General features: G+C 67.1%; 34 protein-coding genes and 1 tRNA gene (1 of these 35 cut by a window edge). 18 read left to right on the top strand and 17 right to left on the bottom strand.

All coding sequences use genetic code 11. From position 1 onward, the window contains the following. Positions 1–115 precede the first annotated feature (115 nt). The 4 genes from ACQP2D_RS39850 to ACQP2D_RS39835 all read left to right on the top strand — a co-directional run bounded on the left by ACQP2D_RS39850 (position 116) and on the right by ACQP2D_RS39835 (position 2,684). Entirely contained in the window at positions 116–253 is a 138-nt protein-coding gene (locus ACQP2D_RS39850) for a hypothetical protein (protein WP_433681052.1), read from the top strand. Between the two features lie 3 nt (positions 254–256). After that, entirely contained in the window at positions 257–451 is a 195-nt protein-coding gene (locus tag ACQP2D_RS39845; RefSeq protein ID WP_433681051.1) for a ferredoxin, read from the top strand. 20 nt (positions 452–471) lie between these two features. Further along, positions 472–1,692 (top strand): cytochrome P450, encoded by a 1,221-nt coding sequence (locus ACQP2D_RS39840; protein ID WP_433681050.1) that lies wholly within the window; start codon positions 472–474, stop codon positions 1,690–1,692. Between the two features lie 209 nt (positions 1,693–1,901). Continuing rightward, on the top strand, positions 1,902–2,684 hold the full coding sequence (locus ACQP2D_RS39835; protein WP_433681049.1) for a DUF899 domain-containing protein: 783 nt from the start codon (positions 1,902–1,904) through the stop codon (positions 2,682–2,684). 940 nt (positions 2,685–3,624) lie between these two features. Here ACQP2D_RS39835 and ACQP2D_RS39830 read toward each other — a convergent pair. The 9 genes from ACQP2D_RS39830 to ACQP2D_RS39790 all read right to left on the bottom strand — a co-directional run bounded on the left by ACQP2D_RS39830 (position 3,625) and on the right by ACQP2D_RS39790 (position 14,780). Beyond that, positions 3,625–4,989 (bottom strand): FAD-binding oxidoreductase, encoded by a 1,365-nt coding sequence (locus ACQP2D_RS39830; RefSeq protein WP_433681048.1) that lies wholly within the window; start codon positions 4,987–4,989, stop codon positions 3,625–3,627. 25 nt (positions 4,990–5,014) lie between these two features. After that, complete coding sequence (locus tag ACQP2D_RS39825; protein ID WP_433681047.1) at positions 5,015–6,478, bottom strand: amidase family protein; 1,464 nt, start codon at positions 6,476–6,478, stop codon at positions 5,015–5,017. Continuing rightward, positions 6,475–6,936: a DUF2871 domain-containing protein gene (locus tag ACQP2D_RS39820; RefSeq protein WP_433681046.1), complete on the bottom strand. Its 462-nt coding sequence runs from the start codon at positions 6,934–6,936 to the stop codon at positions 6,475–6,477. The genes ACQP2D_RS39825 and ACQP2D_RS39820 overlap by 4 nt, the downstream gene beginning before the upstream one ends. 7 nt (positions 6,937–6,943) lie before the next feature. Continuing rightward, positions 6,944–7,381, bottom strand: coding sequence for a DUF4267 domain-containing protein (locus tag ACQP2D_RS39815; protein ID WP_433681045.1), 438 nt, complete (start codon positions 7,379–7,381; stop codon positions 6,944–6,946). A 73-nt stretch (positions 7,382–7,454) separates the two neighbouring features. Beyond that, entirely contained in the window at positions 7,455–10,718 is a 3,264-nt protein-coding gene (locus tag ACQP2D_RS39810) for an AfsR/SARP family transcriptional regulator (RefSeq protein ID WP_433681044.1), read from the bottom strand. Positions 10,719–11,107: 389 nt separating this feature from the next. Further along, positions 11,108–11,632: a tetratricopeptide repeat protein gene (locus tag ACQP2D_RS39805; protein ID WP_433681043.1), complete on the bottom strand. Its 525-nt coding sequence runs from the start codon at positions 11,630–11,632 to the stop codon at positions 11,108–11,110. A gap of 290 nt (positions 11,633–11,922) precedes the next feature. Next, positions 11,923–12,516 carry a hypothetical protein gene (locus ACQP2D_RS39800; RefSeq protein WP_433681042.1) on the bottom strand — a complete coding sequence of 198 codons (594 nt, stop codon included), beginning with the start codon at positions 12,514–12,516 and terminating at the stop codon, positions 11,923–11,925. A 216-nt stretch (positions 12,517–12,732) separates the two neighbouring features. Then, positions 12,733–13,434 (bottom strand): hypothetical protein, encoded by a 702-nt coding sequence (locus ACQP2D_RS39795; protein WP_433681041.1) that lies wholly within the window; start codon positions 13,432–13,434, stop codon positions 12,733–12,735. A gap of 917 nt (positions 13,435–14,351) precedes the next feature. After that, positions 14,352–14,780, bottom strand: a complete 429-nt coding sequence (locus tag ACQP2D_RS39790) for an organic hydroperoxide resistance protein (protein WP_433681040.1) — start codon at positions 14,778–14,780, stop codon at positions 14,352–14,354. A 100-nt stretch (positions 14,781–14,880) separates the two neighbouring features. Between ACQP2D_RS39790 and ACQP2D_RS39785 the strand changes: the two genes are divergently transcribed. From ACQP2D_RS39785 to ACQP2D_RS39775, 3 genes are read left to right on the top strand one after another with little or no spacing between them, the layout of a single operon-like run. Continuing rightward, the gene (locus ACQP2D_RS39785) at positions 14,881–15,825 is read left to right on the top strand and encodes an LLM class flavin-dependent oxidoreductase (protein WP_433681039.1); all 945 of its coding nucleotides are present in this window, start codon (positions 14,881–14,883) and stop codon (positions 15,823–15,825) included. Further along, positions 15,822–16,517 carry an alpha/beta fold hydrolase gene (locus ACQP2D_RS39780; protein WP_433681038.1) on the top strand — a complete coding sequence of 232 codons (696 nt, stop codon included), beginning with the start codon at positions 15,822–15,824 and terminating at the stop codon, positions 16,515–16,517. The genes ACQP2D_RS39785 and ACQP2D_RS39780 overlap by 4 nt, the downstream gene beginning before the upstream one ends. 4 nt (positions 16,518–16,521) lie before the next feature. Next, positions 16,522–17,208, top strand: a complete 687-nt coding sequence (locus tag ACQP2D_RS39775) for a winged helix-turn-helix transcriptional regulator (protein ID WP_433681037.1) — start codon at positions 16,522–16,524, stop codon at positions 17,206–17,208. Positions 17,209–17,332: 124 nt separating this feature from the next. Here ACQP2D_RS39775 and ACQP2D_RS39770 read toward each other — a convergent pair whose 3' ends face one another. The 4 genes from ACQP2D_RS39770 to ACQP2D_RS39755 form a co-directional block, all read right to left on the bottom strand. Next, a complete protein-coding gene (locus ACQP2D_RS39770) occupies positions 17,333–17,713 on the bottom strand; it encodes an inositol monophosphatase family protein (RefSeq protein ID WP_433681036.1) in 381 nt (126 codons plus the stop codon). A gap of 569 nt (positions 17,714–18,282) precedes the next feature. Further along, a tRNA-Arg gene (locus ACQP2D_RS39765) sits at positions 18,283–18,355 on the bottom strand. 695 nt (positions 18,356–19,050) lie between these two features. Continuing rightward, positions 19,051–19,884, bottom strand: coding sequence for a DUF1542 domain-containing protein (locus tag ACQP2D_RS39760; protein WP_433681035.1), 834 nt, complete (start codon positions 19,882–19,884; stop codon positions 19,051–19,053). A gap of 80 nt (positions 19,885–19,964) precedes the next feature. Beyond that, the gene (locus ACQP2D_RS39755) at positions 19,965–21,107 is read right to left on the bottom strand and encodes an acyl-CoA dehydrogenase family protein (RefSeq protein ID WP_433681034.1); all 1,143 of its coding nucleotides are present in this window, start codon (positions 21,105–21,107) and stop codon (positions 19,965–19,967) included. A gap of 218 nt (positions 21,108–21,325) precedes the next feature. On the opposite strand from ACQP2D_RS39755, the gene ACQP2D_RS39750 reads away from it, so the two are divergent. The 4 genes from ACQP2D_RS39750 (at position 21,326) to ACQP2D_RS39735 (ending at position 25,534) form a co-directional block, all read left to right on the top strand. Continuing rightward, positions 21,326–22,051, top strand: a complete 726-nt coding sequence (locus tag ACQP2D_RS39750) for a ParA family protein (RefSeq protein ID WP_433681033.1) — start codon at positions 21,326–21,328, stop codon at positions 22,049–22,051. Beyond that, positions 22,051–22,983 carry a hypothetical protein gene (locus ACQP2D_RS39745; protein ID WP_433681032.1) on the top strand — a complete coding sequence of 311 codons (933 nt, stop codon included), beginning with the start codon at positions 22,051–22,053 and terminating at the stop codon, positions 22,981–22,983. The genes ACQP2D_RS39750 and ACQP2D_RS39745 overlap by 1 nt, the downstream gene beginning before the upstream one ends. A 647-nt stretch (positions 22,984–23,630) precedes the next feature. Then, entirely contained in the window at positions 23,631–24,926 is a 1,296-nt protein-coding gene (locus ACQP2D_RS39740) for an NlpC/P60 family protein (protein ID WP_433681031.1), read from the top strand. 212 nt (positions 24,927–25,138) lie between these two features. Continuing rightward, positions 25,139–25,534 (top strand): ArsR/SmtB family transcription factor, encoded by a 396-nt coding sequence (locus tag ACQP2D_RS39735; RefSeq protein WP_433681030.1) that lies wholly within the window; start codon positions 25,139–25,141, stop codon positions 25,532–25,534. Here ACQP2D_RS39735 and ACQP2D_RS39730 read toward each other — a convergent pair. Beyond that, positions 25,516–25,833, bottom strand: a complete 318-nt coding sequence (locus ACQP2D_RS39730) for a hypothetical protein (protein ID WP_433685985.1) — start codon at positions 25,831–25,833, stop codon at positions 25,516–25,518. The genes ACQP2D_RS39735 and ACQP2D_RS39730 overlap by 19 nt on opposite strands. Between ACQP2D_RS39730 and ACQP2D_RS39725 the strand changes: the two genes are divergently transcribed. Both ACQP2D_RS39725 and ACQP2D_RS39720 read left to right on the top strand, forming a co-directional pair. Further along, complete coding sequence (locus tag ACQP2D_RS39725; RefSeq protein ID WP_433685905.1) at positions 25,747–26,793, top strand: cation diffusion facilitator family transporter; 1,047 nt, start codon at positions 25,747–25,749, stop codon at positions 26,791–26,793. The genes ACQP2D_RS39730 and ACQP2D_RS39725 overlap by 87 nt on opposite strands. A 198-nt stretch (positions 26,794–26,991) precedes the next feature. Further along, the gene (locus ACQP2D_RS39720; RefSeq protein WP_433681029.1) at positions 26,992–28,632 is read left to right on the top strand and encodes a long-chain fatty acid--CoA ligase; all 1,641 of its coding nucleotides are present in this window, start codon (positions 26,992–26,994) and stop codon (positions 28,630–28,632) included. A 15-nt stretch (positions 28,633–28,647) separates the two neighbouring features. On the opposite strand, the gene ACQP2D_RS39715 is transcribed toward ACQP2D_RS39720, so the two are convergent. The 3 genes from ACQP2D_RS39715 to ACQP2D_RS39705 all read right to left on the bottom strand — a co-directional run bounded on the left by ACQP2D_RS39715 (position 28,648) and on the right by ACQP2D_RS39705 (position 30,807). Continuing rightward, a complete protein-coding gene (locus tag ACQP2D_RS39715; RefSeq protein ID WP_433681028.1) occupies positions 28,648–29,196 on the bottom strand; it encodes a hypothetical protein in 549 nt (182 codons plus the stop codon). A 111-nt stretch (positions 29,197–29,307) separates the two neighbouring features. Further along, positions 29,308–29,700, bottom strand: coding sequence for an SCO5389 family protein (locus ACQP2D_RS39710; protein WP_433681027.1), 393 nt, complete (start codon positions 29,698–29,700; stop codon positions 29,308–29,310). Positions 29,701–29,760: 60 nt separating this feature from the next. Further along, complete coding sequence (locus ACQP2D_RS39705; RefSeq protein WP_433681026.1) at positions 29,761–30,807, bottom strand: NAD(P)H-dependent flavin oxidoreductase; 1,047 nt, start codon at positions 30,805–30,807, stop codon at positions 29,761–29,763. A gap of 305 nt (positions 30,808–31,112) precedes the next feature. On the opposite strand from ACQP2D_RS39705, the gene ACQP2D_RS39700 reads away from it, so the two are divergent. The 5 genes from ACQP2D_RS39700 to ACQP2D_RS39680 form a co-directional block, all read left to right on the top strand. After that, entirely contained in the window at positions 31,113–31,937 is an 825-nt protein-coding gene (locus ACQP2D_RS39700; protein WP_433681025.1) for a M23 family metallopeptidase, read from the top strand. 106 nt (positions 31,938–32,043) lie between these two features. After that, positions 32,044–33,027: a DNA-binding response regulator gene (locus ACQP2D_RS39695; protein ID WP_433681024.1), complete on the top strand. Its 984-nt coding sequence runs from the start codon at positions 32,044–32,046 to the stop codon at positions 33,025–33,027. A gap of 255 nt (positions 33,028–33,282) precedes the next feature. After that, positions 33,283–40,656, top strand: coding sequence for an amino acid adenylation domain-containing protein (locus ACQP2D_RS39690; protein ID WP_433681023.1), 7,374 nt, complete (start codon positions 33,283–33,285; stop codon positions 40,654–40,656). A gap of 95 nt (positions 40,657–40,751) precedes the next feature. Next, positions 40,752–55,148: an amino acid adenylation domain-containing protein gene (locus ACQP2D_RS39685; protein ID WP_433681022.1), complete on the top strand. Its 14,397-nt coding sequence runs from the start codon at positions 40,752–40,754 to the stop codon at positions 55,146–55,148. A 205-nt stretch (positions 55,149–55,353) separates the two neighbouring features. Further along, on the top strand, positions 55,354–57,671 hold the 5' end (the start) of the coding sequence (locus tag ACQP2D_RS39680) for an amino acid adenylation domain-containing protein (protein WP_433681021.1). Its footprint extends 5,071 nt past the window's final position; the window shows 2,318 of its 7,389 coding nt (coding positions 1–2,318); it begins with the start codon at positions 55,354–55,356; its stop codon lies beyond the right edge, outside the window.

Here is a 57,671-nt window from a genome sequence, read left to right as displayed (position 1 = left end):
GCTCGGCAGGTACGCGAAATGCGGAGAGCCGAAACGAGATCGGACCTCCAACAGGTCGAACACCGTGTCAGCTCGGTGTCAGGTCGATATCAGCCGGGCTGGCGACAGTGTTCCTGTGAACAGTTCAGAAATTGCGGCCTGCGGGCCGCGAAAGGCATACGGGGACAAGGCGATCCCCGATGGCATCGAGCTGCGCACCGAAGCGCTCGGCTACGGCGCGCGCTCCCTCCCGGTTGTGCGGGAAGAGGGGTAACCAATGGAAATCAGGGTTGACCGCGAGCGCTGCATCAGTGCCGGCATGTGCGCATTGACCGCCCCCGGAGTGTTCGACCAGGACATCGAGGACGGCCGAGTGGTGGCGTTGGCGTCCACACCCGCGCCCGAGCGGGAGTCGGCCGTGCGCGAGGCCGTCCAGCTGTGCCCGTCCGGCGCGATCACCGTCGTCCGATAGCCGCTACGAAAGGAAAACCGATGAGTCACCCCATCCCGCACGGCCTTCCCATGGAGCGCGACGCGGGCCCCTTCGACCCGCCCGCCGCGATCACCCGGTTGCGTGCGGCCCGCCCGGTCAGTCCCATGCTCTTCCCCGATGGTCACGAGGGCTGGCTCGTCACCGGATACGAAGCGGTCCGCAAGCTGATGGCCGACACCCGGTTCAGCTCCCGCCAGGACATCGGCGTTGTCCACGTGCCGTACGAGACCCCCGGCATGCCCGTCGCTACCGAGCCGTCCCCGCAGGTGCCGGGCTTGTTCATCGCCATGGACCCGCCCGACCACACCCGGCTGCGGCGCAAGCTCACCGGCGCCTTCACCGTCAGACGCGTGAAGCAGCTCGAAGAGCGCATTATCGACATCGTCGAGCGGCAGCTGGAGGACCTGGCGCGCCTCAGCCCACCGGTCGACCTGGTCAAGGAGTACGCACTGCCGGTGCCCTCGCTGGTGATCTGCGAACTGCTCGGTGTGCCCTATGCGGACCGGGAGACCTTCCAGGTCAACTCGGCCAAGTTCCTGGTCAGGGAGCAGTCGCTGGAGGAGAAGATGGCCGCGTACGGCGCGATGACCACCTATCTGGCCGGACTGGTCACGGGCAAGCGCGCCGAACCCGGCGAGGACATACTGTCGGATCTGGCCCGCGATGACGACCTCAGCATCGAGGAGCTGGTCGGCATCGCCTTCCTGCTGCTGCTCGCAGGCCACGAGACCACCGCCAACATGCTGGCACTCGGTACCTTCGCGCTCTTGGAGCATCCGGAGCAGCTGGCCGAACTGCGCGCCGACCCGGATCTGCTGCCCGATGCCGTCGAGGAACTCATGCGCTACCTGTCCGTCGCCGACATCTTCTATCGCTACGCCACAGAGGACATCGAACTCGGCGGTGAAACGATCGCCAAGGGATCGACCGTCGTTGTCTCACTGCTGGCCGCCAACCACGATCCCCAGCGCTTCGACAACCCCGACACCCTGGACATCCACCGCAAGGCCCGCGGTCACACGTCCTTCGGCCACGGCGTCCACCAATGCCTCGGCCAGCAACTGGCCCGCATCGAGATGCGCGCCGGTTTCGCCGGACTCCTGCGCCGATTCCCCACCCTCGAGCTCGCCATCCCCGCCGACGAGGTGAAACTCAGAACCGACATGAATATCTACGGCGTCCACGAACTGCCGGTCACCTGGACGGAACCGACTCGGTAATACCCAGGCCGATAACCGGAAAAGCCGCAGGGCCGGGGATCCGACGGATTCCCGGCCCTGCGGCTTTTCTGATCTTCCGGCCCACAGCCGACGCGGTCCGTGCAGGCTGGGCGGGGACGTCCTATGTCGCGATGAGTTTTGGCCGGATCGGGAGTCTGTTCTGGTGACCGTCGTATGACGCCGCCGGGCACGAGACCATGGAGGACACCATGACAGCCACGCCGAACGACCCGACCACCGCGCTGCCCGGCCGCCCGCCCGTCGTCGACCTGGCCACCTGGCAGACCGCCCGCGACGAACTGCTGGTCCGGGAGAAGGCCCACACCCGCGCGGGCGACGCCCTCGCCGCGGCCCGGCGCCGGCTGCCGATGGTGGAGTTCGACGGGACGGTCGAGGTCGTCGGCCCCGACGGCCCGGTTCCGTTCCTGGACCTGTTCCAGGGCCACGACGAGCTCGTGGTCTACAAGCACATGTGGTACGACGGCGCGCCGCACCAGGGGCAGTGCGAGGGCTGCACCACCACCGCCTGGCATCTGAAGGACGCCGTCTACCTCAACGCCCGCGGCGTCTCGTTCGCCATCCTGACCACGGGCCGGTGGGACGAGGTGGCCTCCTATGTCGAGTTCATGGGCTACACCCAGCCCTGGTACTCGGTGCGCGAGCTGGACGAGCCGGTCGGCGGCAGCATGGGCTACCTCACCTGCTTCCTGCGCGACGGCGACCGCGTGTTCCTCACCTACTCCACGACGGGCCGTGGCAACGAGCCGGCCAACGGATCCTTCGGCCTACTCGACCTGACGCCCTACGGCCGCGGCGAGGCATGGGAGGACAACCCCGAGGGCTGGCCCGAGGGGCACAGCGCGTGCTGGTACTGGCGCTCTGACGCGGACGGGAACGCCACCTGGGACCCGACCAGCCGCCCGGTGCCGCAGTGGACCCGCCCCGGCGCGACCCCCGTGCAGACCCTCGGCCGACACGACCACCACCACTGACGCGCCTTCGTCGACGGCACTGGACGGACGTAACGGCTTCTCCGAGCCGGTGTTTCGGTTCAGCAGAACTCGCGGCCTCCTCGAGCGTGCCGGATTGGCGTGTCGCGGCCCGATGCTGCGTCCGCGACTCGAAACCCGGCCCGACCACCACGAAGCCATCGTCTACATCGCCATGATCGCCGTCATCTCACGCGAACTCGCCCGCACCTGACACAGTCCTCAGACGCTCACTTAATAGGATAGTTATCTTCTAAATTTTCTCGCTCCGGCCGAACCGTCCGGTAGCCAGCAGTATGCTGTTGTTGACGCCTTCCGCGGTACCAAATGACGTCTTGTCCGGTCAGGTCGATGCTGCAGCTGTCGGCCAGCTTGAATGCGCGTTCCTGTCGGGACGCATGTACCTCACCAAGGAGCGAAGCGCGTGTCGCAGAGTCGATTCGGCACATAACGCACTCGCAGCCCAGTCCGGTAGCTCGGCAGCGCGGCCTTACTACGCGGACGTCATAAAAGCTCGTTGTAAGGAAGCAAAATGTCCAGCAAGATCGTCAAAGCCCTAGCCGCGACTGTTATTGCCGCGCCCCTGCTCGTCCTCGCTGCACCCGCGGCCACTGCCGATTCGACACCCGCGACGCCTCCGTCGTCCTCCGTCACTCCGGTCCAAGGGGGAGGATCATTCGGATCAGCTACGTGGTGTATCCCCCTCGGCAGTGTCGTCTGGTGCATCTGAGTGAGCGTCTGAGAACTTCGGTCTTGGGTGTGTGGCGCTCGAGATTCGAGTGAACTCCTGGTAGGGCAGTGATTGCTGAGATCAATTGCTGTACCAGGAGTTCATTTGCTCGGGGTCCAGCGGATGCTCGGGCACGACAGGCCGAGCGCCACATCTCGATGTCTACGCGGACCTGTTCGACGACGACCTCGACGAAGGGGCAAACCCCGCCGATCACGATCGGCGGGGCAGCGCTGCGGAGGTGTCCGACCTCGGGCTCGAAACCGAAGGTTCAGTGGGAACCGGGAAGTTGGCGCGGAATACGCCGTGTGGGTCGCGGGCCTGCTTGAGCTTTCGCAGCCGATCCAAGGTGCCGGTGTCGAAAACCTCTGCGACACTGTCGCTGGGGGACAGGACGGTGTACGGCTTGCGGCCGCTGACGCGCGCGCCCAGATCGGCGATGATGCGCTTCTGAGTGGCGTGTACCGCGGCAACGGTGTCGAGGTCCGAGCCGGTGGCCTGCAGATACAGTGCGTAGGGCTCCGCGAACGGCGGAACCGCGCCGCGGGTGGGCTCGGCGAGCGCACCTCCCAGCTGCCGGAGCTGGATGCCCATCAGCGGATCGATCGGTGCGTGCAGCAGAATCTCGGCGGCGGTGTCGTCCAATGCGGTCAGCAGCTCGGTTCGCAGCAGTCCGGGGCCTGGGGCAGTGGGCTCGTTGACGATGGTGCCCAACTCGGCCGAGGACAATTCCCGACGCGTGTCCGCGAGGATGCCGTCGATCGTGTCCAGCCGTCGCAGCAGTTCCCGCCCGCGCGCCGGTTCGCCCAGATAAGTGGCGGCGATCGCGATCATCGGGGGTGCCTGCGGCAGCTCCAGCCGATTGAGCCAGACCGTGAGCTCGGCCGGTGCGTGATCGGTGATGTCCTGGAAGGCATCACGGACCGCCTCGGTCTGCTCGGCCGGCCAGGCGATCAGGCCACCGAACAAGGCCGGAGCCGCGAACAGATCGAACTCCACTGCCGTCACCAGTGCGAAATCCCCACCGCCGCCGCGCAATGCCCAGAACAGCTCCGGGTCGGATTCCGCGGTGACGCGGGCCTGATGACCGTCGGCATCGACGATGTCGAAAGCCCGGACGCTATCGGCCGCCCAACCGTATTTGCGGCCGAACCACGACAATCCGCCACCGAGGGTATAGCCGACAATGCTGACCACCGGGGAGCTTCCGGCCAGCCCGGTCAAGCCGTGTGGGGCGGCCGCCGCCAGCACCTGGCCCCAATTGGTTCCCGCACCAACGCGGGCACGTCGCCGCGCCGGATCCACCTCGACCCGATCGAGTCGGCGCGTGCGCACCAGGATGGTGCCGGCGGTATCACCGGAAGCGCCGTGGCCGTTGGGCTGAGCGGTCACCGACAGACCCGCGTCGCGCGCGTAGCCGACCACGGCGGCCATATCGTCCGCGTCTTCGACGTGCACGACTGCCGCGACCGGCTGGTCGATATTCAGATTCCACGGCATCCGTGCCGTATCGAACTCTTCGTCGCCCGGCAGCAGTACTCGTCCGCGCACGGCGGATCGCAATGTGTTGTGTGACATCTGGATTCCCTTCGCTACGAAACATTCACCGCGTCGTGCCCGCGCCACTGGACGGAGCCTGGCTCGGGGCAGGGCGCCGGGTGGTCGGGTCGGTTGCCGGGGAGATGGGTGTGGACATCGGAAAGGCCGTCTCGATATGAGCAGCGGCAGTCAGCGCGCGGCCCTCGGCGAATGGGGCGGTGATCAACTGGACCCCGATGGGAAGCCCCTCGACCGAGACGCCCGCGGGGACCGTGACAGCGGGCAGGGCCAGATAGTTGGCGGCGATCGTGAGGCGGTGCGCCGCGTACATGGTCGCGACCTGTGCGGTGCCGCCGAGGTCGTAGCCGACCGGCCACGGCAGTTCGGTCGAGACCGGACCGAGCACGATCGGGTGCTCCGCGAGGAAACGGGACCAGGCCGCGCGGCGGGTGAGGCGCTCACCCAGCGCGGTCATGTAGCCCGCCAGATCCAGCGGCGGGAACAGGTCGATCGCGGCGTCTATGAAGGTGTTCAGTCCGGCGCTGCCGACTCGCCGCATGGCTTCGCGGCGCTGGACCACCACCTCGGTGGAGACCAATCGGCCATAGTCCGCCGCCACCTCGCCCAATTGCGGCGGATCCAGTTCGGCTACCGGATATCCCGCGCGTTCGAGGGCGTCGGCGCAGCCGAGCACCGCGGCCCGCACCTGCGGATCGATATCGTCACCGAGCGTGACGGCGACCGCGGGCAGGGCGGTGTCCGTCGCGTCACGCACCGGAATCCATCCGGGATCGCGCGCGTCAGCGCTGTCGCTGAGGACCTCGAAGGCAATCGTCAGATCGCGCACGGTGCGCGCCAACGGCCCTGGTGCCGCGAACAATTGGTTTGTCGGTGCGGGTGCGGCTCCGGGCAGGCTCGAGGCCACCGCCACCCGCCCGGGCGTGGTGCGCAGGGAGGCGACTCCACAGAACGCGGCGGGCACCCGCAGTGAACCGCCGAAGTCGGTGCCCAGGCCGAGGGGTGTCATGCCCGCGGCTACCGCGGCGGCGTCACCGCCGCTGGAACCGCCCGGGCTGCGGGTCGGGTACCACGGATTCACCGTCGGACCCGCCTCGTCGTTGTCGGTGTGCCAGCGAGTGGCGAAGTCCGGCATGTTCGTTCGCCCGATGACAATCGCCCCGGCTCGCCGCAGTGCGGACACCGCGGGTGCATCCGCTGCGGCGACGGCCTGCCCGAAGGCCGCCACGCCCCAGGTGGTCGGGCTGCCCGCGACATCGAGGTTGTTCTTGACGGTGACCGGAACCCCGTGCAGCGGCCCGGTCGGCACCCTGCGGTCGGCTGCGGCCGCCTCCGCGCGCGCAGTCTCGGCGAATACTGTGGTGAGCGCGCCGATTTCGAAATCGACCTGCTCGATGCGCTCGAGATGCGCCTCGACGACCTGGGCCGCGGTTACCGCCCCCTCGGCGATCAGCGCCGCGAGCGAGACCGCGTCCCGCGTCCACAGCGCGCTGTCCTGGCCGGTGTTCACGATGCCTCCTGTTCGGCGAATACCGCTGCGGTGCGCGGTGTTCGGCTGTCGTCGATGGATTTGCCGAGGGTGATGAAGAAGAGGATCAGCCCGACGGTCAGCAGGATGTGGCCCACACCCGCGCCGAGCGCGATCGCCTCATTACTGCTCTTGCCCAGCACGGTGAGGGTGCCGTGCAGCGTCATGACCGCGACGGTGATGGCCAGGCCGATGTTGTACAGCCAGAAGAACCAGGCGTACAGGCTTTTTCGGGCACTGAGCGTGAACTGCTTCTCCAAGGCCAGCACGATGAGGAAGAACAGCATGCCCAGCGCCAGCACGTGGGTGTGCACGACACCGAGCTGCGACTGCCCGGTGAAATGTTCGACCTTGGTGATCTCGCGGTAGTAGAACCCGGCGATCAGGCCGATGATCATATAGATGTGAGCGCTATTGAACAGCGTCTTCATCGGGTTCATCAGGCGCTCACCGGTCTTCACGGCGCAGCAGCAGCGCGCCGCTGGCGGCCACCAGGGCGGCGGTGAAGCCATGTACCGTCAGGGCGGTGGCGGTGGAGCCGCGGCGCCCCAGGATGGTGAGCATGTCGCCGGTCGGGATGAGGGCGAGGGTGAGGGTGGTGACACCGAGGGCACGGCGCTGCCCGGCCGCGAGCAGGGCGAGCGGAATCAGGCCGGTGACCACATCGCGGACGCCTTTGACGTTCAGGAAGCCGTCGGCCTCGACGTGCGGCCACTCGGTGAAGCCGAACCCCGCGGCCATTCGCTGCGGGGCGAGCAGATAGCCGCCGCCGACGGCCATGATGAACCCGGCGCCCAGGACGGCGCCGGCCGTGCCGAGCCGTTCGCCGAGTCGGCGGGAACCACGCACGGAAACAACTGATTCCGTGTTCGAGAGGACGGACATGAGCACTCCTGGATCGGTGGGATACGCGTCCCGAGCATCCAGTGCGGCCCGTACCGTTCGCTGACAGTCGTTGTCAGCGAACGGTACGCAGCAGTTCGAGCACCGCCTCGTCCGGAAGCCGGGCGCCCGCGAGGAATTCCGCGCCCAGGCGCACGGGCCCGAGCGCCGCTTCCGCCTGATCGAGCGCCCGCCGCCGGAACGGGCCGATGCGGATCACCCCGGCCCTCCGGTTGATCCGGTCGGTGGCGCCGAGAATGCGGGCCGCGTGCCCCGGGGCGCCGTTCGCCAGGGCGACCAGGGCGTAACCGATACCGACCTCGGCCAGCAGCGCCGCCGAGGTCTGGGCCGCCAGCTCGCGGGGCACGGCCAGCTCCCGCAGCGCGTCGTCCGGCCGCCCCGCCGCGACCAGGGTCGCCGCGTGCGCGGTGCTCACGAAGACCAGGTTCACAAAGCGAACTGTGTCGTGGCGTCCGGCGGGTGGCGGGGCGGCGGGGAGCGGCTGTTCGGACATCCGCCGGAACAGTTCCATCGCGCGGTCGTTGTCGCCGCGCAGGTGGGCGAGGTGCGCCTGCGTCGCCGCCAGGAAGCGCCCTGGTGCGGGGATGATGTGCGGGGTGATCAGGGCCTCGGCCCGGTCGATATAGGTTGCCGCGCTGTCGGTATCGCCGCCGACCAGGTGCATCTCCGCCGCGAAGAGCAGCACGCCCATGCGCTCACCGGCGCCCAGGTCGGGGCTGAGCAGTTCCAGCGCGCTCGCGATCAGCGGGCGGGCGCTGTCCAGGCCGAGCATTCGAGTCCGGTAGCTGGCCAGGGAGATCAGGGCGCGGCTGTGTGACCGGGCGTCACCGTGCGCGCTCAGGCAGGTCAGCGCCGCCTCCAGGGTGGGCAGGGCGCGGGCCGGATGGTCGCCGCCCAGTTCATCGAAACCCCGTGCTATCAGCGCATTTCCGCGTAGCCATGGATCGTCGGAAGTGGTGCACGCGGTCAACAGGCTGTCGTCGTCGCCGAGCAGGTCACGCAGCGCCAGTATGAGCACGAACATCGGGTGCGGGGGCCGATCCTCGGTGAGGGCCGCGCGGGTCAGCCGCTCGAATTGCCCCGGGTTCTCCCGGATTTGGCCCCACCAGATGTTGGTGAAGTACGCGGGCAGCTCCTCGGCGTACCGGCAGACCAGATAGGCCCCGGTGCACCCCGGCGGCGGTGTGTCGCCGAGCAGGGCGAGGACCTCGCGACGGCGTTCGGAGATGTCGCCGTGCAACCCGCGCAGCAGCCAATACCAGACGAGATTCGCGTACAGGCGAACCGCACGCTCATCGTCGCCGACGTCCAGCGCCCACCGCAGCGCGGTTTCGCAATTGCCGTGTTCGGCGATCAGCCGCGCGAGCCAATCGGGGTGTGCGGCAGTGCGTAATCCGTGGGCGGCGTCGTCAGCGAATTCCAGGAAGCAGTCGGCATGGATGCGGGCGACCTCGTCCGCATCGCTGGCGGCGGTCAATTCCGCTGTCGCATAGGCTCGGATGGTCTCGGCCATGCGATAGCGCTGTCCATCGAAGTCCACCAATGACTTCGTCACCAGTGAGGTGATCGTGTCAATGGCGTCCGGACCGCACACCCGGGTGATGGCGTCCAAGGTCGCGCCGCCCGCGAAAATCGAAAAACGCCGGGCTGCTGCGGCTTCCGCATCGGTGAGCAGTCCCCAACTCCAGGCGACGGCCGCGTGCAAGGTGCGATGGCGCGGGACCGCGTGGCGAGTACTGTTGGTGAGCAGCCGAAAGCGATCGGTGAGCCGCGCGCTGAGGTCCGGCAGCGGCAGGCTCCGCAGGCGAGCGGCGGCAAGTTCGATAGCCAGCGGCATGCCGTCCAGGCTGCGCACGATGGCGCGGATATCGGCGGAATTACGCTCGGACAGTGCGAAATCCGGGAGTGCCGCGGTGGCGCGGTCGATGAACAGCCGGACCGCGGGCGATGCGGTGACCGCCACGATACCCGCGTCGCCTTCGGGCAGGTCCAAGGTCCGGACCGGATACAGTCGCTCGCCGTCCACGCCGATCGGCTCCCGGCTCGTGGTGAGCACCCGCAGCAGCGGCAGCCGCTGCAACAGATCGTCGATCAGGCGCGCGGTCGCCTCCACGACATGCTCGCAGTTGTCGAGTACCAACAGCATTCGGCGGCCGGACAGCGTCCGCTCCAGTACATCGGCCCATTCCGTGGACAGTTCGTCGGGTCGCTCGAACTGAGCGAGCGCGTTCGCTATCGCCACTCCGACCGCGTTCATGGCCGACCGGTCGGCCCGTTCCCGCTCGAGTGCGGCGAGCTCGACGAAAGCGTAACCGTCCGCCCAGTCCATGGCGTGCGCCCCGACCGTCTCAGCGGCCAGGCGGGTCTTCCCCACGCCCCCGGTACCCGACAGTGTCACCAGTCGGGCCTCGCGCAGCGCCCGACGCACTCCTTCCACGTCGCGTCCGCGTCCGACGAAGCTGGTGAATCGCCTGGGCAGCAGCGGCGCGGACCTCTTTGATGTCTCGCTGGTCCGGGATGCTGCCGTAACTTCCGTTCGACCCGATCCGGGCGTCGTCTCGATGGCAGGTTCGTTGAGTGCGGGATTACGGGGTGCGTTCGTGTGAATGTCGGCCAGGGCCGAGCGCAGCACCTCGGCGGGTGTCGTGCCGAGCTCGTCCAGTAACAGGGTCTCGGTTCGTTGAAACTGTTGTATCGCCTCGGATGTTCGTCCCGCTGCCGCCAGCGCCCGCACCAGTCGTGCGGCCAGCGTCTCCCGGAACGGATGTGCCGCTGCTTCCGTGCGGAGCTCACGCAATACCTCGCCGCCTCGGCCCAAGGCTCGAAAGGCGTCCGCTCGCAGTTCGACTGCCTCGAGCCGCTGTTCGGTCAATCGCAGTGCCGCGGCGCGCAATACCTCCGATTCCCCCGCATCGATCAACGGCTCCCCGCGCCACAACGCGAGCGCGGCATCGAAGCACGCGATGGCTCGTTCGGCCGCACCGGCCACCAGCAATGCCCGCCCCGCCTCGACCTCACGCGTGAACCGATGCACATCGACGTCCTCGGGCGCGAGTTCGAGCACATACCCGCCCCCGTCATTCCGCACCGCCCCCGGTGCCGCCGCGCGCAACCGACTCGCCAAGGTCTGCAACGCATTCCCGGTCCCCGCTGGCGGGTTCTCCCCCCACACCCCGTCCACCAGCCGCGCCGCCGGCACCACTCGCCCGGCTTCGAGCGCCAGCAACCCCAGCAACGCCCGCACCCGCGGCCCCCCGACTGACGCCTTCGTCCCGTCCGCGGCCTCCACCATCACCGGACCCAATAGCCTTACCAGCATGAATCGTCCATCTCGCGATTGATCCTGCGTGGCCCCAGACCCTCTCGTCAACCTGGGCGAACCTGGGACCTCGCCGCATTGCGGCTATCGAAGTGCCCCCAAGCGGAAGCCGACGAAGGCCGACGGTCGCGAGGACCGCGTCGGTCGGGCGTAGTTGAACGACCTACAACGTCCAAGGTGATGCCGCCGAACCATCCCCGACTGCTTCCTGGTGTTTACAGGGCAATCCAAGTGATTACTCTCAGCGGGGCACTGCGTACCCGCTGGTCGGCGGGTCGCAGTTCTGTGTGGTTGCCCTCGGCAGGACACGCAAAAACATGGGCAACCGGGAAACGGCTGATCATCGTGGGTGCCTACCCGGATCTGATCGCTCGACCGGCGAGAGTGCGCTATCCCAGCGTTCGCTGTTGATCTGGAATCGACCGGCTTTGCTGGTAGATCAGGTCTCCGCGGGTGCGCAGGGTTTCTTCGTGCTCCGAGCCGAGCACGCGGGTTCGTGCATCGAGCAGTCGCTGGTAGTCGGCGGCGGCGCCTTCGTGGTCGTCGGCGTCTGCTCGACAGCTGGCGAGAGCGCCGAGCGCTCGGAGCGTGTCTGGGTTGTCGGCGCCGAGCACGCGTGTTCGCAAGTCATACACCTGCTGATAGTCGGCGGTCGCGGTGGCGAGGTCGCCTGTCATCGCACGGGAGGTGGCGAGGTTGTACAACGCATTCAGCGTATCCGGGTGGTCGGCTCCGTGGACACGTGCCCGTGCCGTGTGCAGTTGCCCATAGTCGTCGACCGCGCCCGCGTAATCGCGGCAGTCGAAACGGAACTCGGCGAGCCGACGCAGAGTGGTCAAGGTGTCGGGATGATCGGGCCCCAGCAGGCGAGTCTGGTCGGCGATCAGTTTCTCGTACTCCGAGACGATGCTCATCCGTTCACTGTACGGTCGAAAAGGCTATGTGTTGCCGCCGAAAGGATCTCGGCTGTCTACTCGACCTCGGCGATCTTGCGTTTCTGCTCCCCGGACAATCTGGCCCTTTCGACCTCACTCCGATTGATCTGGACTTGGCAAATCCAGCTCCGCAGCCTCTCCGGGACGAAATCGGTTACACCTCAACCACATCACCGCCAACTGGAACGTGCGCTACTGCCGATGCGCGTTCGGGTGGCGAATCGCTACCAGACGAAGTTCTCCGAGCGGGATTGAGCAGGTCGTGCGGATCAGTACTCCCAGGGGTCGAGCCCCGCCTCGTATGCGGCTGCCTCGTCCTTGTCGTGTAGGAAACGCGGGTCCGCCACGCCCTCGAGCGAGGTGTCGCTGATCGGCCCTGGATGCCACTCATTGCGCACGAGTTTCAACAGGAACTCGGCCATTCCGCACGGGTACACCGACCACTCGTGGTTCATGCGCGAGTACACCGCGACCGGCCATCGATCCGGGTCCTGGTCCGTCGTGATCCAGCACAGAGTGTCGGCCGCAGCTGTTCCGCCCCAGATGAGCAGGTCCTCCAGCCGATACCGGCCCCTGTCGGCGGGAGCCCACTCGTTGACCCCCTCGTCCGCGAGCGCTGCCTCCGAGAGCCTCGATACCTTCACCATCCGCACCTCCTCCGAGGAGACGACAGGGGTGAAGACGACGACCATCTCCTCGATCGTGCCGCTGCCGAAGGCTGCCACGAAGGACCGATAGTCGGCCGGGAAAGCAGTTTCGTAGATCTTCTCCGCCGCACTCCAGTTGACGGTGTCCCCGCAGGTCGGCCCGATGCACGACAGCACTTCTCCCAGGCCCGCCATGGCAGGCTGATCCTCACTCACGCTCCAGTTCCCATCGAGTCGGTGCCCCTGATCATGTTGGGAGGCAAGCCAATTAGAGAGCCACACCAAACCAGACGGTGGGCAGCCGCATGAGAGAGCACCCCACCGGGCACCTAAACCGAATCCTGGCCGGGATCCGGTCTACACACCAGTCTCTAACTAGCCGATGAGCGGTTGTGCGGTGATCGTGGAGCTGGTCGTTCGTCGCGTAATTGGTTATTGCATCATCTGGACGTGTGGGTGCTCATGTGATGTCGGGCAGATTCGGATGATCTGGTTGTTGTTGTCGGAGACAGAGATCTGGGTCGGCATGCTCGGGCCGCCTTGTACAGCACCCCACGAGATGTTGGCAGCCTGGTCCTCGTGTGGGATCCAGTGGTGGATGTCAGATTGCCACTCGTCGCTGGCGATCGTCAGTAGCGGCTCGGTCGGGGTGCCGCAGGTGGGGCAAGGGTTCGGATAGGGATCTTGCATGCCCCATCTGATAAAGCCGCCGATCTTCCATCCGGGTGCGATACACAAGAAGTTGTAAGGGTGATCGTCGTCTTCGAGACCGCCGAACTCGACGCCGGGAATCTGGGCCATGGTCCACTGGTCCACTCGTTGCCGAAGCTCCCCCTCGAGCTCCCCTGAATGCGGGTATTCGATCACTTGTTCCGGATCGATCATGCACGGTTCGGGCACCAGGTCTTCCTCGTACTCCGCGGGTTCCGGAGGATCCATCAGAACGTCGGTGATCGCCGCTGCCGACCGCCAGAACAGTGCGGTCTTGGGCATACCATCGTCGTCGTGCTCGAAGGGGCACCACAACACTTGCAGCAGGTCCGCCCCTTCGGGCGGAGACAAACCAGGCACGTCACGGACGTACAACTGCGCGACCGGCACCATCGCAATCGAACCGTCGGACTCCGGTTCCAAGTCGTGGTCCTCAGCGTGGCAGTACGGCCATGGCTCGCTCGCCGGCCACAACAGTGGCCCCCCGATCGAGCTGTCGTGCGCCGATGGTGTTCCCGGACGGGGGTGCAACCGAGTCGCGGTGCGGGCCAGTGGCGCCAGCTCAGGAAAGACGGCCACGAGATCGACCGGACGTGGCGGCGTAGTGCGAGTCATACAACAACCTCTGGGGGAACGCGGAGACGTTCGATTTCGATGATGGATGGGACCGGCGCGGTCTCGTCCCGAGGTTAGGGGTCCGGGCCTCGATCAACTTCCCATCATTGGGTATCTGCCAGTGCATGGCCTCGGGGGCATGACATCTCGACATGAACTGACATGCCGCTGGGCGCGCGGTTCGAAGCGGCCATCGGGCAGGTTTGAAGATCAACCGGCCGAGGTCATCTTGGTCGGGTACTCGAAATCGTGTGTGAACAACGAACAGTGCCATGAGGATTCGAACCTGCGACGGCAAAAACCGCCCTGGCCTGTGAAAAAGCCGTCGCAAGTTTGTGCCCTCGGCAGGACACGCAAAACATGGGCAACTGAAAAACGACTGGTCGTCGTTGGTACTTACCCAATCTAAGCGTCGAGGTGTCCCTGTTCTGGTTCGCCCCGTTCTCATCTTCATCTCTCTGTGACAGTGGCGACGCGTGGATCAGGGATGGGCCATCTTCAGTGGCAGGCCGAATCCGGTTGCGTGCCACCGGAATTGGCCCGAGCCAGCCGTTTTGGCAGTCGCGTGATCCGGCTTGGGTTGTTGCGCAGGCCAACCGGCGCCCGAGCTGCTGGGGATGCTGGTCGAGGCTCGACTTCCCAGTCGAGCCGAGCTCATCCCGCGTGGGAAGCGGCGCCGACAGTCAGGCGTCGCTCTCCTCGTCAAGAATCGAGCGGGGCCGGTGTCACAGCCGGGTGCCATTGACTACCAGTGTCACGCCGATGTTGCCGCGCGTGGCGTTGGAGTAGGGGCAGACCTGGTGGGCCGTCTCTACCAGTCCGACTGCCTGCTCGCCGGTGACCGACGGCAGCGAGATCTGCAGCTCGACGCCGAGTTTGAACCGGCCGCCGTCGATTGGGATCAACGCGACCGAAGAGTCGATTTCCGCGTCGTCGACGCGGAGCTTGCTGCGCTGCCCGACAAGGGCGAGCGTGGTTCCGAAGCAGGCGGCGTACCCGATCGCGAAGAGCTGCTCCGGATTGGTGCCCGCACCGTCACCACCCAATTCCTTGGGTTGGCGCAGATCCAGATCCAGCTGTCCGTCGGACGTGCGCCCGTGACCATTCCGGCCTCCGGCCACATGCGCCTGCGCCTGGTAAAGCACCTTTGTCATCAAGACTCTCCCTTCATTACTACTGCCTTATGAACTTGGCACTTCAAAAACTGGAAGTCAATAGCTAAGCTCATGAACCTCATGACGATCAGGAGGTGACATGGCGAGGCTGGAGATCGGCTACCTGATGCCGACGCGCGACCAGACTGTTCGAGGCGAACACGAACCAGGACGGCTTGTCGTGCAGGCGCGGCGGGCTGAAGAGCTGGGACTGGACTCGGTGTGGGCGGGGGAGAGTCCAGTGACCAGGCCGCGCGCGGATCCGCTGCTGTTGTTGGCCGCCGTGGCCCAGGCCACCGAACGGGTCACGCTTGGCACCGCGGTACTGCTACCAGCGCTGCGCCATCCGATCCTGCTGGCGCACCAACTCGCCACCCTCGACCGGCTATCGAACGGGCGGTTGATCGCGGGCATGGGCGGCGGGTTCCCCAACCCGAACACCGAGGCCCAATTCGCCGCGCTCGGCATCGAATTCGGCCGCCGCATCGACCGTATGCAGGAGTCGATCGACATCATGCGGCGACTCTGGTCGGGGACAGTGGTGTCTTACCAGGGCAAGCACTTCACCTTCGAGGACGTGCGGCTCGCACCTCCGCCGTTGCGTCCGGGCGGCCCGCCGATATGGCTGGCCGCCAGCGGCGGGCCCGCGCTGCGGCGCGTAGCCCGCCACGCCGACGGCTGGCTGCCCTACCCGACCGAGGCAAGGACATACGCGACCGAACGGGCACTTATCGAGCAGACGGCAACGCGCTCGGTCACCCCCGCCTTGTACGCGACGCTCTGTCTGGACGAGGACCAGGACAAGGCGCGCGAACGCCTGCGGACCAGCATCGAGCGGTACTACAACGCGCCACTCGAGTTCATTGCATCGATCCAGGCTGTGTTCGCCGGTACCGCACGTCAAACCGCGGACTGGTTGTCCGGCTACGTCGCGGCGGGCGCACGCCATCTCGTTATCCGCTTGGCCACCGACGACCACGACCAGGGCCTGGAGGAATTCGCAGACCAGGTGCTGCCCCTACTTCGTGAGGAGAATTCACTGTGACCACCTTCGTTCTCGTCCACGGCGCCTGGCACGGCCGGTGGGCCTGGGAGCGTGTCGTCCCGCTGCTGCACGCCGCCGGGGCGCACACCCTCATCCCGGATCTCAGCGCGGTCGGGGATTACGGGCTGCACGATCACGCCGCCATCGTCGCCGCTACCCTGGACACAGCACTGGACGACGAGCTTGTGCTGGTCGGGCACAGTTACTCGGGCCTGGTCGTCCGGGAGGCGGCCGACGCGCGGCCCGATGCCGTCGGCCACGTCGTCCTCGTGGACGGCTGGGCGGGGGCAGACGGCGCCAGCATGTTCAGCCTGGCCCCCGACGTGTTCGTGCAGACCATCCGTGCGGCGGCCGAGACACGGGGGGACGGATGGCAGATCCCGGCTCCACCCCCGGTGGCGTTCGGCATCGTCGACACCGACGACGCGGACTGGCTGGCTGCGCGTTTGCGCCCCCAGCCGCTGCGCACGTTCACCGAGCCCACTGACCTCAGTGGTGCCGTCGATCGGATTCCCGGCACCGCCATCTACTGCAGGCCACAGACCTACCCGTTCGAACAATTCGGCGCGGCCCTCGGCTACCGGACGCTCGCGCTGGACGGCCCGCACAATGTGATGCTCACCCATCCTGAACCGCTCGCCCGAATGCTCCTGGAGCTCATTCAAAATCGGGAAGCACGAAGTCTAGAGTGATGAAGTGGACCAGCGAACCTACAACCAGTACTGCGCGACCGCGCGCACCCTCGACCTCGTCGGCGAGCGCTGGACTCTGCTGCTGATCCGCGAACTGCTGACCGGCCCCAAACGATTCGGCGATCTCCAGGCCGGCCTGCGCGGCCTCGGCACCGGACTACTCGCCGCCCGCCTGAAACACCTCGAACGCGAGGGACTCGCACATAAGATCATGCTCCCACCGCCCGCCCGTACCCCGGCGTACGCCCTCACCGAGGCCGGCGAGGAACTCGGACCACCGATCCTGGGACTGGCCCGCTGGGGCCTGAAGTGGGCCATGGGCGAACGGCGCGAGACCGAGGCGTTCCATCCGGGGTGGGCGGTGCTCGGCCTACAGGCCTGCTTCGACGCCGAGGTCGCAGCAGGGCTGCGCGCGGTGTACGAGTTCCGGATCGACGACGAGGTCTTCCACGCCCGGATCGACGACGGGACGATCGAGGCGCTGCACGGACCTGCTCAGCACCCCGACGCGACCATTACCATCAGCGAGGCAGCGTTCCTCGCCGTCACCAGCCAAGGTCTGACCTTCGCCGACGCGATCGAGACCGGTGCCGCGTCGGCGTCCGGGGACAGCGAGGCTTTGCGCAGGCTGAAGGGGCTGTTCCGGCTGCCGCCCCCACGCGACCGGAAAACGGACCAGCCGTCGTCCTGACCACAGCCGGACGTCCAAACTCCGCTCCCGCCACTGGACCTCGACCAGAATGGTCCAACTGTCGTGACAGACCCACACGGTGGGCCCAACTTCGATGGCAAAGATCCAACCTCACTGGCAGAGGTCATCTGACGGAGGCCAACCATCGGCGCTGCAGGGCCGGGGCGGAGATCATGCCGGTGAGTACCTCGCCGCCGTCTTCGACTGCGAGCAAGGTGCTCCACTCGGCCCGTCCCGTGCAGAAGTTGCTCGTGCCGTTGCTCGGGTCGATAACCCACCGTCGTGTGGCATTGCCGTGAGTACCGAATTCTTCTCCGACCCAACAGTCCTGAGGGCGGGCGTTCGCGAGTCGAGCGCGGATGGCTTTCTCTACCGCGCGATCGGCCACTGTGACCGGGCTGCCGTCCGGCTTGGACTGCGTCGCGATAGTCCCGGCTGAGAAGTACCGCATAGAGATGGTGTCGGCAACATCGGCCAACTGCTGAGCAAGGGTCAGATCGTCCATCGGGGTCACAGGTACCAGAGCCTAGAGGTGGCCGACTGCTCGGTCGCAAGATCGACCCGAACCACGTGGCGCACTTCAAGACAGCGCGCCGTAATGCCGCTGAGCGCGTGATCGGTGGCGGTTGAGAGCGCTGGAGGCAATAGAACCGAGACCGAGACACAAGCCGCCACACCGCCCCTTCGATCGCCTACTGCGCCGCGACAGCGCGGGTGTTTGGAGTCGGCGCGGATCGGCCCCATTTCGGCAGCGGCACTGACGAATTCGTCGAGTATGTGACGGGTTGACGGCGTCTTTCGAGGTTCGTTACGTCGGTGGTGCGGAAGGAGAGCGCATCGCTGCCGCGCAGGCGAAGGCGCTCGCCGCACTGTTGAAATGGCAGGCGGGTTGCTCCGAAGCCGGCTCGTCCTGAACCGGCGAGTTGCTGGCCCGGTTGCCCATGTTTTGTGTTTCCTAGGGGGCTCGCATCAGGGCAACCGTTTGACCTGCACATCTCGGTTTTTGTTGACGATCCGAAAGCGATGCACGGATCAGGAAAACCCGCTGAACTGCGGAAACGTGTCGCAGGTGTGTGCCCTCGGCAGGATTCGAACCTGCGACACCCGCTTTAGGAGAGCGGTGCTCTATCCCCTGAGCTACGAGGGCTGATCTGGTGGGTGCCGTGGGGCGCCTACCGGGACTTCGGGGAGTCTACCGGGTCGGGTGCGTAGGGGCCGCATCGATTTGGCGGGGAGTGTGATGGGGGCGTCATCGGGTCGACATCGAATCGGTGTTGACCGAGGTGGAACGACTGTCTGAGACTGTTTTTGCGGCTCGGTCCGTTTGGTGGGTCTCCGGGCATGCAATGACGCAAGCTGGAGGCTCGGCTCGGGGCGGCGGTGGCTCCCGGGAGCTGTGGCTCGATGTCGCGACGGGTCGCTGGGGTGTGTCGAGCGTTCGACTCCGGAGATGTCGACCCGACGGTCGCCTCTGGTGCGGAGCCGACCTCCGCTGGGTGTCGGCCCCTGGCGTGAGGTCGGCTTCTGTCGCGCATTCATGAAAGTTATTACTGTGCAGCATTTCTCGTTGGCGTGGACGATATCCGGGTCGACGAGCTTGCCGCCGGGCCGCGGCGATTCGGAATGCTTCGGCCGAAAAACCTCGTGTAGGAAGAGGGAGTGGAAGGGCTGACTCCAGGACGGTGACCTTGATGGCCGACCCGTCCGCGCGGAAGATCGACGGCGGAACCGTATTCGTAGTGGATCTGAACGTCTGTAAATCGATTGTCTCAGACGATAGTCGGTCGGGAGGGTGCGCTAGGGGAGGGCTGTTCTGGTGGGACCGGCTGCTCGGCCGGGCGCTCAGAACCCGCCGTCGAACCCGCCCCCGTCGAATCCACCCCCGTCGAAACCCCCACCATCGAAACCGCCGCCACCCGAGTCGTATCCGCCTTGATCGCCGGAGTATCCGCCCTGATCACCCGAGTCGTAGCCCTGATCCCCGCCGGCCGCATCGAGCCCGTCCTGGTACCCCTCGCCATAACCACTTTCGAAGCCCTGCACGTCATAGCCCACCCCGGACATGCCGGAGAACAGCGACGAGAACAGCAGTGCCGAACCCAAACCCCATGCGCCAGCGAGCAATGCGGGCCGCCACCATGGTTCGGAGTACCAGCCCGCGGGTACCGGCCGACCCGAGACCCGGCCGCCCGGATAGTAATTCGGCGTCTCCGCCGAGGGATTCGGCGAGGCGGCGACCTGGCGGCCCTCGTATTCGACGACCCGGTTCTCGGTGACCCGACCCGCGGTGTCCTGACCATCCAGCGCCGGAATCACCGGGCCGGGATCCATGCCCATCGCGATGCGCGCCGCCCGGATGTAGTACATGCCCTCGGCCGCGGTCTGCTTGGCCAGCCGCGCCTGGGCGGGCGTGCGCGCCTGCTCGATCTGCGATCCGGCCGCGATATGCCGTTCCGAGGCGTCCGCAAGTGCCTGCTTCGCCGCCTCATTGGTGCCGTTGAGGTTGTACACCTGGCCCGCGAGTCGTTCGATCAGCTGTCTGGCGTCGGCGGCCGCGTCGTCGAATTCCCGCACCGCACGCTGTTTGGTCTGCTGCGTCAGGAAGACGACATAGGCCGCCGCGAGCAGAATGACGACGCCGATCAGTAGCCACAACACCGCTCGCGCCCCTTTCATCCTCGGTCCCAGGTCGCCCCCAGTTTACTGGGCGCTAGCTGAGACTCGGCTGAGTTCGGCGGCGGGGAGGGCCGCCGTCTCTATTGTCCGGCGAGCTGGCGGGCAATGACCAGGCGCTGGATCTGATTGGTGCCCTCGAAGATCTGCATGACCTTCGCCTCGCGCATATAGCGCTCCACCGGGAAGTCCTGGGTGTAGCCATAGCCGCCGAACACCTGCACCGCGTCGGTGGTGACCTTCATCGCGGCGTCGGTGGCGATCAGCTTGGCGACGCTGGCCTGACGCGAGTACGGCAGCCCGGCATCGCGGCGGCGGGCGGCGTCGAGGTAGGTCGCGCGCGCCGAATCCACCGCCGCGGCCATATCGGCGAGAACGAAGCCGAGGCCCTGGTGATCGATGATGTGGCGACCGAAGGCCTCTCGTTCCTTGGCGTAGGCGACGGCATCGTCGAGGGCGCGCTGGGCGAGACCCGTCGCGACCGCGGCGATGCCGAGCCGACCCGAGTCCAAAGCGCTGAATGCGATCGAAAGTCCTTGTCCCTCAACGCCTATCAGATTTTCGGCGGGCAAAAAGGCGTCGTCATAGGCCGCGGTGGTGGTCGGGATGCCGCGCAGGCCCATCTTCTCCTCCGGCTTGCCGAAACTCAGGCCTTCGGTATCGGCGGGCACCAGGAAGCACGAGATTCCGCGCGACCCTTCGCCGGTCCTGGCGAAGAGTGTGTAGAAGTCGGCGCGGCCGCCATTGGTGATCCACGCCTTCGAGCCATTGATCCGATATCCGCCCTCGACCGCGGCGGCCCGGCAGCGCAGTGCGGCCGCATCGGATCCCGCGTGCGGCTCGGAAAGGCTGTAGGCGCCGATGGTTTCGCCGGAGAGCATGGTCGCGAGCCAGCGCTGCTTCTGCTCATCGGTGCCGACGGTGAACAGCGGATGGCAGGACAGGCTGTGCACGCTGACCGCGACGGCGACCGCGGCCCAGCGGCTCGCCAACTCTTCGAGTACCTGCAGATACACCTCGTAGGGCTGATCGCCGCCGCCGAATTCCTCCGGATACGGCAGACTCAGCAGCCCGGCCGCGCCGAGGGCGGGAAAGACGCCGTCGGGGAAGGTTCCGGTCTTCTCGGACTCGACCACGCGCGGCTCGAGCACCTTATCGGCGATCTCGCGGGTGAGTTCGATCAGGTCGCGGGCCTCGGGGGTCGGCAGCATCCGGTCAACAGGCATGTCACCTGTTCTACCCGGTCGGCGCCGCGTCGGGGCAGGGTGGTCGCGTGTGTCCAATTGGACACAGCGTCGCATCGAACTCGACGCCGATAAATGGCGCGTCGGCAATCAACGGTAATTGATCTCCGCTGTGCGAAACTGACCCCGAACAGCTGACAATTTCGAGCGACCTGCAAGCGGTCGCTACGGTTGCACTCCTCACCCTCGGAGGACTGTCCATGAAGAATTCTGTTGCGTCACTGGAGCTACCCGAACCCCTGGTCATAACGCTGGGGAATCTCAAAGGCGGCGTCGGAAAGACCACATCAGCGTTTTTCTTGGCCGCATATTTCGCGCAGATCCATGAATTGCGAGTGCTGGTGATCGACGCCGATCCGCTGAGCCAGACCGGATATTCCTGGTATCGGCGGCTGGTCAAGGGCGGGATCGAGGTGCCGTTCGAGTTGATCGCCTTCCCGTCGCGGCACGTCAACGACTGTATTACCGACAATTCCGCGAAGTACGACGTGATCATCGTCGATGCCGGAGGTGAGTCGGCCGAGATATTCAAGGCCGCCATTCCGCAGAGCGACGAGCTGATTCTGTTGACCAGTGTGAGTCCCTCGGAGGTGAAGCGGGTACCGAGTACGTACAAGGCCGCGGAGGAGGCCGCGATGGATAGCGGCCGCGAGATCCGGGTCCGCGTGCTGATGACCAAGGTGCCGGTGACGATGAAGAACGGCGTGAACGTCTCGACCGAATATCGCACGCAGCGCGGAAATCTGGAGGACGCGGGCTACGACGTATTCCAATCCTATTTGAGCGCGTGGAAGTGGTATCGGGAGGCGGCCGACGGTGAGGTCGGCGAAGGTGCCGAGAATCCGATCGTGGACCTGGGGGAGTATCTCCAGGTCGGGGACGAGTTGGTGAGCCCGTACGGGATCGCGGTGGAGGTGCCGGCCTGATGCCTCCGCAGCGCAGAAAGGGTTCCATCGGATCCGTGGGCAAGGGCTCGATCGGTGGCGTGAATCCCTTGGCGGACAGCGCCGAACACACGCCGCCGGTATCGCCGCTGCGTGACGCCGAGTGGCGTACGGGCGCGCTGAGTGCCGCATCCCTGGATGTGATCGCGCCGCCCGCGAACGCGATCGCACCGATCCCGGATGCGACGGCCCCGCTCGCCGACGTGACCGCACCGCTCGCGGATGCGCTCGCCGGTGCCGATGTGCTGGCGATGCCGCTGCCGGTGCCGAGCGAGGCCGAGTTGGCGGGTCCGCTCGACGCTCGTGAGCAGGCTCAGTTGACGGCCTGCGAATCGTCTATCGACGGTCTGCGCGTCGCCTTCTGGACGGCCGGACGGGCGCTGCAGATCGTGCGGGACGGCCGCCTGTACCGCGATCGGCACGCGACCTTCGACGAGTACGTCGAGCAGCGCTGGGATATGCAGCGGTCGTATGCGCACAAGCTGATTCGGGCTTGGCCGCTCGCCGCCAAACTGCATCCGGTCGCACCCGCCATCAATGAGGGACAGGTCCGCGAGTTGCTGCCGGTCGCGGTCCAGCACGGTGAGGATGCCGCGGTCACGGTGTATACGACGATCGCGGGCACCGATGATGTGAAGGTCACCGCGGGCAAGCTCCGGGAGGCGGTCGCATTGCTGCCGGAGCGGTTCGACAAGGCCGAGGTGGTCGCCCTGCTGCAGGCATGGTTGCGCGGGGAGCTGCGGGACCAGTCGAACCAGCGCGCCGTCGATCTGTTCGCGGCCGTCGAATCGCGATTCGCCGCGCTGACGCGACGAGTTGTCAAGGGCTCGAACAATGATCCGGCGGCCGCGCGTGAATTCGCCGCGAAACTACGAACTCTCGCCAGACAGATCGAGGAACAGATCACCGCGTGAGTGACTTCTTGCCGAAAATGCCCCGTCGCGAAAGCAGTTGCGTGACGGGGCATTTTCGATTAGTTATGATTTTGTTATCGCGATATCGTGTGTTGCGCCTTGTAATTCGCTAGAACTGTCGAAATATAGACGCTCGGATCCACTGGACTACAGATCACCGTGATGGTTTTCGAATCAATTCGAGGTCTTGGTGAAGTCCTACACGCCAACGCAGTACGGCGTCGCACGGCCAGCCAGGACCTTCGATACGAGCATCGGAGGACCGGATCATGGCATCATCTTCGGAGGGTCGATATTCCCGCTTCCTGCGGCGCGCGCTTCCATGGGTCGTCGGCGCAGGGATCGTCGCAGGCGCGGCCATTGCCGCGACACTGCTGGGAGGACAGGCCGCGGCGCAGCCGCTGACGATTCCAGGTATCGGGACATACGAAGTCCCGGACGAGTTTTCGATTCCAACCGCGATTCCCGGCGTCGAATTTTCGACGGAGGGGCATGCATCGCCCGCTTCAATTCCCGCGGTTGCGGAATCCGCTGTTCTTCCCGAATTCGCCCCTGCCGAAGTTCTGGGGAAGGAACTTTCGGCTCCGCTCACAGTTCCGAGTGCGGAATTGCCGGCACGCCTCGCCATTGGCGGCGCGGAACACGCCGTGCCCCTGGCAGTTCCGCATGCCGACCTCCCAACCCGGTCGGGTTTGCTGGCCGCCGTGCGTGCGGCGCTCCCGTTGATTCCTGCGATCGGTGATCGCGTCATTGTCTCGGAACTCGCGCCCATTGCGGTTTGGGGTGCGGAGCGTTCGGCGCTCCCCTCGATTGCCGCGGTTGGTGATTCCGTTGCCCCTGTGCAGGTCGCGCCGAGCGCCGCTTCGGGTAAGGAACTTTCGGCACCGCTTGTGCGTCCCAGTGCGGGATTCGCTGCGCCGCTGCGTGTGCTGGGGATCGAGCGTTCGATGCTGCCATTGGCTGCCGCGTTCGGTGATTCCACTGATCTCGCGGAGGTCGCGCCTTCCAGTAAGGAGCTTTCGGCTCCGCTCGCGGTTCCGGCTGCGGAACTGCCCTCGTCTCTGGTCATCCCCGGCACGGAACTGACGGTTCCCGCTGCGGCGGTCTCGCTCCCATCGGAAGCTCTGGCGGCCGCGCTGTCGGCGCTCCCCGTGGTTCCTGCGATCGGTGATTCCACCGCTCCTGGGCAGCTCGCGCCGGTCGCGGTTCCACCGACGGAACTTTCGACGCCGCTCGCGGTTACCGGTGTGAACTTTTCGGCGCCACTCGCGGTGTTCCGGTTCGGGCGTCCGTCGCCGCTGGCGGTGCCGGGTGCCGAACGCGCGCCGACGGTTCCGGAAATCGAGACCGCAGCGATTCCTGAGACGGCGAATTCAGCGCCGCTGGCACCTCCCGGGTCGGAACGTTCGGCGCCCTCGGCGGCTCAGAGCCCGGTGCCCCTCGGAATTCCGGGTGTCGAGCTGTCGATACCCGCGACGGTTCCGGGGACCGGGATTCCACTGCCCACCGATGTGATCCGTAATCAACTCGCGCTCCTCACCGGTGTCCTCGGCATCGAGCCGCCTACTACGACGCCGGCGCCCGCGTTGTCGCCGCCGCGCACGCACGGCGCGATCGCGGTCGACGCCGCGCGAACCAAAGTCGGCACCGAGTACAGCATGGGCGCGACGGGTCCGGATGCCTTCGACTGTTCCGGTCTGGTGCAGTGGTCTTACGGACAGGCCGGGGTGAAGGTGCCGCGCACGAGCTATGAGCAGCTGTCCGCCGGTACTCCGGTTTCCCGGGACGAATTGGAGCCTGGTGACGTGGTGTCCTTCTATGGCGGCGGTCATTCGGCCCTCTATGCCGGTGACGGCAAGGTCATCCACGCCTCGACCTACGGGGTGGGTGTGACGACGTCGCCGCTGTCCTCGATGCCGTATGCGGGGGCCCGCCGGTACTGACCGCGCGGCCGTCGCCAGCGATATGAAATGTTTCCGTCTCATTTACGTCTTCGTCGGCAGGTCGACTGGCCTGAATGTGTCACACCGACTAAGACAATTAGCTGTTCGAAGCGGAGCGGACCGGTCTGTCGGCGGCCGAGCAGGGGGTGTCGCCGCCGGACCGGTCCGAAGGGGCGGTTTCGTTCCCCGGCCCACCGTTCTATTATCTGCGTATGAATGCAGATAACGACCTAACTCGGCCGCCCCTCGCGGAGGACCAGGTCGGGCTGGTTGTCGAGGTTTTTCGGATGTTGGCGGACTCGACCCGCGTGCAGGTGCTGTGGGCGCTGGTGGATCGGGAGCTGTCGGTCAATGATCTGGCCGGTCTGATCGGCAAACCCAGCCCGTCGGTATCGCAGCATCTGTCGAAGCTGCGGATGGCTCGCCTGGTTCGGACCCGCCGCGCCGGCACCACGATCTTCTACAGCCTGGAGAACGAACACGTCCGCCAGTTGGTCGTCGACGCCGTGTACAACGCCGAACATGCCGGCCCCGGCGTACCCGCGCATCACCGCGGCGATGGGGTGGTGCGCGAACTGCCGTCCCGCGATCAGGCGGTGTCGAAATGAGTCACGAGCGCGATCCCGAACGGTGGCAGGTCATTTCGCACGGACACGGTGAAGATGTCCGGAATGCCCAGGCGCACAGCCATAGTGCGAATGCCGCAAACGGTCGCGGAGACGACCGTGACCACGGACCAGATCACAGCCATAGCCACGGACCGGCGGATGGTCACGAATCCGAGGTCGGGCATCGGCACGGCCACGGGCACGAACATGGCCTGGACCACGACCATGGGCCGGGACCCGGGCATCGACATGGGCACGGTTCCGGACACGGTCACCATCATGCGCACGGTGCGGACCACGACCACGACCATCCGCGCGGTCTGCGGGGCGCGCTTCGCGAGATCTTCGTACCGCACAGCCACGATGCCGCGGACAGTGTCGATGATGCGTTGGAGGCCAGTGCGGTCGGCATTCGTGCGGTGAAGATCAGTCTGGCGGTGCTCGGGGTTACCGCACTGCTCCAAGTGCTGATCGTGGTGGTGTCCGGGTCGGTCGCGTTGGCGGCGGACACCATTCACAACTTTTCCGATGCGCTGACCGCGGTGCCGTTGTGGATCGCATTCGCGCTCGGTCGCCGGGCCGCGACCCGGCGCTATACCTATGGATTCGGGCGGGCCGAGGATCTGGCCGGGTTGTTCGTGGTCGGCATGATCACGCTGTCCGCGATCATCGCCGGATACGAGGCGGTGCGCAGGCTGATCGATCCGGTGCCGATCCAGCATGTGAGCTGGGTGGCGGCGGCGGGGCTGATCGGGTTCATCGGCAATGAGACCGTCGCGCTCTATCGAATCAGGGTCGGGCGGCGCATCGGTTCGGCGGCGCTGGTCGCGGACGGATTGCATGCGCGGACCGACGGATTCACCTCACTGGCGGTGCTGATCGGCGCCGGCGGCGTCGCGCTCGGCTTCCCATTGGCCGACCCCATTGTCGGACTGCTGATCACCGTCGCGATCCTCGCGGTGCTGCGGACGGCGGCACGAGATGTGTTCCGCCGCTTGATGGATGGCGTCGAACCCGCGCTGGTGCACACCGCCGAGGAGGCGTTGGCCGCCGAACCCGGCGTGCTCGGTGTGCGCAGTCTGCGGATGCGCTGGATCGGGCACCGCCTGCACGCGGATGTCGAACTGGACGTCGCCCCGACCATCACCCTGGCCGATGCCCACCGCTTGGCCCACGGCGCCGAGCACACCCTGACCCACGCCATTCCCAAACTGGATACCGCCCTCGTGCACGCCTATCCGGCCCACGTCGCGGCTTGACCCCGGAGTCATCCGGACGCAGAGCGGCAGTGTGACGTGCCTCACGAGGTCGGCGTGAGCTGCGGTAACCAAGGGTGCTTGCCTGCTCATGTGATTCGCGGTCGCCCCTTCCGTCCGACCTACGCTTGGGTAGCATCCGGGGTGTGATGTGGCTCATGGTCGGCAGGCCGCCGTAGCCACCGAAGAAAAGGAGTACCGATGTTGAGCACCATGCAGGACGAGCCGTTGTCGTTGGCGACGTTGCTGCGCTACGCATCGACGTTCTTGGGCGATTCCACCGTATCGACCTGGACCGGCACCGGCGTACGCACGATGACCTACCGTGAGCTGGGCGTCGAATCGGCGCGTTTGGCAAATGCGTTGCGCGGGTTGGGAATTGGTGTCGGTGACCGGGTCGGCACGTTCATGTGGAACAACAACGAGCATATGGTCGCCTATATCGCGGTGCCCGCGATGGGGGCGGTGCTGCACGCGCTCAATATCAGGCTGTTCCCCGAGCAGCTGGTCTATGTGGCCGATCACGCCGAGGACCAGGTGGTGCTGGTGGACGGGACGCTGGTGCCGCTGTTCGGTCAGATCTTGCCGCAGCTGAAGACGGTCCGCCACGTCGTCGTGGTCAACGGTGACGCGGCGACGCTGACCGCGCCCGAGGGCGTCGAGGTGCATTCCTACCGCGAGCTGCTGGCCGCGCAGCCGGATACCTATGACTTCCCGGTGATCGAGGAGCGGTCCGCCGCGGCGATGTGTTACACCTCCGGCACCACTGGTGATCCGAAGGGTGTGGTGTATTCGCATCGCTCCAATTGGTTGCATGCCATGCAGGTCAGCGCGAACAACGGGATGGGGCTGTTCGAAACCGACACGATCTTGGCGATCGTGCCGTTGTTCCATGCGAATGCTTGGGGTTTGCCGTACGCGGCGTTGATGTCGGGTGCGAATCTGTTGATGCCGGACCGGTTCCTGCAGCCGGGTCCGCTGTTGGAGTGCATGGCCGCGCAGAAGCCGTCTTTCGCTGCGGCGGTGCCGACGATCTGGGGTGGGGTGTTGGCGGGGCTGGCGGCGAATCCGCAGGACATCACGCATTTGCGTGCGGTTGTGGTGGGTGGTTCGGCTGTTCCGCCGTCGATGATGCGTACCTTCGAGGACAGCCACGGTGTGCGGGTGCTGCATGCGTGGGGGATGACCGAGACCTCGCCGTTGGGTAGTGTCGCGCATCCGCCCGCGACCGCGGTCACCGCGGAAGACAAGTGGGCCTATCGGGTGACGCAGGGGCGTTTCCCCGCCGGTGTGCGGGCGCGTCTGGTCGGCGACGACGGCAGTGTGGTGGCCAACGATGGTGTGTCGCTGGGTGAGCTGGAAGTGCGCGGGCCGTGGATCACCGGCTCCTACTACTCCCCGGATGGCGCGCCGGTGGATCCGGAGAAGTTCGACGACGGCTGGCTGCGCACCGGCGACGTCGGCAAGATCAGCCCCGATGGTTATCTCACGCTGGTCGATCGTTCCAAGGATGTCATCAAGTCCGGTGGCGAGTGGATCTCCTCGGTGGATCTGGAGAACGCGGTGATAGGCCATCCGGCCGTCGCCGAGGCCGCGGTGATCGGTGTGCCCGATGAGAAGTGGGACGAGCGCCCGCTGGTGGCCATCGTGCTCGCCGACGGTGCCGAGGCGAAGCCGGAGGAGCTGCGTGAATTCCTGGCCGACAAGTTCGCCAAATGGCAACTGCCGGAACGGTGGACCTTCATCGCGGAGGTGCCCAAGACCAGCGTCGGCAAGTTCGACAAGAAGCGCCTGCGCGCGCAGTACGCCGACGGTGAGCTGACGGTCACCACGCTGTCCTGAACGAACGCCCCCGCGTCACCACTCGAGCATGGGCAGTGGTGACGTGGGGTTGGTTCGGATCCGCCGCGCCACCAGTTGCACCAGTCGGCGGTGGAAGCCCTTGTCCGGATAGCGCTTCGCCAACGCGCGATAGGTCGAGCGGGGTACGCCGAAACGTCCGAGTAGGCCGAATTCGACGTCGATGGCGTCTGCTCGGCGGAAGATTTCAATCGGATCGGTACTGCTGCCAGCGGGTCGAATCTTGTGGTGGTGGTCGATCATGGCGACGACCAGATCGGCCAGGTCGGGTCGGTCGATCTGGTCGAGCCACTGCAGGGCGAGGTCGGCGGAGGGCGCGAGGTAGTCGAAGGTGCCCGCAGTCCAGATGCCCAGGTCGTGAAAGGCCGCGGCCGTCAGGTACTCCTCGCGGGTGCTCGGCACGGGCACCGAGCCACCGGCGAGTAGATCGCACAACTCCAGCACCCGCAGCACATGATTGGTATAGGCCACGCGATCCGAACCGAGTTGCGGCAGCCAAGGATCGAGGCGCCTGTCGACCTCGTCACGAAGATCGTTGCTGCTCATGCGCGCTCACATTACGCGCGATACCGCCGATGCGGCGGGAGCATCGGCGGTATCGCCCAGCACCGCGGCGCGGCCGGAAGTCCGTGCCGCGCCGCGGTTTCGTGCTGTTGATCAGCAGTTACGGAGTTCGGGGCTCTGGTTCAGCAGTTGGGCGCGCGTCCCGATGAAGGTGGTGTAGGTGTCGCCGCCGACCGCGGAGATCGGGAAGGCCGCTACCCGGTGGCAGTTCTGGAAGGCGAGTTTGACGTTGAAGTGGCGTTCCAGGCCGCCGCGGATGGCATCGGAGGCCATGGCGCGCAGGAGTTGTCCACGGGCCACCTCATCGGGCGGCGCAACGACATTGTCGGCGAATTCGACTGTGCCGGAATGCAGTTCACCGGCCACCCGGCTGACGACCTCCCAGGCGTAGGGGAGGGAGATCCGGACAACCTCGACGAAGTCGGCGTCGTCGACCTCGCCGCGTTCGGCGCGTTCGAGTAGGGCGGTGGGAACATCGAGGGACATAGCGCTCTCCTGACCTGGATGGCTGTTGCGATGCCCCTCGATTCTAATCGGAAACTGTTGTCAACAAGACTGGATTCGTCCCGAAAGTGCTGTGGTCAGTGCGGTTTTCGCATCCGCGGCCAGCTGCCGGATCAGATCGCCGGCCGGTAACTCGGGTGCCAGTTCGTGGGTCTGGCCCGCCCACATATTCACCTCCTCCGGGTTGCCCGCCGCCCGCGCGGCGGCCCGTAACGGCGCTGTGGCGTAATGGATTTCCGGGTAGGCGGCCGGTGCCGTCGCGGTGTGTTCGTCCATGAACCGATTGCGCAGGCCGCGCGCCCGGCGGCCGGTGAACGCACGGGTCAGCATGGTCGGGGTCGCGGTGCTCAGTGCGGCGCGGTGCATCGCATTGGTGCCCGCCTCCGGGCAGCGCAGGAAGACGGTGCCGAGTTGGACGGCCGACGCGCCCGCCGCGAGTGCTGCCGCGATGCCAGCGCCGGTGGTGATGCCGCCGGTGGCCACGATCGGCCGTTCCACGGCGGCGTTGAGCAGTTGCAGCAGGGCGAGCAGTCCCAGTGGATCGGTGGCGTCATCGGCGACGCGATCGACGAAGGCGGCGCGGTGCCCGCCCGCCTCGGCCCCCTGTGCGATCAGCACATCGGCGCCCGCCTCGACCGCGATCCGGCCCTCGGCGACCGAGGTCACCGTCACCCACACCTCCGAGCCCGCCGCGTGCAGCCGGGAGATCTCCGCGGCGCTGGGGCAGCCGAAGGTGAATGTGACCACCGAGACCGGGGTGTCGACGAGTAGGTCCAGCTTGGCGTCCCAGTCGTCGGTGTCGTACTTCGGCGTGCCGAGTTCGTGCGTGCGACCCAGCTCGGCCAGGTAGTCGGCGAAGCCCTCGGGCGGGGCGGCGGGTCCGGGGGTGAAGAGATTCACCCCGATCGGCGCGGTGGTGAGTTCGCGCGTGGCCGCGAGTCTTGCCGCGGTATCGGCGACGGTCAGATATCCGGCGGCCAGCAGTCCGAGCCCGCCCGCCGCGGAAACCGCCGCGGTCAACTCCGGAGTGGACGGTCCGCCCGCCATCGGCGCCAGCACGATCGGAATGCTCGATTCGTCGAGGATCACGCATCTCAGTCTGGCCCATCGGCGGTGGCTGGTGACCGGCGCGGGTCGCCCGAACGTCACGGGTCCGTGATGTCCGGTTAGTCGTCTGACCAGGCTCTTACCTGGAACTTCGGACGAAAGGTTGCGGAATGGTCACGACCGGGTAGAGTTCCCATCACAACGGACACCGAAACGTTACATAGTTCGGAACCGGCGAATCGTTACAGAACGGTCGGGGCCGACTCGGGATCCATTGAGCCACTGTAGGTCGAGCGCTAGGACCAGCTTTGTCGCAGCATCGGGTAGGCCCCAGTTCCATAACCGTCATGAGCCTCATCGGTGAAGGCGGTACGGGTCGGCCGACGCGGCATCGCGCCGAGCCGTCGACCACCGATCGGGTGAAGGTCGCGGCCGGTGTCGCGGTCGCCGCCGGTGCGCTCATCGGCGCCACCGCCCAGGTCGCTCCGGCCATCGCCGCCCCGCTGCTGCCGGGGGCGCACGACGGGGACGAGGAAGCCGCCGCGCCCATCACGTTCAAGGGCACGGCGGAGTTACCCGTCGAAGAGGTCAAGGCCGCGGCTCCGGTCGCCGAGGTCGCGCAGGCCGTCGCCACTCCGGTGGCCGCGCCGGTCGCGGCTCCGGTCTCCAACCCGTTCGGCATCGGCGGTCTGCCGCCGGAGATCGCGGGCCCGCTGGCCCAGGTCGAACAGGTCCTCAAAGGCGCACAGCAGCAGATCGCCCCGGCCGCCGCGGTGCGGCCGGTCGCCGGTGCGATCAGCTCCGGATTCGGTTCCCGCTGGGGCGAATTCCATTACGGCCTCGACTTCGCCGACCAGCTCGGCGCCCCCATCCACTCGGTGAGCAATGGCACCGTCATCGAGGCGGGCCCGGCCTCCGGCTTCGGCCTCTGGGTCCGGGTGCAGCAGGACGACGGCACCATCGCGGTCTACGGCCACGTGAACGAGATGTTCGTGCAGGCGGGTCAGCGGGTGAACGCGGGCGATGTCATCGCCACCGTCGGCAACCGCGGCAATTCGACCGGACCGCATCTGCACCTGGAGATCTGGGATCAGAACGGCAGTAAGGTCGATCCGATGCCGTACCTTGCCGCCAAGGGTGTCCCGCTCCAGTGGGGCCCGTCGGCGCACTGATTTTCTTGCCCGGCTTGAGATTTCGACGTTCACAAGGCCCCCGCGGCGACCGGTCGGTCGTTAGGCTCGGGCCCGTGAGCGAGCGGAGTGCCGGCGAGGTGCAGTCATGACCGAGCTGGGCGATATCTTCGAGCCGGGATCACCGCATGGGCGCACCTACGCCGTGCTGGTGCATCATCCGCGTTCCAGTCTGGCCGAGATCGCGGGATATCTAGGTGTCTCGAGCGAGGCCGCGTCCGCATCGCTGGAGGTGCTGACGGGGCTGCAGGCCGCGGTCAGCCAGCTGTCTGCCGACGGCGAGGCCATCTGGGACGCGCACGCTCCCGAATCGCTGTCGGAGGCCGAGGCGCGGCGCAGACAGCAGGAGATCAACCAGATGCACGCCGCGGCCGCGCGACTCAGCGAGACCTTTCGATCGGTGCGGCGCTCACCGCGCACCAATGGCGCGATCGTTCCGGTCTTCGAACGCATGGAGATGCTGGCGGATTTCGAAGAGGTGCAGACCTCGGCCCACACCAGCGTCAAGGTGATCGAACGCGGTCCCTTTCTCAGCGATCCGGAGCGCGAGCGACAGTTGTTCCTGCTCAAGCGTGCTCGGATCGGCGAGGGCATTCGCTATCAGACGCTCTATCAGGACACCATCTACCAGGACGCGGAGCGGCTGCGGCACGCGCTGGCCACCAATGCCAGCGGCGCACAGGCGCGTACGCTGCCCGAACCGCCGTTCAAACTGATCATCAGCGATGACGAGCGGGCCAGCCTGGTGCTGCATGTCGATGAGCGGCGGCCGGATCCGATGGGTCTGCGCATCACCGGATCGCCGGGGCTGCGGCTGCTGGTGAAGACATTCGACGTGCTGTGGTCGCTGGCCGCGCCGATTTCGGTGAATCCGTCGGCCGACGAGCTCGACGAGCGGGACAAGGCCATCCTGACCCTGATGGGTTTGGGTGCGACCGATGACACCATTGCCCGCAGGCTCGGCATGTCCCGGCGAACTGTGGTCCGGCGCACAGCGCGGCTGTTGGAGCGCCTCGGCGCCAGCACCCGCTTCCAGGCCGGTGTGCAGGCGACCAGGCGAGGATGGTTGTGACTTGGGCCACTGAGCGGCTCGAGTGGACAACATGGGACGAATGCTGAACGATCAGTGAACGATTAGTGACCCGGGAAGTTTGTGGGCTTGTGTCACAACGAATTCGGAGGTAATAGGACACCCTCCGTGATTCGCGGATAGTTAGCTCTCTACGATGTCCCGATTGCGTTACGCGGCGGCGAGCGCGGCGGCGGTATTCCGCGTCCGGCAGTTCGGCGCTGCGATGTGTTTGATGTGAAAGGCGAATGGTTTTGAATGGATAGGGCTCGACAATCTGTTCGGACCAGCCGTCGACGCCGTGCCAGCGCCCCGCTGTTCGGGCAGCTGCTGACGGCAGCCGTCGATGCCGCCGCCGATGCGGTGGCCATCCGCTTCAACCCCACCGATGACCCCGCCACCCAGCGCGAACTGACCTATCGCGAATTCGACGAGGCGTCCTCGCGGCTGGCCAGAGAGCTGATCGCGCGCGGCATCGGCCCCGGCGACATTGTGGCTACCGCGCTGGCCCGCTCGATCGAATCGGTCCTCGCGGTGTGGGCGATCGCGAAGACGGGCGCGGCCTATGTTCCGGTCGATCCGGCCTATCCCGCCGAGCGGATCGCGCATATGGTGTCGGATTCCGGTGCCGTGCTCGGGCTGACCACATCGGCGCATCGTGCGGCGCTCGGCGATGCGGTCGACTGGATCGAACTGGACGATCCGGTGGCGGCCGCGCGGATCGCCGACCGGCCCGAACGACCGATCTCCTACGCCGATCGGGTTCGTCGCCTGGATGAACGGCATCCGGCCTATGTCATCTACACCTCGGGTTCCACCGGTCGACCCAAGGGCGTCGTGGTCACGCATGCCGGATTGGCCGGGCTGGCCGCGATCGGGCAGCGGTACGCGCTGACCGGTGCCTCGCGGGTCACCCACCTCAGCTCGCCGAGCTTCGACTTCTCACTGATGGAACTGCTGTTCACCTTCTCGGCGGGTGCGACGCTGGTGATCGCGCCGCCGACGGTGTTCGGCGGTGTCGAACTGGCGGATCTGCTGCGCCGGGAGCGGGTCACGCATCTGCTGATCACCCCGGGTGCGCTGGAATCGGTCGATCCGGCCGGATTGGACGAGCTGCGCGTGGTGGTCGCCGGTGGCGACAAACTGGGCGCCGAACTGGTCGACCGTTGGGCTCGCAATGGCCGCGCCGTCTTCAATGCGTATGGCCCGACCGAGGTGACGGTCATGGTCACCACCGGGCAGATGGTGCCCGGTGCGCCGGTCACCCTCGGCGGCACGGTCGCGGGTGTCGGGGCTTTTGTGCTGGATTCGCGCCTGCGTCCGGTGCCGGCGGGGGTTGTCGGCGAGCTCTATCTGGCCGGGTCCGCGCTGGCACAGGGGTATCTCGGACGGCGCGGACTGACCGCGGAGAGGTTCGTGGCCAGTCCGTTCGGTGCGGAGGCCGATAGTCCGGGTGCGCGTTTGTATCGCACCGGAGATCTGGTGCGACGCGGTGACGGCGGCGTGCTGGAATACCTGGGCCGCTCCGACTTCCAGGTGAAGATTCGCGGTCTGCGCGTCGAGCTCGGCGAGATCGACAATGCGCTGACCGCGCATCCGGATGTGGATTTCGCGGCCACGCTCGGCCGCGTCCTGCCCTCCGGTGCGACCGCGCTGGTGTCCTATGTGCTGCCGCGCGCGGGGGCCGTTGTGGATACCGCCGACCTGTTGACCGCGCTCGAGCGGTCGCTGCCCGCGTACATGGTGCCCGCCGCCATTGTGGTGCTCGATGCGATCCCTTTGACGCCGGTGGGCAAGCTGGATCGGGCCGCGCTGCCGGATCCGGTCTTCGCCGCGCGCGAGTTCCGCGCACCGTCGACGCGGGTGGAGCAGGTCGTCGCCGATGTGTTCGCGGCGCTATTGCTCGCCGACGGTGCCGCGGCGCGAGCGACGGGCCCGGAGGCGGTAGCGGAGCGTGAGCACGCAGGGCACCGGGAGCGCCGTGAATCGGACACTGTCGCGCGGGTCGGTGTCGATGACGACTTCTTCGCACTCGGCGGCAATTCGCTGTTGGCCGCGCAGGCCGCCGGGCGCATCGGTACGGCACTGGGGACGCGGATACCGGTGCAGCTGGTCTTCGAGGCGCCCGGCGTCGCCCAGCTCGCGCAGCGGGTGACGGCACACGTCGGCGCCTCGGCCGGGCATGCGCTGTGTGCGCAGCCGCGCGCCGGCCGGATTCCGCTGTCCTATGCGCAGCAGCGGATGTGGTTCCTGAACCGATTCGATCCGGCCAGCGGTGTCAACAACATCCCGCTCGCGGTGCGGTTGTCCGGTGCGCTCGATATCGAGGCCTTGCGGGCCGCGACGCGCGATCTGGTACTGCGGCACGAGGTGTTGCGGACGGTGTACCCGGAGCTCGATGGCGAGGGCAGTCAACTCGTCTTGCCGATCGAGGACGTCCGCGCGGTACCGGAACTCGAGACCATCGCCGCGACCGGGGCGGATCTGCCCGAGCTGGTTACCGCGGCGGTCGTCGCCGGATTCGATGTCTGTGTCGCGCCGCCGATCCGCCTGCGACTGCTGCGACTCGGCGAATCCGACCAGGTGCTGGTGTGCGTGGTGCACCACATCGCGGCCGACGGATTCTCCATGGGACCGCTGGTGCGTGATCTCATGTCCGCCTATTCGATCCGGGCGGGCGGTGCGCGGCCGCGGTGGCAGCCGCTCGAGGTGCAGTACGCCGACTACGCGATCTGGCAGCGGGCGATGCTGGGCGCCGAGGACGATGCGCAATCGCTGCTCGCGCGCCAGATCGCCTTCTGGCGCGCCGAATTGGCCGGACTGCCGGAGCAATTGGCGCTGCCCATCGATCGGCCGCGGCCCGCGGTGCTGTCCAGCCGCGGTGCGGTATTCGCCTTCGAGATCGATGCCCAGGTGCATACGGCGCTGGAGCGGCTGGCGCGAAGCCATAATTCGACGCTGTTCATGGTGGTGCACGCCGCGTTGGCAGTAGTGCTGTCGCGACTGGCCGGAACCACCGATATCGCCATCGGAACCCCTGTTGCCGGTCGTGGGGAGAGCGCGCTCGACAATTTGATCGGGATGTTCGTCAATACGCTGGTGCTGCGCGGCGAGGTCGATTCCGAACTTTCGTTCGACGAGTTGCTGCGTAACTTCCGTCGCACCGATGTGGCGGCCTTGGGCCATGCCGATGTGCCATTCGAGCGACTGGTCGAACTGCTCGATCCGGTGCGGTCGATGGGGCGGCATCCGCTGTTCCAGGTGATGCTGACCTTCCAGAACATGGCGCAGCCGGAGCTGGAGCTGCCCGGACTCACCATATCGGGAATCGAACTCGGTGTCGTACAGTCGAAATTCGACCTCGAACTGACCGTGGTGCCGCGCGATGACAACGGCGCGGCGAATGGTCTGGCGGCGTCGTTCACCTATGCCACCGATCTTTTCGACGAGGCGACGGTGGCGGGCTTCGCCCGGCGGCTGAACGGCGTGCTGGCCACGGTGGCCGATGATCCGCACCGGGCGGTCGGGGAGATCGAGTTGCTCGAGCCCGCGGAGCGGCAGCGGATCCTGCGGGACTGGAACAACACCGCACATCCGGTGGCTCCGGAATTGCTGCTCGATGGGTATCTGCATGCCGCGCTGGCGTATCCGGATGCGGTCGCGGTGGCCTACGAGGGAACCGAACTCACCTATCGTGAATTCGACGAGCGCGTCAACCGGCTCGCGCGGCTGCTGATCCAGCGCGGTGTCGGCGCGGAATCCCTAGTGGGACTGGCGCTTCGGCGTTCGCTCGACCTGGTGGTCGGCATGTATGCGATTGTCACCGCCGGTGGCGCGTACGTGCCGCTGGATCCGGATCACCCTCGGGAGCGGATCGCGCACATTCTCGACACCGCGGCACCGGTCTGCGTGCTGACGACATCGGATGTGGTCGCGGTCTCGGACGCGATACCGGTTGTGCACCTGGATACCGTTGAGCTCGGGGCATTTTCGGGGACACCGGTGGCGGCCGACGAACTGCTGCGGCCGGTATCGCGGGACCATCCCGCCTACGTGATCTTCACTTCGGGGTCCACCGGTCGCCCGAAAGGCGTTGCGGTCACCCACGCGGCCATCAATAACCAGATCCAGTGGATGCTCGCGCACTACCCGCTCGGTCCCGATGATGTGTATCTGCAGAAAACCGCCACGACATTCGACGTATCCCTCTGGGGATATTTCATGCCGCTGCGGGCCGGCGCCAAGCTGGTGGTCGCCACGCCCGACGGCCACCGCGACCCCGCCTATCTCGCGGAAATGATTGCCGCACAACGCGTTACCGTCACCGATTTCGTGCCGTCGATGCTGGCCGTCTTCGCCGCGCACCTGACACCGGGATCCTGCCCGACGCTGCGCGATATCTTCGTGATCGGCGAGGCGCTGCCGCCGGAGACGGTGACCGCCGTGCGCGCGGTATCGGATGCGGCGGTGCACAACCTGTACGGGCCGACCGAGGCAGCGGTATCGGTGACCGCGTGGCGGGCGCAGCCGCTGGAGCAGACCTGTGTGCCGATCGGTCTGCCGCAGTGGAACTCTCGGGTCTATGTGCTGGATTCGCGATTGCGGCCGGTGCCGGCGGGTGTCGTCGGTGAGCTGTATCTGGCCGGTGTCCAGCTGGCGCGCGGCTATGTGGCCCGGCCCGATCTGACGGCGGATCGCTTCGTCGCCGATCCGTTCACCCCGGGTGCGCGGATGTACCGCACCGGTGACCTCGTCGTCTGGCGCGAGCACCCGCACCGGTTGGAGTACCTGGGCCGCACCGACTTCCAGGTGAAGTTCCGCGGCCAGCGCATCGAACTCGGCGAGATCGAAACGGCATTACTGGCCCAGCCCTCGGTGAGCCAGTCGGTCGCGGTGGTCACGCCGACGGGTGACCAGCTGGTCGGATATGTGGTGCCGCTGCCCGGCCAGCGGGTCGAACCGGGGGAATTGCTGACCGCGGTGTCCGAAGTGCTTCCGGCATATATGGTTCCGGCTGCCATCGTGGTGCTGGACGCCTTCCCGTTGAATACCAGCGGCAAACTCGATCGCAAGGCGCTGCCCGCGCCGACCTTCACCGCGCGCGAGTTCCGCGCCCCGATCACTTCGACGCAGGAGATCGTCGCGGCCGTCTTCGCCGAGGTGCTCGGGATGCAGCGGGTCGGACTCGACGACGACTATTTCGCGCTCGGCGGCAACTCACTGCTGGCCACCCGGGTCGTCGCGCGGATCAACGATGCGCTCGATACGCATATCGCGGTGCGCGATCTGTTCGAGACCTCGACCGTCGCCGCACTGGCGGACCGGGTCGTCCCCGGCACCGGCTGCGCCGCCGCCGCACGAGTGCCGCTGACCCGGGCCGAACGCCCCACTCGGGTACCGCTTTCCCTTGCCCAGCAACGGATGTGGGTGCTCAACCGGATCGATCCGGAGTCCCCGGCATACAACCTGCCCTTCGCGATCCGGCTGACCGGCACGCTCGATGTCGAGGCGCTGCGCCGGGCCGTCGAGGATGTGCTGGTGCGCCACGATGCGCTGCGCACCCGGTTCCCGACGGCGGGTACCGGCGGGCAGGCGTATCAGGAGATCCTGCCGGTCGCCGGGGTGCTGCCCAATGGACTCGAGGTCGAGACCGCCGCCGATATCCGCGGCCGGGTCGTCGAGCTGGTATCGGCCGGATTCGATGTCACCGAACAGGCACCCGTGCGAGCCCGGCTGCTGGTCGATGCCGCGGCGGATGAGCATGTGCTCGTCGTTGTCGTGCACCACATTTCGGCCGACGGTGCCTCCCTCGCGCCATTGGCTCGGGATCTGGCGACCGCCTATCTGGCCCGGGTCGGCGGCACCGCGCCCGGTTGGTCGCCGCTCGCGGTGCGGTACGCGGACTACGCGCTCTGGCAGCGCGCGGTCATCGGTACCGAGGACGATGAGAACTCGGTGGCCGCACGGCAATTGGCGTACTGGCGCGAGCAGCTTTCCGGACTGTCGACGGCACAGGTGCTGCCGCTGGATCATCCGCGCCCGACAACCCCGTCGGGTCGGGGTGCGTCGGTCGGCTGGAGTGTCTCCGCCGGGGTGCACGAAGGTCTGGTCCTTATCGCGCGCGAGCATCGATCCTCGCTGTTCATGGTGGTGCACGCCGCACTGGCGGCACTGCTCGCCCGGCTGTCGGGCGGTTCGGATATCGCGATCGGCTCGCCGATCTCCGGTCGCGGTCAGCGGGCGCTCGACGATCTGGTCGGCATGTTCGTCAACACACTGGCACTGCGCACCGCGGTCGACCGCGGCATGGCCTTCGACGAGCTCGTCGAGCGCACGCGGGCGACGGATCTGGCCGCGTTCGCCCATGCCGACCTGCCGTTCGAGCGGGTGGTCGAGGCGGTGGCACCCGGCCGTGGCGCGGCATCGCAGCATCCGCTGTTCCAAGTGATGCTGGCGTTCCAGAATCTGGAGCAGCCGAGTCTGGAACTGCCGGAGTTGACCGTCGCGGCCCTGGACGCGGGCGATATCGTCGCCAAATTCGATCTGCAGGTGGTCGTCGAACCGCGTCAGCTCGTCGACGGACAGCCCGGCGAGCTGGTCATCGTATTCACCTATGCCACCGACCTTTTCGAGGAATCGACGGTACGCGGGCTCGGGCGCATGCTGGAGCGGATTCTGGCCGCGGTGGTCGCCGATCCGCGGGCGCGCATCGGCGGCATCGATATTCTCGACGCCGACGAGCGCGATGGTGTGCTCACCGCCGGTGCCGCGCAGTGCGATGCGGCCACCGGCGGAACCGAGCTGACCCACCTGCTGACCGCCGCGGCGGAGGACGATCCGGACGCGCCCGCCCTGGTGTGGGGCGAGCGGGAAATGCCGTATCGGGAGCTCGACGCTCGATCATCACGGCTGGCCAGAGTGCTGATCGGGCGCGGCTGCGGGCCGGGCACCGGTGTCGCGATCCGGTTGGATCGCGGTGCCGATTGGGCGGTGGCGGCCTGGGCGGTGCTCAAGGCGGGCGCGGCGCTGGTGCTGCTCGCCTCGGCCGGGGAAGCGGTGCCCGCCGGGTGTGAGGTGCGGATCGGGTTGACCGCCGGCACCGATCCGGTCGGCGGCGACATCGACTGGCTGCGGCTCGATGATCCCGCGACCATCGCCGACATCGCGGCGCAATCGTCGCGACCGGTCAACCACGCGAATCGGACCGGGGTGCTCTGCGGTTCGGATCCGGCCCTCGTCGCCGCCGCGACCGGCGCGCGGATGACCTATGACGAGGTGGCGACCGCGGCGGATCGGTTGCGCATTCGCACCGGGCTGACCTTCGAATCACGCACCTTCCAGCACGGACGGTCCGATTCGGCGGCGGCGCTGCTCGAGGTGGTCGGAGCGGGCGCGACCGGGGCCAGTCTGATCGTGGTGCCGGGCGTGGAGACCGATCTCGGTGCCTCACTCGCCGAGGAGTGGGTGACGCATCTGATCGCCGATCGGGCCGCGCTGGATGCCATTGATACGACCCGGCTCGCGGATCTGCGGGCGGTGGTGCTCGAGCGCGGATCATCCGCCGGGGTCGCGCTGCCGGGGTCGTCCGAGGTCGTCCTGCTGGACGAGTTGCTTTCGGTGGGGTGGCGCTGAGGGTTCGACAATGCGTGGGGGTGGTGATCTGGCGCGGGGGTGGTGATGTAACGACAAACCCGAGGAAGTAGCTCCCTGATGGTCGGCCTGTTCGAATGTGTGTTGGTGGCGTGCGCGCGCGGTGCGCGACGGGGGTTCGGCGCATGACGCGGCCGAATCGCGAGCGGCCCAACCGGACTCGACGCCCGCGGATCAAGACCCTGCCGCAGTTGATGACCACCGCCGTCGAGGCCAATCCGGCGGGCGCTGCGCTCGTCTTCGCCGATGCGGCGACGACATCGGCGCAGCTGAGCTATGCCGAACTGGATGCTCGGTCGACCCGCTTGGCGCGCTTGCTGATCGAGGCCGGTGTGGGTCCGGAGGATCTGGTCGCGGTCGGCATTCCGCGGTCGGTGGAGTCGGTGGTCGCGGTATGGGCGATCGCCAAGGCCGGTGCCGGATTCGTGCCGGTCGACCCGAACTATCCGGCGGATCGCGTCGCCCGCATGCTGTCGGACTCCGGTGCGGCACTCGGCCTCACCGTGGCCTCGGTCGGCGCGCGGCTACCGGATGGGCCGCGGTGGCTCACCATCGATACCGCGGAGTTCGAGCAGCGGGTCGCGGGGTATTCGGCGGAGCCGGTCACCTACGCGGACCGGATCCGGCAACTGCGTGCCGAACATCCGGCCTATGTCATCTACACCTCCGGATCGACCGGCACACCCAAGGGTGTGGTCGTCACCCAGGCCGGTCTTTCGAATTTCTGCGACGAGCAGCGCGAGCGCTATCGGCTGACAGCCGATTCGCGCACACTGCATTTCGCCTCACCCTCGTTCGACGCGTCGGTGTTGGAATTGCTGCTCGCGCTGAGCCGGGGCGCGACGATGGTGGTCGCCGCGCCGACGGTCTACGGCGGTCCGGAATTGGCCGCACTGCTGCGCCGCGAACGGGTGACCCACGCCTTCATCACCCCGGCCGCGCTCGCCTCACTGCCGCCCGAGGGGCTGGACGAGTTGCGTGTGGTGGTCGCGGGTGGTGAGACCTGCCCGCCGGAGTTGGTACAGCGCTGGGTGGTGCCGATCGCAAGCGGCGCGACCCGGGAATTCTTCAATGGATACGGTCCCACCGAGACCACGATCATGACCAATATCAGTGCGCCGATGGCACCCAGGCAGCCGGTGACCATCGGGGCGCCGATTCGCGGGATCACCGAATATGTGCTGGATGAGGAGCTTGCGCCGGTACCGGGCCGGGTTGTCGGCGAACTCTACATTTCCGGTGCGCAGGTGGCCCGCGGCTATCACGACCAGCCGGGGCTGACGGCCGCCCGGTTCGTGGCCGATCCGTTCGGCGTGCCCGGCGCCCGGCTCTACCGGACCGGCGATCTGGTGCGCTGGACGGCGGATCGGGAGCTGGAATACCTGGGGCGCAACGATTTCCAAGTGAAGATCCGCGGTTTCCGGATCGAACTCGGCGAGATCGATGCGGTGCTGGCCGCGCACGACAGTGTCGGGTTCGTGGTCACCGTCGGACACGAACGCGACAGCGGCGCAACGATTCTGGTGTCATATGTGCGCGCCGCCGACGGCATGTCGGTCGAAACCGCCGAATTGACCGCGCTGGCCGCGCGGAAGCTGCCGGCCCATATGGTGCCGAGCGCCATCATGGAGCTCGATGAGATTCCGCTGACCCCGGTCGGCAAGTTGGATCGGCGGGCGCTGCCCGCACCTCGATTGGATACCAAGACCTTCCGCGCGCCCTCGGGTGCGGTGGAGCCGGTGATCGCGGAGCTTTTCGCCGAGGTCCTGGCACTGGATGTGCCGGTCGGCGCGGATGACGATTTTTTCGCACTCGGTGGCAACTCGCTCATCGGCACGCAGTTGATGGCGCGCCTCGGGGAGGCGCTCGATGCCATGGCGCCGGTGCGCCTGCTTTTCGAGGAACCGACCGTCGCCCGGCTCGCCGCCGCGGTGGCGCAGTACGCGGGGACCGGCGCCCGCCGGGCCTTGCGCGCCGGTCCGCAGCCGGATTCCATTCCGCTGTCGCTGGCCCAGCAGCGGATGTGGTTCCTGAACCGGTTCGATACGGCGTCGGCGGCGTACAACATTCCGATCGCGGTGCGGCTCACCGGTGTGCTCGATGTGGCGGCGCTGCGGGCGGCGGTCGCGGATCTCGTCGCGCGTCACGAGGTGTTGCGGACGGTGTATCCGCAGACCGAAACCGGTCCGGTGCAGCTGATCCTGCCCTCGGAAATAGCGTTACCCGAGCTGACGGTTCGAACGGTGACCGCCGAACAACTCGAATCCGCGGTGCGTGAACTGCTTTCGACCACCTTCGATGTGACCGTCGAAGTGCCGCTGCGGGCCGGGCTCTTCGAGGTCGAGAACGCCGGCACGCCAGCCGAATTCGTACTCGCGCTGGTGGTGCACCACATTGCCGCTGACGGCAGCTCGATCGGGCCGTTGACCCGCGATCTGATGACCGCCTACGCCGCTCGATCGGCGGGTTCGGAGCCGGGCTGGGCGCCGCTGCCGGTGCAGTACGCGGACTACAGCATCTGGCAGCGCGAGCTATTGGGCAGTGAGGACGATCCGGAGTCGCTGGCGGCCGGGCAGATCGCCTATTGGCGCGACGCGCTCGCGGGGCTGCCGGATCAGCTCGAGCTGCCGACGGATCGGCCACGGCCCGCGGCGCAGTCCTTCGCCGGTGGCAAGGTCGCGGTGCACATCGATGCCGAAACCCACCGGTCGCTGGCGGAATTGGCGCGCGCCGAGGGGGCGACGCTGTTCATGGTCGTGCATGCGGCACTGGCGGTACTGCTGGCCCGGTTGTCGAGCACCGATGACATCGCCATCGGCACGCCGGTGGCCGGTCGCGGTGCCGCGGCATTGGACGAGCTGATCGGCATGTTCGTCAACACCCTGGTGTTCCGGACCCGGGTGGATGAGTCCGTGCCGTTCACCGAATTGCTCGCGCGGCAGCGCGAGACCGATCTCGCGGCATTCGCGAATGCGGATGTGCCTTTCGAACGGCTCGTCGAGGTGCTCAATCCGGTGCGCTCCACGGCGCGGCATCCGCTGTTCCAGGTGGGATTGTCGTTCCAGAATCTGGCCGCGACGAATCTGGAGCTACCCGGACTGACCGTCTCGGGTGTGGATTTCGATGCGGCGGTATCGCAGTTCGATCTGCACTGGATCGTCGGCGATCAGTACGACGAGGCCGGTCGACCCGCCGGTATCCGGGGTGCGGTCACCTACGCGCGCGATCTGTTCGATGAGGCGACGGTCGCGGGTTTCGTGGCGCGTTTCGTGCGGATGCTCGGCCAGATCAGCGCCGCGCCGAGTGCGGTCATCGGCGAATGGGAATTGCTCGGCGCCGCGGAGCGGACCGAACTGGTATTCGGCCGGAATGCGACCGACCACGCGGTGGACCCGACGGCGACGCTGGTGTCGCTGTTCGATGCGACCGTCGCCGCGACACCGGGCGCGGTGGCGCTGATGGGTGCCGACGGTGAACCCGTTACCTACGGCGAGTTGGATGCCCGGGCGAACCGTCTTGCCCGGCATCTGATTTCGCGGGGCGTCGGGCCGGAGTCGCGGGTGGCGCTGGCCTTGCGGCGGTCGGTGGATCTGGTCGTCGCGATGTATGCGGTGGCCAAATCCGGTGCCGCGTATGTACCGGTGGATCCGGATCAGGCCGCGGCGCGCACCGACTACATACTGGGCACCGCGGCACCGGTCTGCGTACTGACCAATGCCGAAACGTCCTTCGATACCGCGATCGCACCGGTGGTCCGGCTGGACCGGCTCGACCTCGGCCGGTTGGCCGCGACGCCGATCGAGGACCGCGATCGGATCGCGCCGCTGCACGCGGCCGATACCGCGTACGTGATCTTCACATCGGGCTCGACGGGTCGCCCGAAGGGCGTTGCCGTATCGCATGCGGCGATCGTCAACCAATTGCTGTGGAAGACCAGCGAATTCGCGCTCGGTCCGGGTGATGCGGTGCTGTTGAAGACGGCCGCCACCTTCGATCTGTCGGTATGGGAGTTCTGGTCGGCGGCCGTCTGCGGCGGTCGATTGGTGCTCGCCGCGCCGGACGGACACCGCGACCCCGCCTATCTGAACGACCTGATGGCACGCGAATCGGTGACCACCCTGCACGTCGTGCCATCGATGCTGGACGCGCTGTTGACGGCCGGTCGGCTGCCGTTCACGCTGCGGCGCGTGCTGGTGATCGGTGAGGCGCTGCACGCCGGTCTGGCGCAGCGGTTCCGGGCCGCCTATCCGCAGAAGGAACTGTTCAATCTGTACGGTCCGACCGAGGCGGCGGTATCGGTCACCAGTCATCGGGTGACCGATGCGGACGCGGTGTCGGTGCCGATCGGTGCGCCGGAGTGGAACAGCCGTGTCTACGTGCTGGATTCGCGTCTGCGTCCGGTGCCGGTCGGTGTTCCGGGTGAGTTGTACCTGGCCGGTGCGCAGTTGGCGCGCGGCTACTTCGGACGGGTGGATCTGACGGCGGAGCGGTTCGTGGCGAACCCGTTCCGGCCGGGCGTGCGCATGTACCGCACGGGTGACCTGGTGGCCTGGAATACCGCAGGGGAGTTGGAGTATCGGGGACGCACCGACTTCCAGGTGAAGATCCGCGGGTTCCGGATCGAACTCGGCGAGATCGAGGCGGTGTTGACCGCCATCCCGGCGATCGCGCAGGCGGCGGTCATCGCCGATGCCGATCCGCGCACGGGCGACCGGCTCGTGGCGTATCTGGTTCCCTCGGCGACCGATATCGATGTGGCGCGGGTGCAGTCTGCGCTGAGCGGTGCGCTGCCGTCCTATATGGTGCCCGCCGCCTTGGTGGTCCTGGCCGAGCTTCCGCGCACCGTCAACGGCAAGCTGGATCGAAAGGCATTGCCCGCACCGGAGTTCGAGACGCGAATCTTCCGTGCGCCGTCCACGCCGATCGAGGAGATCGTCGCCGGGGTGTTCGCCGATGTGCTCGGGGTGGATCGCGTCGGGATCGATGACGACTTCTTCGCACTCGGCGGCAATTCGCTGGTCGCCACGCAGGTGGCGGCGCGTGTCGGCGCGGCACTGGATACGCAGGTGCCGGTGCGGATGTTGTTCGAGGCGACCACCGTCGCCGCACTGGCGGTCCGGGTCGAGCAGCGGGTCGGCTCCGGTCGGCGGGCGCCACTGACCGCGGGGCCGCGGCCGCAACCGGTGCCATTGTCACTGGCACAGCAGCGAATGTGGTTCCTGAACCAGTTCGATACCGCATCACCGGCCTACAACGTGCCGGTGGCGGTGCGGCTGTCCGGTGCGCTGGATATTGACGCACTGCGGCTGGCCGTCACCGATGTGGTGGCCCGGCACGAGGTGCTGCGCACCGTGTACCCGGCCCGTGACGGCATCGCCCATCAGGTGATTCTGCCCGTTGGACAGGCGGTCGCCGACCTCACGCCGGAAGATGTCGCGGCGGGTGAGCTGCGGGAGCGGATCGCCGAGCTGGTCGGTACCGGTTTCGATGTGACGTCCGAAGTGCCGGTGCGTGCCGCACTGCTGCGCTGCGATGGCGATCATGTGCTGGTGCTGGTCGCGCATCACATCAGCGCCGATGGCTGGTCGATGGGTCCGCTGACCCGTGATCTGATGCTCGCCTATGTCGCGCGCGGCGGCGGATCGGCTCCCGCGTGGACGCCATTGCCGGTGCAGTACGCCGACTTCGCGATCTGGCAGCGTGCCGTACTCGGTTCGGAATCGGAACCGGATTCCCTTGCCGGACAGCAGGTATCGTACTGGCGGCAGGCGCTCGCGGAGCTACCCGATGAGCTGAACCTGCCCTCGGATCGGATCCGGCCAGCGGTCCGCTCATTCGTCGGTGGGCACTGCGATATCGCGATCGATCCGCAGTTGCACCAAGCGCTGGTCCATCTCGCTCGCGAACAGAACGCCACGTTGTTCATGGTGGTTCACGCCGCTCTCGCGGTATTGCTCGCGCGACTATCGGGCACCGACGATATCGCCATCGGTACGCCGGTCGCCGGACGCGGTGCGGCCGAACTCGATGATGTCATCGGCATGTTCGTCAATACGCTGGTGCTGCGCACCGAGGTGCCGGGTGCGAGGACGTTCGTCGAACTGCTCGCGCACGTCAAGGACGTCGACCTACAGGCATTCGCGCATGCGGATATCCCCTTCGAGCGTTTGGTGGATCTACTCGAGCCGGAGCGCTCGACGTCGCGGCATCCGCTGTTCCAGGTGGCGCTGTCGTTCGAGAATCTGCCGGAGAGTTCCTTCGAGCTACCCGGATTGCGGGTCGCCCCGGTCGATTTCGATATCTCGATCGAGAAATTCGATCTGTCGCTGGTGATTCGCGAGTCGAGTGCTGGCATGGTGGCCGCGTTCTCCTACGCGCGTGACCTTTTCGACGATGCGACGGTGCGAGCATTCGCGGACCGGTTCGTGCGACTGCTGGCGGGGATCGTCGCGAGTGTGGATGTGCCGGTCGGTGAGCTGCCGATGCTCGCCGAATCGGAGGTCGAATCGCTGACCCGGGTGCAGCCCGACGAGGTGATGGCCGGTGGGTTGTTGCCGGATCTGCTGGTGCGTGGATTGCGTCGTGGTGCCGATCGCACGGCCATCCGGTATCAGGGGCGTTCGGTCAGTTACCGCGAGTTGGATGAGTTTTCGTCGCGTTTGGCCCGGGTGTTGATCGAGCGTGGTGTGGGTCCGGAAAGTCTTGTGGCGGTTGCTTTGCCGCGCTCGTATGAGATGGTCGCGGCGGTGTTGGCGGTGTCGAAGGCCGGTGGTGCGCATGTGCCGGTCGATCCGAATTATCCGGTGGATCGGGTGCGGCACATGGTGACCGATTCGGCCGCCGTGGTCGGTCTGACGACTGTCGAATACCTCGGTCAGTTGCCCGATGACGTGCAGTGGCTCGCGCTCGATGACGCCGAGACGGATGCACTGTGTGCCAGCCGATCCGCGGCACCGGTCAGCGATGCCGATCGGATCGCGCCGCTGCGGTTGCATCATCCGGCGTATGTCATCTACACCTCGGGTTCGACGGGTATGCCCAAGGGTGTCACCGTGACCCACGCCGGACTCGGCGGTCTGCTCGACCACGCGGTAGCGCTCTACCAAGTCGAGTCGCGCCATCGCTTCCTACACATCTGCTCGCCGAGCTTCGACCCATCGGTGCTGGAATGGCTGTGTGCCTTCTCGATCGGCGCGACGCTGGTCATCGTGCCGCCGAATGTGCTCGGCGGATCCGAACTCGGCGACCTGCTGCGCACCGAGCAGGTGACGCACGCGATCATCACTCCGGCGGTGTTGGGCACGGTGGATCCGGCCGGGTTGGAGCAGCTCGAGATGCTGTCCGTCGGTGGTGATGTGACTTCTGCGGAGCTGTTGGCGAAGTGGCAGACGGGTCGTCGGTATTACAACGGCTACGGCCCGACCGAAACCACCATCATCTCCTCCTACGCGGAATTGACCGCAGGACACCACATTACGATCGGCAAGCCGGTCAACGGCATGTCCGCCCTCGTACTCGACGCCCGGCTGAATCCGGTTCCGCCCGGTGTGACGGGTGAGCTGTATCTGGCGGGCGGTGCGCTGGCGCGCGGCTACCAGAATCGCGCCGGACTTTCCGCGGAGCGCTTCGTGCCGAATCCGTGGGGCGCGCCGGGCGCACGGATGTATCGCACCGGCGACCTGGTCCGCTGGTACGCGCCGGCCGGTGCTACCGCGGAGCTGGATTACGTGGGCCGCAGCGACTTCCAGGTGAAGGTCCGCGGCTTCCGCGTCGAACTCGGCGAGATCGATGCGGTGCTCGGCGGCCACGAGGATGTCGAATTCGCGGTCACCATCGGCCGCGAGACGGCGGCGGGTGCCACTGCGCTGGTGTCCTATGTGCTCGCGGCGACCGGCCGCACTGTCGATGCGGACGCGCTCACGGAGTACGCGGCGCGCGTGCTGCCATCGCATATGGCGCCGTCCACTGTCGTCGTCCTCGACGAGATCCCGTTGACCGCCAACGGCAAACTGGACCGCGACGCACTGCCCGAGCCGCGGTTGACGGCCACGGTGTCGCGGACACCGTCGGGTCCGCTGGAATCGCGGATCGCCGAGCTGTTCGCCCAGGTCCTGGGCGTACCGCAGGTCGGTGCCGACGATTCCTTCTTCGCCATCGGCGGCGACAGCATCGTCTCGATCCAGCTGGTGGCACGGGCCAAGGCGGCCGGAATCGGCTTCACCCCGCGCGATGTGTTCGAGCAGAAAACCGTTGCCGGGCTGGCCCGGATCGCGGTCCTCGGCTCGGAACCCGCGGCGCCGGTGCTGGCCGAGCTGCCCGGTGGCGGTGTCGGCGAAATCCCGCTCACTCCGGTGCTCGCCGGATTCCTGGCAGCGGGTTCGTTCGACCGATTCGCTCAGACCATGGTGCTCGGGCTGCCGGAGGGTATCGATCGCGCCGGACTGGTCGCCACCCTCACCGCCGTGCTCGACCACCACGACATGCTGCGCGCCCGCATATGGCACAGCGACGGCCGGTGGCACCAGGAGGTGCCCGCACCGGGAACCCTCGACGCATCGGCACTGGTGTCGGAGATGCGCGTGCCCGCCGATTCCGCGCCGCACCGGATCGGCGATGCCGCCGTGGCCGCCGCGTTGGCGGCGCTGGATCCGGCCGCGGGCCGAATGCTCGGATGCACCTGGCTGCGCAGGACGGACGGGCGCGATCTGCTCGTCGTCGCGGCGCACCACTATGTGATCGACGGGGTGTCGTGGCGGATCCTGATCCCGGACCTCATGACCGCGTGGGCGCAGCGCGCCGCCGGGGTGACGGTCGCATTGCCCGCGGTCGGCACCTCGTTCCGGCGCTGGGCACACGGTCTGGTCGAGGCCGCGGGCGCGCCATCGCGGATCGCCGAACTCGACTACTGGCACGACGTGCTGGCCACACCGGATCCCCTGCTCGGCCACCGCGCACTCGACCCCGCCGTCGATACCAATGCGACCGTCCGGCAGCTGACCGTCGAGGTGCCGGTCGAGGTCGCCGACGCGGTACTCACCACGGTGCCCGCGCGGTACCGGGGCGGCGTCAACGATGGTCTGCTCGCGGCACTGGCCATGGCGGTGCGGACCTGGCGAGCCCGACGCGGCATCGACGCTCAGGTCACCAAGGTGCGGCTGGAGGGTCACGGCCGCGAGGAGACCACGGTGCCCGGCGCCGATCTGACGCGCACGATCGGCTGGTTCACCAGCGTGTACCCGGTGGCGCTGGATCTCACCGGAATTGCCGAGGAGACCGCGGCGGTGCTGCGGTCGGTGAAGGAACAACTGCTCGCGGTGCCGGAGCGGGGCATCGGCTTCGGCCTACTGCGCCAACTGAATTCGGCGACCGCCGCGGCGCTGCCCGGTGACCTCGGACAGATCGGCTTCAACTATCTGGGCCGAGTCGGCACCGGCGGCGCGCCGGAGGGACTGACCGATCCGGCCTGGCTCCCGTCCGGCGAACTGGGTGAGCTGGACGGCGGCCAGGATCCCACGCTGCCGGCGAACGCCGTCATCGATATCAACGCGATCGTCGTCGACACCGATGCGGGACCACGGATGGACGTGGTGTTCCAGTACGCGAGCGAAATCCTCGGCGAGGCGGCGGTGCGCGAATTCGCCGACGACTGGCTGGCCGCGCTGACCGCGGTCGCCCGGCACGTGGCGGACCCGTCCGCCGGTGGTCTGACGCCATCGGATGTGCCGCTCGTCCACGCCACCCAGCGCGAACTCGACGTCTGGCGCGCGGACCAGCCGGGCCTTGCCGATGTGCTGTCGCTGTCGCCGCTGCAAACCGGCCTGCTGTTCCTGATGGAAATGCTGGCGGATTCGGCGGACCCCTACGTCATCCAGGTATCGGTCGGGCTCGCGGGCGAATTCGACCTCGAGCGCCTGCACCGTGCCGCCCAGGCGGCACTGGACCGGCATCCGAATCTGCGCAGCGCCTTCACCATCGGCGCGGACGGTAGACCGGTGCAGTTGATCGCCGATGCCGTGCGGGTGCCGTGGCGCGTGGTCAGCGAGGTGCCGGATGCCGATCTGCCGGATCTGCTGGCCGCCGACCAGGCCACCGGATTCGACCCGGCCGTCGCGCCGCTGCTGCGATTCACGGTGCACCGCACCACCTCCGGGGCCACTCAGCTGGTGCTGACCGCGCATCACATTCTGCTCGACGGCTGGTCGATGCCGCTGCTGATGAAGGATCTACTGGTCCTCTACGCGACCAGGGGCGATGCCGCGCAGCTGCCCGCTGCGCGTCCCTATCGCGACTATCTGGCATGGTTGGCGCGCCAGGACGGCGAGACCACACTGCGCGCCTGGGATATCGCGCTGGCGGGCGTCGAGCCGACGCTACTTACTCCCGCGCTGGTGCGACCGGCGTTGCCGGACACTGGTTTCGGCAGGTCGGCGTTCGAGCTGTCAGCGCCGGAAACGGCGGCGCTGACCGCCTTCGCCGCCGCGGCCGAGGTCACCGTCAATACCGTGCTCCAAGCTGCTTGGGGTGTGGTTATCGCCGGGATCACCGACCGTGACGATGTCGTCTTCGGCGTCACCGTATCCGGACGGCCACCGCAGCTCGACGGAGTCGACGAAATGGTCGGCCTCTTCGTCAACACCATCCCGGTGCGGGTCCGATTCGATACGGCGACAACGGTTTCGCGGCTGCTCACCGAGCTACAGGCCGAGCAGGCGGCACTGCTCGAACACCACTATCTCGGATTGGCCGAGGTCCAGGGTGTCGCGGGCGGCAACGAACTGTTCGATTCGCTGGTGGCCTACGAGTCGTATCCGATCGATGCCGACGGCCTGCGGCAGGCGGGCAGCGCCATCGACGGGCTGCTGGTCACCGGGGTGCGTTCGGTCGACTACACGCACTATCCGGTCACGGTGCGGGCCGAACTGGGTGCCGGGCTGCGGGTGGAGGTGCTCTACCGGGGCGATACCGTCGCCGAATCGGCGGCGCGGGCGCTCACCCAGCGGTTGCGCGGCATGCTCGGCGAGTTCGTCGCCGCGCCACAGCGTTCGGTTGTCGCGGTGCGCGATGGCGTCGCCACCGACGTGCTCACCCAGGTTCGATACTGGCGCACCGCGCTGGCGGGTCTGCCGGATGAGCTGACACTGCCGATGGATCGACCGCGATCGGCGGTGCCGTCCGATGCCGGTGCGCGGGTCGGGTTCGAGATCGGCGTGCATCTGCACGACGGGCTGCGTCGACTTGCCGAAACGCACAACACCTCGATATTCGCGGTGGCGCACGCGGCGTTCACGGTGCTGTTGGCGCGGCTGTCCGGCATGGCGGATATCGCGATCGGGACCACGGTGCGCAACGAAACCGCGAGTGCCACTGCTGGCTTCGGCAATATGGTCGTGTTGCGCACCGAATATGACGCCGGCGCGACATTCGACGAGCTGCTCGCTGCGATCGGTCCGGTCGACGCCGCCGCCTTCACCTATGTCGACGTGCCGTTCGACCAACTCGTCGAGGTGCTCGACCCGATCCGGGTACCGAGCAGACATCCGCTGTTCCAGGTCGCGATGGGCCTCCAGGACGACGCCGATCCGATCGCGGTGGATCTGCGCCTCTCGCTCACCGAGCGGGTCGGCCCGCGCGGTGATACGCGGGGTATTCTGGCCGAATTCACCTATGCGACGAATCTGTTCGACGCCGCGACCGCGCAGGGCTTCGCCGATCGATTCGGCCGGATCCTCGCCGCGGTGGTCGCCGATGCCGCGGTGACCGTCGGCGATATCGATCTGCTCGGACCCGATGAACGCGACAGCGTGCTGCGCTGGAATGCCCGCGGCGCGTGGGTACCCGGCGCCACGCTGCCCGAGCTGATCGCCGATCGGGCCCGGCGGCGACCGGATGCGGTGGCGGTCCGCTTCGGCGACACCGCATTGAGTTTCGCGGAGTTGCGGCGGCGGGCGAACCGGGTGGCCAGGGCGCTGATCGCCGCCGGTGCCGGACCGGAATCGCTGGTGGCCGTCGCGGTTTCGCGCACAGAGGAGCTGCCGGTCGCCCTGCTCGGCGTGCTCACTGCCGGTGCGGCCTATCTGCCGATCGATACCACCTATCCGGCGCAGCGCCTGGCCTTCGTGCTGTCCGACGCGGCTCCGGTCTGTGTGCTCACCACCGCGGCGCAGCGCGCCGATGTGCCGGTCGGCGACCAGCCGGTGATCTTGCTCGAAGACACGGCCGAATTCGCCGATGGCCCGATCAGCGATGCCGACCGCATCGCACCACTGCTCCCGGACAATCTGGCCTACGTCATCTACACCTCGGGATCGACCGGTGTGCCGAAGGGCGTCGGTGTCGCGCACCGCAATGTGGTGGAGCTGTGTGCGAATACCCAGCCGCTGTTCGGTTTCGACGAGACCGATGTGTGGACGCTGTTCCACTCCTTCGCCTTCGACTTCTCGGTATGGGAACTGTGGTGCGCACTGGCCACCGGCGGCGCCGTCGTGGTGGTCGACTACGCGACCTCGCGCGCACCGGAGCTGTTCCGCGAGTTGCTGATTCGCGAGCGGGTGACGGTGCTGAACCAGACGCCATCGGCGTTCTACCAGCTCATCGAGGCCGACCGGGCCGCACCCGACACCGAGGGCGATTTCGCGCTGCGACACGTCGTATTCGGCGGTGAGGCACTGGATCTGCGCCAATTGCGGCGCTGGTACGACCGCTACCCCGCGGATGCGCCGCGACTGGTCAATATGTACGGCATCACCGAAACCACGGTGCACGTATCGTTCCTGGCGCTGGACAAGCAGATCGCGGACAACCCGGCCAGCCTGATCGGGCGCGCACTGCCCGGTCTGGACGGCTATGTCCTCGACGAGCGGTTGCATCCGGTGCCGGTCGGTACGCCGGGCGAGATCTATGTGGCCGGGGCCCAGCTGTCCAGGGGATACCTCGGCAGGCCGGGGCTGGCCGCCGCGCGGTTCGTCGCGAATCCGTACGGCCCGCCGGGATCTCGCATGTACCGCACTGGTGACCTCGGGCGCTGGGGCCACTTCGACGAGGTGACCGGACTGGCCTACGCCGGACGCGGTGATCAGCAGGTCCAGTTGCGCGGCTTCCGAATCGAGCTCGGCGAGATCGAATCCGCATTGCTGCGCTGCCAAGGGGTGAGCCAGGCTGTCGTCCTGGTCCGCTCGACCGAACGCCTCGGCGATCAGCTCGTCGGCTATGTGGTGCCCGCCTCCGGCGCCCGCCTCGATCCGGATGAACTGCGCACGCAGGTGGCCGAATTCCTGACCGGCTATATGGTGCCCGCCGCGATCGTGGTGCTCGATGTCATGCCGCTCACACCGAACGGCAAGCTGGATCGGCGCGCGCTGCCCGATCCGGCATTCGAGGCACGCCGGTACCGCGCGCCCGCGACTGCGATCGAGGAAACCGTCGCCGCCGCCTTCGGGCAGGTGCTCGAGCTCGATCGATTCGGTATGGACGACAACTTCTTCGAACGCGGCGGCAATTCGCTGATCGCCACCAAGCTCACCGCGCGGCTGAGTGCGGTACTCGGCGAGAAGATTCCGGTGATGCGGGTGTTCACCGCGCCGACGCCGGGCGAATTCGTCGCGGAAATGGCGCGCCGGGCCAGCGGTCAGGTCGAGGGCGAGGCGGCCTTCGATGTGGTGCTGCCGCTGCGGGCCAGCGGTTCGGCCGATCCGCTGTTCTGCATCCATCCGGTATCCGGTATCGCGTGGTCGTTCGCGGGTCTGGCCGCCTCACTCGACCCGGAGCGTCCGATCTACGGCGTGCAGGCGCCGACGCTGGCCGCGGCGGCGGTCCTGCCGGACACGATCGAGGAGTGGGCGCGCATCTATGTCGATGCGATCCGCTCGGTCCAGCCGCAGGGGCCGTATCACCTGATCGGCTGGTCGATGGGCGGTGTCTTCGCGCACGAGATCGCGGTCCAGCTGCAGCGCGCGGGACAGCAGGTGGCCACACTCGCGGTAATGGACAGTTATATGGCCGATCCGCCCGACGAGCGCGCCCAGGGCGCGGGCTCGCCGGTGCCGGTGGCCGAGCTGATCGGCGGACTGCTCGGTGAACAGGCCGGTGACCTCGGCTTCGACACCGATGTGGACTGGGATGCGCTGGCCGAACGACTGGTCGAGCTGCCGGAGCCGTTCGCTTCCTTCGGCTCCGACCGATTCACCCGGGTGCTGGATACCGCCGTACATTCGGTGGTCCTGCGCAATGACTATCGTCCGGCGCGCTTCCACGGCGATGTCATCTACTTCACCGCGGCGCTCGACGACGTCACCGGTTCGATCGGTGCGTCGATCTGGGCCGAGGTGGTGGACGGCGCGGTGGACAATCGCGCGGTGCCGACCACGCACTGGCGGATGACGGCCGCCGCCGGTCTCGCCGAAATCGGCAGGGTATTGACCGCGGTATGGCGCGAACGGACGGTCACTACTGGGCCCGGAGAGCCGTGTCGAATGTGAGCAACTTCACTGATGCCCGGATGTTTCGCAACATCGTCCACGCGAGTCCGATACACATCTGTCACGTCTGCGCCCATGCGGCGCAGGCGAGACCGTGCATGCTGCAGGCTTATATGATGGCTCGGACTGCGCTGGCCCGGTGCAATATGCCCTCGAAGGAGGGCGGGGCAGGTCCTAGCTCGACGCGAGAGGTAAATGCACTCGAATGGAAACTGCCCGCCGTTCCGCCCGTGGTAGTCGTCGCCGCAGGTCGGGCAGCCCGCTCTTCGCGCAGCTGCTCACCGCTGCAGTGGAGTCCGCGGCGACCTCGGTCGCGCTCCGGTTCAATCCGACCGGCGATCCGGCCGATCAGCGTGAACTCACCTACCGCGAACTCGACGCCGCCTCCTCGCGGGTGGCGCGCGAGCTGATCGAGCGCGGGATCGGCGCGGGCGACTTCGTCGCGATGGGCATTACCCGTTCGGTGGAATCGATCGTCGCGCTCTGGGCGATCGCGAAGACGGGCGCGGCCTATGTGCCGGTCGATCCGAACTATCCGCCCGAGCGGATCGAGCACATCGTGACCGATTCGGGCGCCGAATTCGGCCTGACCACCAAGGCGCATCGGGCCAAGCTCGGCACCTCGACCTATTGGATCGAACTGGACGATCCGGTGGTATCCGAGCGGATCGCCGCCCGGCCGGACCACCCGGTCTCCTATGCGGACCGGGTGCGTGTGGTGAACGAACAGCACCCCGCCTATGTCATCTACACCTCGGGTTCCACCGGTAAGCCGAAGGGCGTCGCGGTCACCCACACCGGCCTGGCCGGTCTGGCGGCGGTCGGTGAGCAGTATCTGATCGACGCGGATGCGCGTGTGTCACATCTGAGCTCGCCCAGCTTCGACTTCTCGATGATGGAGACACTGTTCACCTTTTCGGTGGGTGCGACGCTGGTCATCGCGCCGCCGACGGTATTCGGCGGTGTCGAACTCGCCGATCTGCTACGCCGCGAACAGGTCAGCCATCTGCTGATCACGCCGGGTGCGCTGGAATCGCTGGATACCGACGATCTCGATGAGCTGCAGGTCGTGGTGGCCGGTGGCGACCGACTCGGCGCGGATCTGGTGGCGCGCTGGGGCGATCACGGCCGGTCCATGTTCAACGCGTACGGGCCGAGCGAGGCGACCGTCATGGTCACCAGCACCGCGGCGCTGGTGCCGGGCGAGCCCGTCACCGTCGGTTCCGCCATTTCGGGCGTCGGCGCGTTCATTCTCGATGCGCGCTTGCGTCCGGTGCCCGCGGGTGTCGTCGGTGAGCTCTATGTCTCGGGTGCGGTGCTCGCGCAGGGCTATCTCGGCCGCCCGGAACTGACCGCGGAACGTTTCGTGGCCAGTCCCTTCGGCACCGAGGCCGACAACCCGGGTGCGCGCCTGTACCGCACCGGAGATCTGGTGCGGCGCACCGAGGCCGGCGTGCTGGAGTATCTGGGCCGCTCCGATTTCCAGGTCAAGATTCGCGGCCTGCGTATCGAACTCGGCGAGATCGACAATGTGCTCACCGCGCATCCGGATGTCGACTTCGCGGCCACCCTCGGCAAGACCCTGCCCTCGGGCACGACCGCGCTGGTGTCCTATGTGCTGCCGCGTGCCGATGCCACCATCGATACCGGTGCGCTGTCCGCCCATATCGGGGAATCGTTGCCCGACTACATGATTCCGTCCGCCATCATGGTGCTGGACGAGATTCCGCTGACCCCGGTCGGCAAGGTGGACCGGGCGGCGCTGCCCGAACCGGTCTTCGCGGCGCGGCAGTTCCGCGCGCCCTCGACACCGGTCGAGGAGATCGTTGCCGAGGTGTTCGCGGCCCTGCTGCTCGGTGGTGCGCAGGATGCGCGCGTCGGCGCGGATGACGATTTCTTCGAACTCGGCGGCAATTCGCTGCTGGCCGCGCAGGCGGCCGCGCGCATCGGTTTCGCACTCGACGTGCGGGTGCCGGTGCAGGTGATCTTCGAGGCGTCCACGGTATCGGTGCTGGCCGAACGGGTTGAGCAGCACGCGGGTTCGGCCAGCGGCCGGGCGCTGACCGCGCAGACCCGCCCCGACCGGATTCCGCTGTCCTATGCACAGCAGCGGATGTGGTTCCTGAACCGCTTCGATAGTGCGAGCGCAGTCAACAACATTCCGCTCGCGGTGCGGCTGTCCGGGCGACTGGATATCGACGCGCTACGCGCCGCGGCGCGCGATCTGGCCGAGCGGCACGAGGTGCTGCGCACCATCTACCCGGAGATCGACGGCGAGGGCTTCCAGGTCGTGCTGCCCGCGGGCGATGCGCGCGCGGTGCCGGAACTCGCGGTGACCACCGCTGCCACACTGGAACTTTCGGATCTGATCATCGCCGAGGTACTTGCCGGATTCGATGTGACGACCACGCCGCCGGTGCGGCTGCGGCTGTTCCAACTCGATGAATCCGAATACGTGCTGGTATGCGTGGTGCACCACATCGCAGCGGACGGTTTCTCGCTCGGTCCGCTGGCCCGCGATCT

The sequence above is a fragment of the Nocardia sp. CA-119907 genome, assembly GCF_050955995.1.
Classification (GTDB): domain Bacteria; phylum Actinomycetota; class Actinomycetes; order Mycobacteriales; family Mycobacteriaceae; genus Nocardia.
Note: the sequence above shows the minus strand (reverse complement) of the source record. Positions and strands in the feature narration are given on the sequence as shown.

What these genes read in the sequence shown, in the direction of transcription:
- ACQP2D_RS39720 (WP_433681029.1), top strand. Translation starts at nt 26,992, where the DNA reads ATGTTGAGCACCATGCAGGACGAGCCGTTGTCGTTGGCGACGTTGCTG.
- ACQP2D_RS39685 (WP_433681022.1), top strand. Translation starts at nt 40,752, where the DNA reads ATGTGTGTTGGTGGCGTGCGCGCGCGGTGCGCGACGGGGGTTCGGCGC.
- ACQP2D_RS39805 (WP_433681043.1), bottom strand. Translation starts at nt 11,632, where the DNA reads ATGAGCATCGTCTCGGAGTACGAGAAACTGATCGCCGACCAGACTCGC.
- ACQP2D_RS39770 (WP_433681036.1), bottom strand. Translation starts at nt 17,713, where the DNA reads ATGGACGATCTGACCCTTGCTCAGCAGTTGGCCGATGTTGCCGACACC.
- ACQP2D_RS39710 (WP_433681027.1), bottom strand. Translation starts at nt 29,700, where the DNA reads ATGTCCCTCGATGTTCCCACCGCCCTACTCGAACGCGCCGAACGCGGC.
- ACQP2D_RS39700 (WP_433681025.1), top strand. Translation starts at nt 31,113, where the DNA reads ATGAGCCTCATCGGTGAAGGCGGTACGGGTCGGCCGACGCGGCATCGC.
- ACQP2D_RS39810 (WP_433681044.1), bottom strand. Translation starts at nt 10,718, where the DNA reads ATGCTGGTAAGGCTATTGGGTCCGGTGATGGTGGAGGCCGCGGACGGG.
- ACQP2D_RS39760 (WP_433681035.1), bottom strand. Translation starts at nt 19,884, where the DNA reads ATGAAAGGGGCGCGAGCGGTGTTGTGGCTACTGATCGGCGTCGTCATT.
- ACQP2D_RS39695 (WP_433681024.1), top strand. Translation starts at nt 32,044, where the DNA reads ATGACCGAGCTGGGCGATATCTTCGAGCCGGGATCACCGCATGGGCGC.
- ACQP2D_RS39755 (WP_433681034.1), bottom strand. Translation starts at nt 21,107, where the DNA reads ATGCCTGTTGACCGGATGCTGCCGACCCCCGAGGCCCGCGACCTGATC.
- ACQP2D_RS39735 (WP_433681030.1), top strand. Translation starts at nt 25,139, where the DNA reads ATGAATGCAGATAACGACCTAACTCGGCCGCCCCTCGCGGAGGACCAG.
- ACQP2D_RS39840 (WP_433681050.1), top strand. Translation starts at nt 472, where the DNA reads ATGAGTCACCCCATCCCGCACGGCCTTCCCATGGAGCGCGACGCGGGC.
- ACQP2D_RS39690 (WP_433681023.1), top strand. Translation starts at nt 33,283, where the DNA reads ATGGATAGGGCTCGACAATCTGTTCGGACCAGCCGTCGACGCCGTGCC.
- ACQP2D_RS39785 (WP_433681039.1), top strand. Translation starts at nt 14,881, where the DNA reads ATGGCGAGGCTGGAGATCGGCTACCTGATGCCGACGCGCGACCAGACT.
- ACQP2D_RS39835 (WP_433681049.1), top strand. Translation starts at nt 1,902, where the DNA reads ATGACAGCCACGCCGAACGACCCGACCACCGCGCTGCCCGGCCGCCCG.
- ACQP2D_RS39830 (WP_433681048.1), bottom strand. Translation starts at nt 4,989, where the DNA reads ATGTCACACAACACATTGCGATCCGCCGTGCGCGGACGAGTACTGCTG.
- ACQP2D_RS39750 (WP_433681033.1), top strand. Translation starts at nt 21,326, where the DNA reads ATGAAGAATTCTGTTGCGTCACTGGAGCTACCCGAACCCCTGGTCATA.
- ACQP2D_RS39845 (WP_433681051.1), top strand. Translation starts at nt 257, where the DNA reads ATGGAAATCAGGGTTGACCGCGAGCGCTGCATCAGTGCCGGCATGTGC.
- ACQP2D_RS39820 (WP_433681046.1), bottom strand. Translation starts at nt 6,936, where the DNA reads ATGAACCCGATGAAGACGCTGTTCAATAGCGCTCACATCTATATGATC.
- ACQP2D_RS39815 (WP_433681045.1), bottom strand. Translation starts at nt 7,381, where the DNA reads ATGTCCGTCCTCTCGAACACGGAATCAGTTGTTTCCGTGCGTGGTTCC.
- ACQP2D_RS39790 (WP_433681040.1), bottom strand. Translation starts at nt 14,780, where the DNA reads ATGACAAAGGTGCTTTACCAGGCGCAGGCGCATGTGGCCGGAGGCCGG.
- ACQP2D_RS39715 (WP_433681028.1), bottom strand. Translation starts at nt 29,196, where the DNA reads ATGAGCAGCAACGATCTTCGTGACGAGGTCGACAGGCGCCTCGATCCT.
- ACQP2D_RS39745 (WP_433681032.1), top strand. Translation starts at nt 22,051, where the DNA reads ATGCCTCCGCAGCGCAGAAAGGGTTCCATCGGATCCGTGGGCAAGGGC.